Source organism: Mesobacillus maritimus (genome assembly GCF_023715205.1).
GTDB classification, from domain to species: domain Bacteria; phylum Bacillota; class Bacilli; order Bacillales; family Cytobacillaceae; genus Mesobacillus_B; species Mesobacillus_B maritimus_C.
On the sequence record NZ_JAMBNR010000007.1, the window covers coordinates 172,203 to 229,873 of the forward strand.

Sequence of the window (57,671 nt, forward strand, 5' to 3'; positions counted from 1 at the left end):
TAAGTCGAATGACACAGTTTTCCTTAGGGATGTAGCCCAGATTATTTCAAGGGACAATCTCCATGAAAAGCTGGAATGCTTGCCCGTACACAAAGTAACAACGAAAGACAATAACATCATTATTATTGATGTCATGATGGTCATCCGTTTAATTTCAAAAGCTTTTCCTACCGTGGACATTCAAGCGATTGGGCCTCCTCAGACAATCATTGAAGTGATGATTAAAAGGAAGTCTGTTTCAATTCCACTTTTTATTCTAGTGTGGTTTCTTTTATTTGTGGGCTCTGCCATCACGATCATGAATTTTCACGAGGATGTGAGTATGCAAGCTGTACAACAACGGATTTATACCATTATTACAGGTAAGCAAGAGTGGAAACCACTCCTTTTTCAAATTCCTTACTCATTTGGATTGGGATTAGGAATGATTTTATTTTTTAATCATTTTTTTAAGAAAAGAATTAACGAGGAACCTAGCCCGTTAGAAGTGGAAATGTTTAATTATCAACAATCCCTTGATCAATATGTCATTTTAAAAGAAAACAAGGAAAGTGTGAGGCGTTTAGATGACGATTAATATTCTTCTTGTTTTTTTAGTAGGTCTTGCAGGCGGGCTTGCGGTAGGAGCTGGATTTGTTGCTTTTCTTGTCGTTTTAGGAGTGATTCCAAGATTAACTCAACTCACAAAAACGATGCATTTGGTTCATCTTTATGAATGGTCGGTTGTGTTTGGAGCAATCGCTGGGACGTTTGGAAGCCTGCAAGATCCAATTTTCAGTGCTCCGGGGGTTATTGCAATTCCAATAGGCTTAGCGGCAGGAATTTTTGTCGGCATGCTAGCAGCCGGGTTAACTGAAGCCCTAAATGTTTTTCCTATACTAGCAAAACGAGTTCGAATTGAGGAGAGAATCGTCATCTTAATTATGGCAATTGTTATCGGCAAAATTGCCGGTTCTTTATTCCAATGGATGTATTTTGTTGACCTTTAACTATAGGCTCCATTCAAGCTTTGTTGCTTTTGAAGAAAATATGTAAATGAGCTATGTAATCCTGAAGTTTAGCTTGTTTATGAGAAAAAAGCCTGCAAATTAATTAGGCGTACGAAATGGCAACTAACTATGGGTCCTATCGACTTTAGGATTTAAACAATTTTTACAAAATAGCCTAACTTTAAGATGAATGAGCTAAAAAATGAGGGTGGTTAGTTATCCTTGAAAGGAGTTGTCTTTGTGGGTAAAAACAATAACAAGATGCCAATTCCTGCATCGTTAAATGAAGTAGAGTCATACATGACAAACCGAGTTGGTCTTGAGACGAGTTTCGACCTCGGTGTTAGAAAATTAAAAGTCCTAAAGAAAGACGTTCATTTCTACTATGTAAATGGGTTGTGCGATACTATTCCCATTGTTCAAATCGTCAAAGAACTAGTCGGAATTAATAATCGTAAGGAAATTTCTACCCAATTACAGGAAATTGTAGAAAACCGCATTGTCCATCAATCTGTGGAACCCGTAGATAATATGGATGAAGTGGTTGACCAAGTTCTTTCAGGTCTAATTGTCATCCTTGTTGAAGGAGAAAAGAAAGGTTTAGTAGTAGATGTACGGAGTTATCCAGGTCGTACCCCACAAGAACCTGATACGGAGAAAGTTGTACGTGGGTCAAGAGATGGCTTTGTTGAAAATATAATTGTCAATACGGCGTTAACTAGAAGAAGAATACGCGATGAACGTATGCGTTTCGAAATTATGAAAGTGGGGGAACGTTCGAAAACAGATATCGCAATTGGATATATTAAAGACGTAGCGAATCCGGACTTAGTTAATGTAATTAGGAAAGAATTAGAAGCAATTGAAATTGATGGTCTTGCTATGGCGGATAAGACAATCGAGGAGTTTATCGTCAAACAAGGATATAATCCATACCCTTTGGTAAGGTATACTGAAAGGGCGGACGTAGCCGCTTCACACCTTTTAGAGGGCCATGTATTGATTTATGTTGATACTTCGCCAAGTGTGATTATCACACCGACTACTTATTTTCACCATTTACAACATGCTGAAGAATACAGGCAATCCCCGGCTGTGGGTACTTTAGTTAGGTGGATTCGGTTTATCGGTGTGGTCGTATCGTTAATTTTACTGCCTTTATGGTATTTATATGTAAAAAATCCACATCTTTTGCCAGAAGCGTTAAATTATATTGGACCTAATGAAGATTCAAATATTCCTGTTTTATTACAGATATTTTTTGCGGATGTTGGTATTGAATTCCTGAGATTAGCAGCGATTCATACACCAACTCCATTATCAACAGCAATGGGGTTAATTGCTGCTGTGTTAATTGGACAAATTGCCATCGATGTAGGGCTATTCGTCCCAGAAGTCATCTTGTATGTATCTCTCGCAGCAATCGGAACCTATGCTACGCCTAGTTATGAAATAAGTATGGCAAATAAAATCGGTCGGTTATTCCTGTTAATTTCAACTGCCATTTTCCATGTGCCAGGGTTTGTCGTTGGTGCCACATTATGGTTAGTACTCCTAGCAAGCATTAGATCACTTAATACACCATATCTCTGGCCGTTCTTACCTTTTTCACCGAAGGCATTTTTCGAAATTATAATCCGTCGCGCAGTGCCTGGGTCGAAAATTAGACCGAGTATCGTTCATGCTCGTAATCGTCAACGACAACCAGCCAAGAATTAATCAGATGTTGCAATTGCGTGTTCTCTAAAATTATGATAAAGTAATTTTACTTTTTAACTGGGAAAATTGAGAAAATTAAACTAACAGGTAATCCGATAGGGAGAGGAAATGAGGGAGAACATGCAATTTCATGGAACTGCAAAAGTAAATGATATGGGACATCTAGAAATCGGAGGAATGGATACTGTAAAGCTTGTCGAACAATATGGTACTCCACTATATGTTTATGATGTTGCATTAATTAGAGAAAGAGCTAGAAATTTCAAGAAAACATTTGAAAATCTTGGAGTGAAAGCTCAAGTAGCCTATGCTAGTAAAGCATTTTCTACTGTAGCAATGGTTCAACTTGCAGAAGAAGAAGGGCTTTCACTTGATGTTGTTTCAGGCGGAGAATTATACACGGCTATATCGGCTGGTTTTCCTGCAGAAAAAATTCATTTCCATGGGAATAATAAAAGCATGGAAGAAATTGATATGGCTATTGAGCATGAAATTGGGTGCTTTGTAGTCGATAATTTTTATGAATTGGAATTATTGGAAGAATTGTGTGTCGCAAAAGGAAAAAACGTAAATATTTTATTGCGAGTGACTCCAGGGATTGAGGCACATACACATGACTATATTCTAACAGGTCAAGATGACTCGAAGTTTGGATTTGGTCTGTTAAATGGCCAAGCCGACCAAGCGGTTGAACTTGCTCTGCAATCAAAAAAATTAAACCTTCTTGGTATTCATTGTCATATTGGTTCTCAGATTTTTGAGACGACAGGATTCCTTGTAGCTGCTAGAAAAATTTTTGAAAAACTAAAGGAATGGAAAGAAACAAAATCATACCAAGCCAAAGTATTAAATCTCGGCGGTGGTTTTGGGATCCGTTATACTGAAGAAGATGACCCGCTACCAGCATCACAGTATGTTGAAGAGATCATTACAGAAGTGAGAACTCAAACCGAGCAATTCGATATGGATATGCCTGAAATATGGATTGAACCAGGACGTTCAATGGTTGGTGACGCTGGGACAACTTTATATCGAATTGGATCTAAAAAGGAAGTTCCCAATGTGAGACAGTACATTGCTGTCGACGGTGGTATGAGTGATAATCTCCGCCCGGCTCTTTATCAAGCAAAATATGAGGCAATACTGGCAAACAAAGCAAATGAAATTCCTGAAGAAACGGTTTCAATTGCTGGGAAGTGCTGCGAATCAGGCGATATGCTTATTTGGGACCTCCCATTACCTAAATCGGAAAATACAGATGTACTCGCTGTATTCTGTACAGGGGCCTATGGTTATTCTATGGCTAATAATTATAATCGAATTCCAAGGGCGGCAGTTGTCTTTGTTGAAAATGGAGAAGCCAAACTAGTTGTCAAGCGTGAATCTTTTGAAGATATGGTTCGCTTAGATTTGCCTTTAAGGGAAAAAATTAAAAAATAAGCTACCGATTAGAACTGCACCCCAAATTTCTTTTTGGTGGTGCAGTTTTATGGTAGTTTTTTTATTAATATAAACATACGAAATGGTTACTAGTGCGTTAAAATCGGCTTTAGGATTTAACAACAATCTTTACGAAACATTCTTTTAAAAAAACATTTCTCGACTAATTTCATTGGCATTTTTCGTTTCTTGCTGTAGAATATCCTTTGGGAGGTCGGCAAAATGAGAAGAAAGAACTGGTTGTTGTTTATACTCCTGATGGTTTTTGCTATGTGCTGGGGGGTCTTTTATTGGTTAGTTATTCTGCCAAATCAGTAGTTCGCAAAATTCTGAACATAGGTTAAAAAAGGGTATGATCACTAGAACCTGTCATATGGTTCGTGCATAAGCTACATAAGGTTTAAATCTAACCCAAAATGGGAAAACTGAATCTGTTATAATTTTTTGTTTAGTTCAGTCATTAATGAGGGATTAATATGTTAATTCGTTATAAAAAAGCATTTGAAAAGATTGCTATGGGCTTGCTTTCTTTTATGCCAAATGAAAAGGAAATAAAGAAGTTGCAACAGACGATGAAACAATATGAGACAGATGATCAATGGCAGCTGTTTTTATGGAAAGAAGAGGACATTACAGGTCTGCTTGGAGTCCAATTTATCGATGAAGTTACATTGCAAATTCAGCATATTTCTGTGAATCCATCGCATCGTCACCAAGGGATTGGGAAAAGAATGGTTTGTGCAGTGCGAGACTTATATCAAGATAAGCAAGTGCTTCCAAACGCTGAAACAGCTGGATTTGTTGAAAGATGCGATACAGTACGTTTTACACAAACTGAGAAAGGCAGTGACTGATACAAATCACTGCCTTTTTTTTCGTTTTTTAAGCTCTTTTTCTCTTTCAAGAATAACATCTGTCCGATCTCGAAGAGAATGTTTATGAATGAGCTTTGTATTTTCAAGGTTACTGCCTTCTCCCCAGATTACTCCTTGCTTCTTGCATTCTTGTTTGCAGAGATTCAGCAGTGATTGGTCGTTAATCGGAATGGTGACACTTTTATATGGAATTTTTGCTGAAATCTTATATCGTTGCTCCTCCAATAATCTTAGGATTAAAGTATGGTCAATTCCAAGGTTATGACAGTTTTGTCGTTGGGATTCTAGAATGGAATAAGCTTTTTCTAGAGTCCTTAAAGCTCCTGATAGGTTCCCCCGGCGGTAATGGTAAGAAGAAACAGCTAATTGAATAAACCCTACCCATATAGAGTTTTTATTACCCGGGTCTACTTCTTTCCAATAATCTTCAAGAATTTCATGACATTCAAAATAATCTCGATCGCCGTGAAAATGGACAAGGTATTGTACAAAGGCCTTTGGAACCATTCTCATCTCCCCCTTTATGAAAAATGATCTCTAGCTTAACACTATTATACATAATTAGTGGTAGAACATATAAATCCTGAAAAACTTATAGATAACAATATGGCAATCCTCTATACTAGTAGAAGTGTAAATTGAAAATGACTTAATATCTTGGTGGGAAAAATGGAAGAATATAATGTGAAAATTGATGCATTCGAGGGGCCGCTGGATTTGCTCCTCCATTTAATTAATCGACTAGAAATAGATATTTATGATATACCTGTCTCTGAAATAACCGAACAATACTTATTGTTTATTCACGCAATGAAAGAACTGAAACTTGATGTTGCAAGTGAGTACTTAGTGATGGCTGCAACCTTATTGGCAATAAAGAGCAAGATGCTCTTACCAAAGCATGAAGAAGAACAAGATGAGGAGTTTTTTTATGAAGAAGAAGAGGACCCTCGTGATGAGTTAGTGGAGAGGCTAATTGAATATAAAAAGTACAAAGAAGCAGCACATGAATTTAAATCACTTGAGCAGGATCGTGGGTTAATCTATACAAAACCCCCTAGCGATCTTTCGGATTATGCAAAAGAAGCACCATCAGATAAACAGGATTTAAATGTAACAATTTACGATATGCTCGCTGCTTTCCAAAAGTTAATGAGAAGAAAGAAACTACAAAAGCCATTATCGACGAAAGTAACACGGCAAGAAATCCCTATTGAGCGTCGGATGGGGGAAATTCTTGAACTTTTAAGGGAAAAACGAGAAAGAAAAAGTTTTTACGATTTATTTCCTGTTCCTGACCGGAGTCATATCGTGGTTACTTTCCTAGCGGTTTTAGAACTGATGAAGCGACAAGAAATTATCGTTGAGCAGGAACAAAATTTTGCTGAGATTTTCGTGACAGCACAGAAGGGAGCAGACAGTAGTGGAAATCGATAAATGGAAAGCAATTTTAGAAAGCGTTCTGTTCGCCGCAGGTGATGAGGGACTCTCGTTAAAGCAAATTGCTAGTGTTCTTGAAGTGGACGAACTAAAGGCTAAGGGGATTATTGATGAATTGCAAGGGGACTACGAAAAAAATGAGAATCGTGGAATCATGCTTATACAATTGGCCGGTGTCTTTCAACTTGTGACAAAAAAAGAATACGCGGTTTATTTAAAACGGTTAGTCGAGTCTCCAGGAGTCACCAGCCTTTCACAAGCTGCATTGGAAACATTAGCAATCATTGCCTACAAACAGCCAATTACTAGAGTTGAAATCGAAGAGATTCGGGGTGTGAAAACAGAAGGCCCTCTTCAAACCTTAGCAGCAAGAGCATTAATAAAAGAAGTCGGACGTGCGGAAGGAGCGGGGCGGGCTTATTTGTATGGAACAACCAAGGAGTTTTTAGATTACTTTGGATTAAAGAGCATTGCAGAGTTACCTCCCCTACCTGAAAAAATAGACGATGATGATGTTCAGGATGATGCAGATCTATTTTTTGAAAAATTTCAGGAGCTTTAGTTGTGCTACGTTATTAGGCTAAGACAAAGTACAGAATATATGATAAAATTGAAAATATTATTACTAATGCTTTTAAATGCTTTTGAAAAACGGTAACCGCATATTTATCAATGTATAGGGACCACTGGAACCCTAAGACTAATCGGGGAGGATAAGTATGTACATTAAACAATGCACAGGCTATGAACTCGAAAAAGAGAAATCAAACACATCCGAAGACTTCTTTAATCGAAGCGAAGTTCAATATATCGTTGATGGCGAGGAAAAAACTCTGTATGTGTTGTATTTGCGCTATTTTGATGAAATGATTAGTAAATTTATCCCATTTGAACAAGACCCCATTTTTAAAGTAGGGACTCGAGACGTGTCATTTAAAGAAACGGTAGCGATTTGTTGTTTATTGAAAAATCCTGAACTTCGACATCGGAAACGGGTATACATTAATTCAGAGAAAGAATTTGCTACTCTATTTCAGGGAATCAATTTTGATATGCTAAAAGAGTTATTTAAGAACCTTGAAGATAAGAACGGTTATGAAATTCGATCTTCCATGGAATTTATAGTACAACCTGCATAGAGCACTAGGTTTTTTTATAATATTTTGGGAGGCATACTTACATGGGGAATACAATCGTTGAAACGCAAATTCATGATGTAAAGGATTTTCTTGGACAAACGGTTTCTAAATTAGAAGGTTATTTGAATGAAACAACCCTTCAAGGGTTGCAAGCGGAAGTAGCCGGTAATACGGAATATTATAAGTTGATTCTTTCTACGATTCGAAGACTTTCTGTTTTTTGTGAAGAAGGGTTAGAAGCATGTCAAGTGATTCATAAAGCACAACCGTTTTCAAAAGTAGCTGCGGAAAAAACACTCTATCGAATCTATAATTATTGTATAGAAGAATTTTTCTCTCCTAAATCGGATGCTTGGTATGAGGATAGCAGATCCGCTTATACTGGGAAGAATGCCATTAAATATAGGGAAAACGTACCTTTAAGTTTAAAAGAATTAATTGTCTCACTAGAAGAGGACTTTCAAAGAATTAGAGAAGAACTTGAATATTACGAGACAGATTATCGAACTAAAATTCTTCAATCAAAATAGTGACTAGGCTGTAGTCGTCAGGCTGTCGAGGGTTACTCGACAGCCTCTATTTTTTAAATGCATGAATACAAGTTACTGCGTTAATATGTTTTGAATTGTTTTTTAAAACAGAGATAATCTTCAAAGATTGACGAAAAGAATCCCCTTTTTCAATAAACTGACGACTACGCTGTAGTCGTTATTTTTTTGCTAGTAAAAAATCTTTTTAGATTCTAAACGATGGGCTGTTTATCACTAATAAAAATAAGTGAAGTGCATTTTCCCTTGCTTAAGGATTATTAATCAGGTGCAAAATGATTTGATGAAATCACTAGATATTCAAGTCATAACTAGCCTTGTCCTGCATAAACTTGTACAAACTGCCAAAGAGAGACGAGGTCTGTTCAATGAAGAGAAAATGGATAATTGTAATGCTACTGGGTCTTTTATTATTCCAACATTCTCCTGTATCTACAGGTGCTGTAGGTTCAGTTAGCGCCAGAAACGCTATTTTAATGGAGCAGCAGAGTGGGCGAATACTTTATGAAAAACAAGCTCACCAACCCGAGCGAATTGCAAGTATAACAAAAATTATGACGGCAATTTTGGCGATTGAATCTGGTAAACTGAATGATCAAGTGAAGGTTAGTAACAATGCTTCTGGTACAGAGGGATCTTCTCTATACTTGGTGGCCGGGGAAAAGATTTTATTAGAAGATTTAGTTTATGGTTTGATGCTAAGGTCGGGGAATGATGCTGCTGTTGCAATTTCAGAACATGTGGGGGGAAGTTTAGAAGGGTTTGTATTTTTAATGAATCAAAAGGCTGAGGAAATAGGGATGAAAAACACTCATTTTGCTAATCCTCATGGCTTAGACGATCATGAAGAGCATTATTCAACAGCTTATGACATGGCTTTGTTAACAAGATATGCGATGAATAATGAAACTTTTAGGGAAATCTCTGGTACAAAAGTACACCGGGCACCAAATCCAAATGAATCTTGGGATCGAGTTTGGAAGAATAAAAATAGATTGTTAACTGGGCTGTACAAACATTCAACTGGTGGAAAAACCGGTTATACCAAACGAGCAAAAAGAACTCTAGTGTCAACTGCGGCAAAAGGGGATCTGGAATTGATTGCCGTAACCTTAAATGGTCCAGATGACTGGAATGACCATATTAGTATGTTTGAAAGTGGATTTGACCAATACGATCTTACTGAAATCTTACCAAAAGGAAAAGTCAAAGGAGTTAAGGATTCCTTTTATAAGGGGAAAGTTTATTTAAACCATTCTTTTGATTATCCATTAACCTCTGAAGAGGAAAAATTAGTCAGGGTTGAATATAAGTTATTAAAACCAACTGATGATCAGGATTTGCGTAAGATCCCCGAGGTGGTAGGGAAAGCCGAGGTATATTTAGATAAGGAAAAAATTAAAGAATTGCCTATCTATTTTAACCATCCACCTGAAAAGGATAAATCGTTCATAGATTACTTTAAAAATATTTTTACTAGTGTGACGGGTATGAAGACCAATGGTTAATTATATATGGGTAGGAATGACAATTATAGGTTTAGTATTTGCGGCGATTAATGGAACGATGGATGATGTGAATGAAGCGGTCTTCAAAGGAGCTCAAGAGGCAGTAACTCTTTGTATTGGCTTGATTAGTATTCTCGTTTTTTGGCTCGGTATGATGAGGATTGCAGAAACGGCAGGGTTACTCGATAAACTATCGAATCTCTTTAGACCTTTAATTTCAAAATTGTTTCCCGATATCCCTGCCGGCCATCCTGCAATGGGGTACATTCTTTCTAATATGATGGCAAATGTATTTGGTCTAGGCAACGCGGCCACACCTCTAGGGATTAAAGCGATGGAAGAGTTAAAAAGATTAAATGGTGGCAAAGATTCAGCAAGTCGGTCGATGGTTACATTTTTAGCCATTAATACTTCAAGTATCACCCTAATCCCAACCACAGTCATTGCCATAAGAATTACTTATGATTCAGCCGCACCAACTGAAATTGTTGGAACAACGCTAATAGCAACATGTATTTCGACAGTAGCCGGAATCACCATTGACAGATATTTTTATTATCGAAGAAGCCGAAAAGGATGATCGCCTTATGCAAATCATTTCATTAATCTCCCTTTGGTTTATCCCAGTATTAATAGGGTTTATCTTGCTTTATGGAACACTTAAGAAGGTCCCAACTTACGAAACATTTGTGGAAGGTGGGAAAGAAGGAATTAAAATGGCAGTATCCATCATCCCATTTCTAGTAGGGATGATGGTGGCAATCTCAATTTTTAGGGCCTCTGGAGCACTTGATTTTATGGTTGATTTCATTCGACCTGGATTAGAAAAGGTGGGCATACCTGCCGATATTATTCCATTAGCCATCATCAGACCGATTTCAGGAAATGCGGCATTAGGAATGACGAGTGATCTGATTGCAACCCACGGACCAGATTCATTTATTGGACGCTTAGCTTCTACCCTTCAAGGTAGTACGGATACAACTTTTTATGTGCTTACTGTGTATTTTGGTGCAGTTGGGATTAAGAAAATGGGGGATGCATTAAAGGTAGGATTACTAGCCGATATAGCAGGGTTTATTGCCGCAATTGTTGTGGTTACAATAATGTTTGCTTAATATTCTTCTATAGAAAAGATGCCTTTTTCAAAAGGTATTTTTTTTTTGTTTACTTTGTAGGGTAGGTTACTTTGAAAACATAGGGTTTTATGTCATAATTCATTAGGATAGGTATGATTGTGAAATAATTTTGAATGAGATCGTTAATAGGAGTGAATGTCAGCATGGATAGACTGCAAAAAGTGATTGCACATGCCGGAATTGCTTCAAGAAGAAAAGCAGAGGAATTAATTCTTGAAGGCAAAGTAAAGGTGAATGGGACAGTTGTAAAAGAGTTAGGAGTTAAGGTTGGTCCATCAGATAAGATAGAGGTAAATGAGGTACCATTAGAGCGTGAAGAACCAGTCTATTTTTTACTTTATAAGCCGCGTGGGGTAATTTCTAGCGTTAAGGATGATAAGGGAAGAAAAGTTGTAACGGATTATTTTACTGAGATTAAACAAAGGATTTACCCGGTGGGGAGATTAGACTATGACACTTCAGGTGTGTTGCTGTTAACAAACGATGGAGAGTTTGCAAACCTTCTTATGCACCCGAGTAGTGAGGTCGAAAAGGTTTATGTGGCAAAGATAAAAGGAATCCCACAGAAAGAACAGTTGAAAAAGCTCGCAAGAGGAATCCAATTAGAGGATGGCAAGACGGCACCAGCTAAGGTAAAACTGCTATCCTTTGATAAGAAGAATCAAACAGCGATAGTTGAATTAACAATTCATGAGGGAAGAAACCGTCAGGTCAGAAGAATGTTTGAAGCTATAGGACATCCAGTGATGAAATTAAAACGTGAACGCTATGGGACACTCACATTGCATGGGTTAAACGCAGGGGAAGCAAAAGAACTAACTCCTCATGAGGTAAAGCAATTACGTGTGTTAGCAATGAAAAAGACAAGTAAATAATCTGTATTTCCAAGGTTAAAATGATATAATGTTTGAGGTTGGGGAGGCGAGAAACAATGAAAAAAAAGCGACTATTCATTCGCACCGTTATCCTAGTAATTCTAGCCGCTGCGGTTGGCTATACACTTTATGCAAATTTTAAAAAGGATGATATTCAGCACGTTGAAATTGGAGAGCCTGCTCCTGATTTTGCATTAGTGGATATGAACGGTGAAAGACATCAATTATCTGATTATCAAGGGCAAGGCGTTTTCTTAAACTTTTGGGCTACTTGGTGTAAACCGTGTGAGCGCGAAATGCCTTATATTGAAAATTCATATCAAGAATTTAAAGATAAGGGAGTTAAAGTACTTACAGTTGATGTTGGGGAGTCTGATTTAGTAGTTAACAACTTTATTAAACGTCATGGACTTACATTTCCTGTCATGATTGATACAGACGATGGGCAGGTTCAAGCTGCTTATAAAATTAATCCGCTTCCGATTACATTCCTTATAGATAAAGATGGAAATGTTGTTCGTTCTCATACAGGAGAATTAACTCAGGAAACTGTTAACCAGTTTATGGAGGAAATCCAACCTTAATTGAAAGGTGATAACGGGGAGTTTTGGAGATGAAAGATGTAAAATGCGAATGTGGTCATGTAAATCCACATGGTACGGTACTTTGTGAATCATGCGGAAAAGTGCTCGTTGATAGCAAAACAGATGAAAAATTACTGGATATGCGTTATGAAGGAAGTGCAAGAAGGTCCCAAACCTATAAAAAGACGCTAGTAGATAAGGTTTGGAATTTCTTCTCTTCCGTTACAGTAGGTGTCTGGTTGATTGTTATCACATTATTAGCTTCCATTATTGGAACGATTTTGCCCCAGGAGATGTACATACCGAAAACGGTTACTCCATTGGAACATTATGAAACCGAGTATGGCTGGTTTGGAAAACTTTATTATGAGCTAGGATTTCATAATTTATACAGTTCTTGGTGGTATCTATTGTTGATTGCATCCATAGGGGTGTCACTAGTTATCTGCAGTTTAGATCGAGTTATTCCACTTTATCGGTCGCTTAAAAACCAGCGAGTCACTAGGCATGAGGGGTTTTTAAAGCGTCAACGTTTATTTGGGATTTCAGAAGAACCAGTCTACAAAGTGGATTTTAATGAACTGAAAAACCGATTGAAATTGAAACGTTATCATATCCGTGAAGAAGACGGGAATATCCTTGCAGAAAAAAATCGCTTTTCTCGTTGGGGACCTTATGTTAATCATATTGGTCTAATTATTTTTCTTATTGGTGGCATGCTTCGCTTTGTACCGGGGATGTATGTGGATGAGACCCTTTGGATTAGAGAAGGTGAAACAAAGCCAATCCCTGCCACGAAGGGTCAATACTACCTTGAACATAATCAGTTTATTGTTGAATTATACGATAAAGAAAAAGATAGGGAAGTCTTTGAACAAGCCCTTACCAAAGCTGGTGGGGTGGTAAAAACTTATCAGGCCAATGTTACGTTGTATGAGAAAAAAGGTAATCAAGTTGCAGGTGAAGAACCTGAATTAGAAAAAGTAAGGGATCAAGAGATTCGTGTTAATGAGCCGTTGAAAATAGATGACCTAGCTCTTTATCAAGTAGATTATAAATTAAATGAATTCCATAAGATGTCGTTTGCCATGGAAAACAAGGAGACGGGTGAAGAGTTTGGTGATATCGTCGTTGATTTATATAATCCAGAAGAATTTTACGACTTAGGAAATGGGTATTCAGTTGAAGTCAAAAGTTATTTCCCGGATTTTACTTTTAACGAAGACGGAGAACCTGCCACTAAGTCAAAGGTTCCCAATAATCCAGCGTTTATTTTTGAAATGAAAGCGCCTAATAAGCCAGATGGGGAGATAAGTTTTGTTGCAATTCAGGAGACAATTGAACCCCTAACAGATAATGAATATAAAATGGCTTTTAGGGGTGTCGATACTAAAAATGTCACTGGTTTAACCGTTAGAAAAGATCACACATTGTGGACAATGGGGATAGGCGGTATCATCTTTATGATTGGTGTTGTTCAAGGAGCGTACTGGAACCATCGTCGGATTTGGATTAGAAAAATGGACGATAAGGTCTGGGTTGCTAGCCATACGAATAAAAACTGGCATGGGATGAAACGTGAACTTGAATGGATCTTGGAAGATACAGGATTAGATGTCCCGAAAGATCAAATAGAAGACGAAGCTAAGAAAGAGGCTAAGGGGGAAAATCATGGTTGAGTTAAGTGGAAATCTACTCTATGTAGCTTTCATTTGTTATTTAGTAGCAACAGCCTTTTTTGGTGGAGCAATAAGACAGAAAAAAGGGGAAGCCAAAAGGAAGGAAATGAATAAATGGGCCAAATTAGCCATTGTGGTTACCATTATTGGATTTGTAGCCCAAATAGGATACTTCATTACAAGATGGATTGCAGCTGGACATGCACCTGTTAGTAATTTATTTGAGTTTACAACCTTTTTTGGTATGTGCTTAGTTGGTGCATTTATTGTTATTTATTTCATGTACAAGACACCCATGCTTGGTCTATTTACTTTACCGGTTGCGATTTTGATCATTGCTTATGCAAGCATGTTTCCGCGAGAAATCTCACCGTTGATCCCAGCATTACAGAGTGACTGGCTTCACATTCATGTAACAACAGCTGCTTTAGGCGAGGCAATTTTAGCGATTTCGTTTGCCGCCGGGCTTATCTATCTAGTTAAAAATATTGACCAAACTGTTAAAAGTAAACGTACTTTTTGGTTAGAAGTTACCATGTATGGGATTATTAGTGTCATTGGCTTTATTGCGGTAACGGTCGGGTTTAACGTGGCCAACTATGAAACAGAAATTAACTACCAAGATAAAAACGGAGTAGAGTCAACTTACGAATATCAGTTACCACCTGTGTTTGGACCAGATGGAGGAGAAGTGACAAAAGGGAATTTTGAACCCCTTATTGAAACTCCTGCACTTATTAACTCTAAAAAGTTAAATACTCTAGTTTGGTCGTTGGTAGCCGGTCTCGTCCTTTATTGGGTAACGCGTTTGATTTTACGTAAGCGAATTGGAGCAGCATTACAGCCTTTAACGAAAAATATTAACCTTGATCTAGTAGATGAAATTAGCTATCGTTCGGTATTAATTGGTTTTCCTGTCTTTACACTAGGTGCACTTATCTTTGCGATGATTTGGGCTCAAATTGCCTGGACACGTTTCTGGGGCTGGGATCCAAAAGAGGTTTGGGCATTAATTACTTGGTTGTTTTATGCAGCGTTTCTTCATCTTCGTCTATCAAAAGGTTGGCATGGAGAAAAGTCCGCATGGTTAGCGGTTATTGGTTTTGTCATTATCATGTTTAATTTAATTGTTGTAAACTTAGTCATTGCAGGCTTGCATTCCTATGCAGGGTCCTAGATTTTCACGGAAGCCTTCACTATTATGTATAGTGAGGGCTTTTTCGACTTACTACTAAGACAATAATTATTGTTATAAGAGATAAAACAATGATGGTTGAGAAACCTTTAATTTATGTTATTCATACATAGCATTCACATTATAAAGTAAGGAATTGATAACAATATAGCAAAAAGTCTAAAAGGATTTATACATATAGTGAAATTATGTCTATTTTAAGGCAAATGCATAGGTTAACATTATGAATAAGATAAAAAACAATAGCAACATAGTAAATCATTCAGTAAAATAATTAACAGGAGGGATTATTCAAATGGAGAAGGATATTAAAGTTTTAGTAGTGGATGACGAGGAAAGAATCCGAAGATTATTAAAAATGTACTTAGAGCGTGAAAACTATATCATAGATGAAGCGGAAGATGGTAATGAGGCTCTAGCAAAATCGCTGGCAAATGATTATGATGTCATCCTGCTTGATTTGATGATGCCTGGTATGGACGGGATTGAGGTTTGTCGTGAATTAAGGGAGAAAAAATCAACCCCAGTGATTATGTTAACGGCAAAAGGTGAAGAAGTGAACCGTGTTCAAGGCTTTGAAGTAGGAACAGATGATTATATTGTGAAGCCTTTTAGCCCAAGAGAGGTAGTGTTAAGAGTGAAAGCGATGCTTCGCCGTTCTTCTAGCACTAGTTACTTACAAACGGAAACGACGACCAAGGATGTTATCGTATTCCCTCACTTAACGATTGATAATGATGCACATCGAGTTTCAGCTGACGGAAAAGAAGTAAGCTTAACTCCGAAAGAATATGAATTGCTCTATTTCCTTGCCAAGGCACCGGATAAGGTTTTTGACCGTGAGCAGTTATTAAAAGAAGTATGGCATTATGAATTTTTTGGAGACTTGAGGACAGTTGATACGCATGTTAAACGCCTCCGTGAAAAATTAAATAAAGTTTCTGAACAAGCAGCGAAAATGATTGTCACTGTTTGGGGGGTTGGGTATAAATTTGAGGTTGTCAATGAATGATGTTTTGGCGCAGTGTAGTAGGTAAATTATGGATTACCATTCTTTTGCTAGTTGCCTTTGTGTTATCCATTCTGACTGTATTGTTACTAGAGTTCTTCGAGAATTATAACATAACGAAAGCTCGAGAAGATCTAGTCTATACAGCTGAAAAAATTTCGCAAAGCCTAGAACAGCATGGTGGAGAAGAACTAGGGATAGGACTAGAGATTACCTGGGGGTTGCTGGATGAAGTGACCAATGCCGCGGTGATTAAAGATGAAACCACTTATTTTTATTCACCTGGATCGGAAAAATTGCAACGACTCCCCATTTCTTATTTCCTAGAAGAAAAAGAAATGGCGGCTGTTTTTGAGAATGGAACAAGTGTAGACACCATTATAACTTATACTCAAGGTAGTGCCGATGAAACTCAAAGGCAATATGTAATTATTGGACAGCCCCTTCTTGGTTTTGAAGGTGGTGACGGTGCTGTTTTTGTCTATCAATCCCTTGAAGTTATGGAAGAAACGATGGAACAAACTACGCAAATCGTTCTGATTTCTGCAGGAGTTGCTCTTGTATTAACAACAATATTTGCCTTCTTTCTTGCGACTCGTATCAATGCACCATTAAGGAAGATGAGAGAAGCAGCATTCGAAGTGGCCAGAGGAAAATTCGATACTAAGGTACCAATCCTCACAAATGATGAAATTGGTGAACTAGCTACTGCTTTTAATCAAATGGGTAGACAATTGAAATTTAATATGAATGCACTTAGCCAAGAGAAAGAACAACTTTCGAGTATTTTAAGCAGTATGGCAGATGGTGTCATTACATTTAACCGTGACGGGACGATTCTCATTACCAATCCACCAGCCGAGCAGTTTCTTCGATACTGGTATTATGAGCAAGGTGCAAATGAAAATACGGATGCCGTCCCGACGAAAGTAATGGAACTTTTTCAGCTAGCTGTTAACACAGTAAATGAACAAGTTGGAGAAATCACATTGCAAGGTCGCTCGTTTGTCATTATTATCAGTCCATTATTCAATAAGAATACAATTCGTGGAGCTGTTGCTGTTGTCCGCGATATGACTGAAGAGCGTAAAGTGGATAAGCTCCGTGATGATTTTATTGCTAACGTTTCACATGAATTGCGTACTCCAATATCAATGTTACAGGGCTATAGTGAAGCAATTGTGGATGGGATCGCAGAAACGAATGAGGAAAAACAAGAAATGGCTCAAATTATCTATGATGAATCACTCAGAATGGGTCGACTTGTAAATGAGTTGCTCGACCTCGCTCGAATGCAAGATGGTCATATCGACCTTGAAGTAGAGTCGGTTGAAATAAAACCTTACATCACCCGTATAACTCGAAAGTTCCAAACGCTTGCAAAAGAGAAAGATGTTCAATTAAATACAGAAATAGAAACGAACGAGGAAATCTATTATTTTGACCCTGACAAAATTGAGCAAGTGCTAACGAATCTTCTTGATAATGCCATTCGACACATTTCACATTCAACAACGATTTCTGTGAAGGTGAAATCAAACAGCCATGAACTCTTGTTTGAAGTCAGTGATGAAGGCCCTGGAATACCAGAAGAGGATTTGCCATTCCTATTTGAACGATTCTATAAAGGAGATAAATCCCGAACTAGAGGGAGATCAGGTACAGGCCTTGGTTTAGCGATTGCCCGGAATATTATTGAGGCCCATAAAGGGACGATTTCTGTTAGGAGCAAATTAGGACAAGGGACGACATTTTCCTTTTTTATTCCACGAAATCATGACAGTCTTTAAAAATCTTGACGACTTATCTTGATTCACAAGAAACAAAAAGAAAATTTAGTGCATAAACCCCTTCCTTAATAGGTGGGGGTTTCCTTAGGTTTGGGGTGAATAACTCTTCCTTTTTGTTATCCGGAAGAATATAGTTAAAGTGAAACTTTTAATTCATATATTTCGACTAATTTACTATACGGAGGGGAGAAGAGATGGACTCCGTTTTTGATTCTATATATCAAAAATATCATCAAGACTTATATCGCTTCTTATTTTATATGGTGAAAAATAAGGAGGTTGCCGAAGACTTAGTTCAAGAGGTGTATATACGAGTATTAAAGGCATACGACCGCTTTGAAGGCAATAGCAGCGAAAAGACTTGGTTGTTTTCAATTGCAAAAAATGTTGCAGTCGACTATTTTCGAAAACAAAAAGGATGGAAAAGATGGGTTTTGGAGAAGATGGACTTGTCTACGGCCCAAGTAAAAGACCATTTGCCTTTACCGGATGAAATTGCACAGCAACAGGAAGAAATCGGTCTCATCTACAAATGTTTAGACCAGTGTACAATAGACCAAAAAATGGTCATTCTTTTAAGATATATCCATGAATTATCAATAAGTGAAACAGCAGAAGCGCTTTCTTGGACTGAAAGTAAAGTAAAAACAACGCAGCACAGAGCCATCAAAGCTTTACGTAAGTACATGGGTGAAATGGACAAGGAGGTGATGCTTGGTGAAGAGATCAAGGCTAAGTGAACGTGAAGTGGAAAGTTTACTAAAACAGTTGCCAAAGGTCAGTGATCAACGATCTCCTAATGAAATCTATCAAAGCATAGTGAGTAAAAGGAAGAGAACAAAAATACCTAATTGGCTTTTACCTGGACTGGCATCTTGTGCGGTTCTAGTACTTGTTGTTATTCTCTCACCATCACTATTGAATTTTCGGGAAAGTGTGAACGACCACCCAGCTACGGAATTTAATTCAAGTCCGGACGCCTCAAAGCGATTAGGCGTAAAGGAAGCTAATACTCTCGATCATCAACAAGAAAAGTCAGCTGAAAATCAGATAAACTACGATTCATTCTCAGGAACCGAGAATCCAACCGCAGTGTATTCAACTGATGTAGAAGGACATCTAGCACTGACTTATGCAATACCAGATAAGAATGCTCAAGTAACTGTACCAATTACGGTATTGATTGAAAAAACGACCTATAAAACTTGGTTTGAACAGTTTGAAGAAACAATGCTGAAGCTAACAGAAGAAGAATGGGGATTGGCGGATTATTTTCCACTTAACGCTGATTTGCGCTATGACCAAGCAAGTGAGACGGTCTATATAGACGTCCCTGCTGAGCATCGGTACGGCTTCGGTTCAACTGCTGAAACTATGTTTTTAGATACACTCCAAGACTCTTTTCCTATTGATAAGGTTAAGAAAGTGATATTCACAACAGAAGGTAAAGAAGGGATTCATTTAGGGAGTTATGGGAATATAATTGAAATGGAACTTGATGGTAAGTCACATAATTTGGCTTATTTTATCTATGACCCCCAAAATACTGATCGACCATATTTAGTTCCAACCGAAGATTCTTTTTCTTCCCTTGAGGGGGCATTCTCCGAAATGGAGCAAGACCAAACAGAACATGGGCTTAAGGCCTCATTACCTAAAGGAATTCACCTGGATATTTTGAATGAAAGCGAAAAGGGAGAAACGCTCGAACTTTATATTTCAGATGAAGTAAAGGGACAAAAAGATTTCCTCTTTAGCTTAGAAGCAATAATGTTAACAGCTAAAAGCTTTGGTTATAGCAAGCTAAGAGTAAAAACAGAAGGAATTAAGCAGGTAGGACCGTTTAGTTTAGATGAAGAAATCCCCTTGCCGGTAGCTCCAAATAAAGAAGTGATTGAATTCAACTAAAGCCTGATCGCCAGGCTTTTTCTTTTTTGTTTTTTTTCTAAAACCCTGTTGTTTTATTTTTTAACCGGTGAAAGAGCCTGACGGTTTCCTAGAACTGATTGGCCTCAAGTTACAATGGCCTAGGTTTTCTTCCTTTCGAAAACAGCTTTTTTTATTTGATGAGTATAAATTGTTCAAGGTTTACCAAATAATAACACCATGTTTTGTTATCTTCGCGTTGTGAACAACTCGTCTTTATTATTGAAGGGCTGATGGTCATATAATAGGAAGTGGAGTCCAAAAATCAGGGAGGAACAAAATGAAAGACTTGATTAAACGGCTACTTATAGCCGGAGTAGTTGGAGTTTGTATTAGTTTGCTCTTTCTTGGTGGTAACCAGCCAAAGGCAGAAGGTTTAACAAAAGGTACTGAGCATTGGATTTGGCCAACGGATGGGGAGATTACCGATACCTATGGAACTAGAAATGGAATGCACAAAGGGATTGATATAGCCTCAGCATTGAATACTCCGGTCTATTCAGTGGATGAAGGAGTTGTATCGAAATCGTACTACTCTGATACATACGGTCATGTAGTTTTTATCAAACATCAAAATAATTTTGAGACGGTATATGCCCACTTACATAAAAGAAACGTTGAAGAAGGCGAATGGGTGCAACAAGGTACTTTGATTGGGAAAATGGGGAATACGGGTGATTCCTCAGGTGTTCATTTACATTTTGAAGTTCATCATGACGAGTGGACTTATAATAAAAAGAATGCTGTTAATCCTGACCACACATTAGGATTAACAGAGGTTGGACAAGCTGTCCTTGCACTGAGTACAGCAAATCCAGGAGAATCCATTGAAACTTCGGTACAATTAGAAGGAGAGAGAGAAAGAGGAAATTCGGACAATGGGCAGACACAAAAAAGAAATCATATTGTGAAACCAGGGGAAACACTTTGGTCCATTTCACAAAAATACGGAATAAGTGTAGATGAATTAACTGAAATAAATCAATTATCAGACCCTATAGTGAAAGTAGGACAAGCATTAATGATTGTCGATAGTGTGTCAAAAAACCAGAGGCATTATGTTGTTTCGAAAGGAGATACTCTTAGTTCCATCTCTAGAAATACTGGGATTCCGGTATCTGATATTAAAGATAAAAACAATTTAAAATCGAACACAATCCATCCAGAACAAGTACTCATTATCCAATAAAAATCATTTGATATACGGGACAGAACGTCTCGTTTTTTTTTTTGAAGCTATTAACTTGTCAAGGGCTGAAAATTAAACGTTTTTGTCGTTTCTTTACTACAGAAAAAGCTGTACTCGTTAACATGTTGTTAAATCCTAGAGCTGACATTAACGTAATATTAGCCATTCAGGAAATATAATGGACAGCGTATACTCTGTCAAGATATGGACAAAAGCAAATGGCTTCACAAAATTATCTTGTTCTAGTATAATAGAGTTGTAATTAAATATGATCTATCTTCGGGGCGTGGTGAAATTCCCGACCGGCGGTGATGAGGATATATCTCTAAGCCCGCGAGCCGAGAGGCAGGATTTGGTGCGATTCCAAAGCCGACAGTATAGTCTGGATGGGAGAAGGTGGAGGTTCTGCAGACGTTCAAAAAATGTCTATTATTTGAACGTTTATTAAGTGTACCTTCGTTTTTAAAGTCTCCCTCATTCCTTAGGTTTGAGGGTGTTTTTATGTGCTGGTACATTCAAGTTGCTGAACCTTTCTTCTTTTGGATGGATCTCAAAAAGGAGAGAGGAAAAAGATGAACAAATTTAGTGTTAAGGCCTTAGTTTCAATTGGAATGTTGAGCAGTATTTCGTATGTATTAATGTTATTAAATTTCCCATTGCCGCCATTTCCGAACTTTTTAATGATTGATTTTAGTGATATTCCCGCTTTAATTGCTGCATTAATTTTTGGTCCGTTAGCTGGCGTGCTTGTGGAACTGTTTAAAAATATTCTAGATTACTTTATGACAGGGAGTGCAACAGGGGTACCTGTCGGTCATATTGCGAACTTCGTTGCTGGAGTAATCTTCGTATTACCCGTTTATTATATTTATAATAAATTAAAATCCACTAAAGGAATGACGATTGGTCTTGTTTCGTCGACAATAATTATGTCTGTAATCATGAGTATCTTAAATTATTGGGTGATTATGCCGGCATATACTCTATTCCTAAATATGCCAGCAATGGCGGCACCTGAGCTTAAAACGATGATTGTTACAGGTATCTTGCCATTTAATATTATAAAAGGACTGCTAATCACTGCTGTATTTATGTTATTATTCTCTCGTCTATCTACATGGATTAATAGAACACAACTTAAAAGTGCATAATTTACTATACTAGAAGAAACAGTTTTCCCTACTGTTTCTTCTTTTTGCATAATTTAAAGAAAAGTATAAAAGAAAAAAACCCCCGCCATAAAATGAGGGCACTGAAAAACTTACGTTTTTTATTCTGTAAATTCAAATGAATTCAAAAAGGCTATTTTCCACCTGTTTTTTAAGCGGAAAATAGCCTTTTTCCTTTTCTTTTTTTATTCCTTTTCATTAAGGAGTTTCAAAATTCGCTTGAGATTTACTGCAAATATCGCTGTGGCTCCTTGAATTTCCATACCAAATAGACCCGCAGATGTTGCTGTTTCATACCCGTGTCTATGTTTTAACTCATTATTTTTTGCTTCAATTTTATAACGAGAGCGTGCATGTTCTCTAAATTCTTCACTATTTTGAAATGCTTCCTGTTCCTTATGTTCTGTGGATTTTATTGAAACAGAATATGTTTTACTTTTTGCCCATCTTTATAACAGCCATCACGGAACGGACATACTGCACATTTTTTAATATCAAAGTAATAGGTGTCTTTTTTGATTTTTCCCTTGATCTTTCTTTCCCGTTCGTGCTTTTCGTATTGCCATGTGACCTGCTTTACAAACGTACAAACCTGCATCTTTATTAAACTCAAACTCATCCACTTTAGCACGTCCACCTTGTGTAATCTGTGGATTTAGTTTAGATACTAATTGAAACTCTTCGGTTTTTGCATACTGGATATTATCTTTTTCTGAATAAGCTGTATCACCAATGATTCTATCAATTGTCATGCCTGCTTCTTTACTTTTCTCAACTAAATCTTTCAGGTACTTTCCATCACTTTTCTCACCAGTAGTAACAATCGCAGCTGTAATAATCCGTTCATCACTCATAGCTATATGTGTTTTAAATCCAAAAAAAGAAGAGTCAGCTGTTTTGTGTCCGACACGTGCATCTGGATCATTTGAATAACTTAGTTGTTCTGCATAATCTTCTACAACTTCTTTATTTCGAACGCTCTATTACATCTACATCATAAATTGATTTAAGAAGTAAATATTTGAACATACGAATTGGCGAAACAGCATTGCGACCATTATCAAGACAATATTTTGTTTTTAATTCTTCAAGTATGAAATTAAAGTCTACAAGCTCATTTATTTTACGAAGCATATTATCCTTTGGTACAACAATATCGTATAAAGCCATGAATGGGCTAAAGTTGAAAGATTCTTGATTTGAAATCACTTGGATACCACCTACATACATTTGATAACAATATTATAAAGTAAAAAGGCAGTTGAAAGTTCATTAGATTGAACTTTCAACTGCCTTTAATAAAAATTAGACTTTTTCAGTGCCCTCATAAAATTAGCAGGGGTTTTTTGATTATAGGAAACTACTATTCGAATTTTAATGCGTCACCGTCAAATGGCTCATCTGCAACTTTAATGGAGTCAGTTGGGCAACCTTCAAAAGCATCCATCATGTCGTCTAGTAGTACATCTGGAATTTCAACAATTCCTTCGTTATCATCAAGTGTTACAAATGCGATGCCCTCGTCATCGTAATCATAGATGTCTGGAGCAGCAGCGCCGCATGCACCACAAGCGATGCAAGTTTCCTTGTCAACAATCGTATACTTTGCCATGAAAAAACCTCCCGTATTTTAAACAGTGTGGTATCGTTTTCGAAACTTTAGTGAAAACGTCATCCTCATGTTTATTGTAAGACTGTATCACTAACTTTTCAATAAAAAAAAGCATGAGAATACTTTTCATTCAGCTATTTTCCATTTAACTAACGTAGTTTTTCGTCATCATATGTCGATTCGTGCTAAAATAGGAGTAGGCTCTTATTATTTGCCTAATAGCTTAATTTTAGACTTTGGAAAGTGTACAGGTGATTTAAGGTGACCATTTCTTTTAAAGAAGCAGTCTTTTTATATTGTATGAAACAAATCCAAAATGAACGTTCCATTTATTCACTTTATCACTTATTTCAAGGGAAAAAATCGTCACAAACAATCCAAGATGCACATTTGTTTCGTCTCGATCCCTTTTTTCAATCCTATCCTCAGATTACCAGGGAAGAGATGGACCACATTATAGGTGTACTTCATGTAAATGGTTATCTCCATTCAATATCAAGTGAATATTATTACTTGACAGAAAAAGGAGAAAAGATAGTCCAGTCTCAAAACTTGATTTCTCTTCCGCCCAAGTATCTTCAGGGCTGGAAATATCATCAAATCACTTCTGTATTTTGGGAGAGACTTTCACTCCTTGTTCAAGTATATTCGAATCTTATTTATCAAAATAAGGGATTTATTCCAATTCATAATAAACCAGAGAACCTAGCGTGGATAAAGAATTACATAAAAATGCAAACTGGTAAAAGATTTGAATTGGCCAATGACCTTTATACAGAACTAATCAATTGTTTTCAACAAGATGAGAATATTGATCCTGCTGTCCTTACCTTAAGGTTAACAGGACATAATAAGATCGGTTTAACAGAAGGACAAGCAGCAGAACAGTTACAAATGGATTCATTTCATTACCATTTAGAATTCCTGAATATTTTACATTATATGATCTATATTTCAACCAATCAATATAGTAAGTTTCCTCTTTTAAGTGGGATTATTGGCAATAAACCACAAACAGTACCATTAACTTTGTCGACGGAAAAAACGTTGAGGCTATTAGAAAAAGGCTTCAACACAAATGAAATTGCTCGAATACGAAAGTTAAAGGAAAGTACGATTGAGGATCATATTGTTGAAATAGCCTTGCAAGTTAACGATTTTGACTTGCGTAAATATGTCTCGTTTGAAATGGAACAGCGAATCTTGACTGTTACAAGGGAAACCTCAGCTAAGAAATTAAGTCAAATAAGAGAAAAGGTACCTGAAGCCAATTATTTTGAAATTAGGCTGGTACTAGCAAGAAATGGTGGTCGACCGTGGAATTAGAAAAAGCATTATATCATTATTTTCAATTTACTTCTTTCCGACAAGGGCAAAAAGAAGTAGTTGAGTCGATATTAAGAGGGCAGAACACCCTTGCGATGCTTCCTACTGGAACGGGGAAATCATTATGTTATCAGCTCCCAGGTTATTTACTGGAAGGCAAGGTTCTAATTGTTTCGCCGCTTTTATCACTCATGCAAGATCAGGTAGAGCAGATGAAATCAATGGGGGAAAAACGTGTTATCGCTATTAACTCTTTTTTATCCCCTGCTGAGAAACGAAAGGCATTATCAAACCTTTCGTCCTATAAATTTATATTTGTTTCTCCAGAAATGTTAGGTGTAGATATTATCCTCAATAAGTTAAGAGAAATGACCATTGCCCTTTTCGTTGTTGATGAGGCCCATTGCATCTCTCAGTGGGGGTATGACTTTCGGCCAGATTATTTAAAGATAGGGGAAGTACGTGAAAAATTAGGAGCCCCGTTAACGATAGCTTTGACAGCAACGGCAACGAAGGAAGTTCGCGAGGATATCGTAAAGTATTTACAATTTCGTTCCTGGGAAGAGTTTGTGTTTAGTGTGGACCGTCCAGAGATATCGATTGGCATCGAGATTTTAGGGCATAAAGAAAAACAACAAAAAACACTTGAATTAGTTCAAAAAATAAAAGGACCAGGAATTATTTATTTTTCTAGTAAGAAATTAGCAGAATCAATGGCAGCTAAACTTAGAGATCAAGGAGAACGGGTGATGGCTTATCACGGAGGTCTTGATACTGAATCGAGGACACTTATTCAGCAACAATTTATCCACAATCAACTTGACATTGTTTGTGCCACAAGTGCCTTTGGGATGGGGATAAATAAGGATAATGTTCGTTTTATTTTACATTACCACATGCCGCTTCAGTTAGAAGCCTATTTGCAAGAAATAGGTAGAGCGGGACGCGATGGGAAGGAAAGTATTGCGATTCTATTCTATTCACCTGGAGATGAACAATTAAGTCTGCAACTCACTGAGGGTGAATTGCCAGAGAAGGAACAAATCCATCATCTTTTTATGCTCATCCAACAACAAAATCTTAAACTTGAAAATATTCACCTTGAATCAGAGCGATTCATCCCTGCATGTGGCTTTAGTGAAACACAATGGAGGGTTGTTGAAAGCTTTTTGGCATCTATGCAGAACGAGAATGTTCAGGAAGTTAGAGACCAGTTGTTAAATTATGTTACCAAGAGAATTCGGTTGAAACAGCAAAAGGTTTACCGTGTGCTGGACTATATCCAACATTCTGGATGTAAGCGAGAGTATATCCTGGATTATTTTGATGACCAAGGATCATCTGCAAAGAAAAATTGTTGCAGTTCTTGTGGCTTGGCACTCGAAGATTTTTATGGATCAAAAGCAGAGGAAATGGAACCCAACCTTCGATACAACTGGAAGAAGGATTTGGCTTCCATGCTAATAAAACAAGTGGGCGATTTACATGAAAAAAGACCAATATCGTGAGGTAATTAAAGGGTTAACGGATAAAGAATTATTATTCCATCTTTATTTAACTCAAGGATTATTGCTAATTGTTTCTTTCTTCTTAGGTTTGTTTTTGTTTGACTCCTTTTATGAATTTTTGACGTTATTCCAATGGGCAGATCCTAATATTTGGCAGGTTGGGGCTCTGGCAGGACTTATTGTTGTCGCAATTGATATGACCCTTATGAGGATTGTTCCTGCTAGGATGTATGATGATGGAGGCCTTAATCAACGAATCTTTCAGAATAAGAACATCATTCAAGTATTTGTGCTTGCGGCTATCGTCGCCATTAGTGAAGAAATCTTATTTCGTGGTGTGATTCAAACCCACTTTGGTCTCATTGTATCTAGTATAATCTTTGCTTTAGTGCATTATCGATACTTGTTTAATTGGTTTCTTTTCTTAAATATTGTAATTCTTAGCTTTGTAATAGGATTTATTTATATGAGAACAGGTAATTTATCCGTTACGATCTTGATGCATTTTACGATTGATTTTCTCCTCGGTCTTTCTATAAGCAGAAAAAAAATAGGGAGAGGAAGGGACTTTGAATGAACAAGGAAACGCCTTATCGTGACCAAGCTGAACGTACAAGGAAAAAGATAGTAGTAAACAACAAGAATACAAGTCCTGGGAGTGATGGTGATTTTCCGCCAAGGAGCCGCCTGCACAACCAAAGGAAACATAAAACGAATTTGAAACTGAAGTTTCCGATGATTCGCCTCCTTGTGCTATTCTTTATCTTACTCCCAATTTCCATATATAGCGGTTATAACTATTTAACTGGCGAGAAAGGTGAAAATGAAAAAGGTATTGTGAAAACAGAGGGCTATGAAAAAATTAATATTGAAACAACTGGATTGGTAGAAAAGCCGAAAAAGACAAATGAACCTGTTCGATTTGAAGAAAAGGATATCACTGTGAACACATCGAATGTTCCTGCAACTCCAGCGCCTTTGGCAGAGGATTCAATCCCTGTAGATAGCAAGAACATGTCTACCGCAGAACCAGAAACAGAGGTAGCTAACCAAACATACGAACAAATGGAGAAGGAAACGACAGCAAATGAACAACCAAATCAAGATGAACAAGAGCCTTTGGTCAAAACGGAGGACCAGGCTGAAGGGGAAATAGTTTATCACACAGTTCAAAAAGGGGAGAACCTTTTTAGAATCTCTTTGAAATATTTTCAGTCCCAGCAAGGGATGGAAATTATTCGAAAAGCAAACAATCTTCAAGGAGATGAAATTCAGTTAGGGCAGGTATTAAAAATTCCAATAGCAGAATAAGCCGAGGTGCGGCTTATTTTTTTTGTGATAAATGCTAAAACCTAGACTTGTTTTATATGGAGTGCAAGAAGCAATGCGATACTGAGAAAAATGCCTCACATAATCGATCGGACAAGAACATATATTTTCTCTGAGGAGGGGTGAATATGGAAGAAACAATCATACACCTTGATGAACGCACAGATGAAGCTACAAAACATATGCTGAATAATGTGGTCAAGCGGAAGAGAAAATATGACAACCTAAAACAAAAGCATCTTATAATCATGATTATTACGGTCGGGGTGGCAACAATTTTCACCCTGTATTTATATCAGACAACAATAAGGCCTTATTCATATTCTTTTTATGAGGTTTTTTCGGCATTTTTTAGTCAATCAATAAACTTATATCTATTTATTTTGACAGGTGGCTTATTTGGATTAATGAATCTTCTTAGAGAAAAGCGGGATAAAGCAGAGAAAGAATTTCATGCATTAAGGTGTGAAATTATTGATAAAAGCAAAGATCTGTGGAAAAAAGAGCATGAATGGAAAAGTCGCCATTTAGTGTTTGAGATGATGAAAGAAAAGTATGATATAAATCTGTACCATGAAAACAAATAAGGTCAACTTATTCATCATCTAAATTGGAAATATGTTAGCTTTCATGCTAGTCTAACATTAATCTATTCCTCTCATACGTAGGTGTGAGAGGTTTTTAGTTCATACAGAAAGGGTAAAAAAATGGTACTCGCCTATATTATTTTCTGTGTTTTATTTCTTTGTTGTGCCTTCTTGCTGTATATTATGTCAAAAGAAGCGCAAGCAGATCGGGTTCTCGTCCACCACTGGGCATTTTCTGAGTTACCCGTTCAAAAGGACCCTATCACCATCTTCTTTATAAGTGATATTCATAAAAGAACAGTTACCCAAACTATCATTAAAAAAGCAAAAGCTCAAGCAGATTTTGTAATTGTTGGTGGGGATTTGGCTGAAAAAGGGGTTAGTTTAGGTCAAATCAAAGCAAATTTAGTGAAACTTAAGGAAATTGGACCTGTATATTTTGTTTGGGGAAATAATGATTATGAACTAGATCATGAGTCACTGAAAGAGCTCATGAAAAAATTGGACATCGTCATTCTTGAAAACACTGCTGTTTGTCTTATTAAACAGAAAGTAACGCTCCTGGGAGTGGAGGATCTTTCAATGGAAAAAGATGACTTAGAGCAAGCAGTAAATGCAGCAGGGAATTCTCCCTTTAAAATATTAGTTAGCCATAATCCAAAAATAGTGGATTCGTTGACCCCTGAACAGAATATTCAGCTCATTCTAAGTGGACACACCCATGGAGGACAAATCAGAGTTTTCGGGTTCGGTCCATACGAAAAAGGCGGAATTAAGCGGATTAACAACACGCGCTTATTTGTTAGTAATGGGTATGGAACAACAGCACTTCCATTAAGGTTAGGAGCTAAAGCGGAAACACACATCATTAAGATTACCAGCTCGAGTACTTCATAATCCAAAGGAAATGTTCTCCAAAGGAGATATTCACAGAAATAACTCACCTTTGTGAAAGTATCTCATACACTGTAAACAAGAGCTTCGTTAACGGCAGGGGGCACGAACATGCGCTTAGAGAGGTTAACAAACAATAAAATTAAAATATTCTTAACGACTGATGATCTATCTGATAGAGGGTTATCAAAAGAAGATATCTGGAAAGATTCCATGAAATGGAATCAACTCTTTCATGACATGCTAGAAGAAGCTAGTGATGAATTTGGCTTTGAAATTTTGGGAACTGTTGCAGTTGAAATCTTCTCTCTCCAGGCACAAGGCATGGTAATGATTGTGACTATGGGAGAAATTGAATATGATGAAGAGCCTTTCGATGACGATGGGTACATCGAGATGCAAGTTACATTAGAAGGGCGTGAAATCATCCTATTTGAATTTGAAAACATAGAGGATGTCATCCAGCTTGCGAAACGATTAAAAGATGCAGGCGTACGAGGCGGTAGTCTATACGTATTAGATGGAACCTATTATATGTCAATGTACGGTCTAGAAAGTGACAGTGAGCAAATCGTGTCACTGCTTGCGGAATATGGAAGTCCCTCCATTCTAAGTATTCATCGCTTAAATGAATATGGCAAACTCATTATTGACGAAAATGCAGTAGATACGCTAGTTTATTACTTTTTTTAGAAGGCAGCAGTCAGTTTGAAGACTGCTGTCTCTTTTTAGTAAGTTAGAGTCTATAAGTTTCCGGTTATTTATAAAGGCTCTTTTCTCAAACTTTGTTGCTTTTGAACCGAAAATACAACTGTATGAGCTAGTTTTTATCTCAAAATCAAAAAGAAAAGAGTTTGCAAACTATTTGCTACTATTGCGGCATAATCGGTTTTGAGGTTTTAACAACAATCTTTATGAAAAGAGCCTTTACAAAAGATCGTTTCTCCCACGTATAAAAAGATTTACAAGAACACCCATTGAATTAAAAAACCAACTTGCAGTCTAACTTACCTCTAAATTGTCTGCTAATAAGTGAGTTCTCTTAAGGTACAAAAGATTGTTTTTTGAATAATGATTTATTCTTGCATTAAATATCCAAAGGTGTATACTATGTCATGAAAGCGTCTATAACTGCATTGCAATTAGGAGGATTTCAAGAATGGTGGCCGCACAAAATGACGGGAATGTTAATACAGATGAAAAGCTTGACGTACTGCGTTCTACGCAAACTGTCATTCATAAGGCGTTAGAAAAGTTAGGGTATCCAGAAGAAGTATTTGAACTGCTTAAAGAACCATTAAGAATGATGACTGTAAAAATTCCAGTCCGTATGGATGATGGAACAGTCAGAGTCTTTACTGGCTACAGGGCTCAGCATAATGATGCAGTCGGTCCAACAAAGGGTGGTATTCGTTTTCATCCTAATGTAACCGAAAAAGAAGTGAAAGCGTTGTCAATCTGGATGAGTCTGAAATGTGGAATCGTTGATTTACCATACGGTGGGGGTAAAGGTGGAATTATCTGTGACCCACGGGATATGAGTTTCCGTGAACTTGAACGACTAAGTCGGGGATATGTCCGAGCAATTAGTCAAATTGTTGGTCCAACAAAAGATATCCCTGCACCGGATGTTTTTACTAACTCTCAAATTATGGCCTGGATGATGGATGAATATAGCCGAATTGATGAGTTTAACTCTCCGGGTTTTATTACAGGTAAACCGCTTGTACTAGGAGGTTCTCATGGTAGGGAATCTGCAACCGCAAAAGGTGTAACCATTTGCATTCGTGAAGCAGCGCAAAAGAAAGGTATCGATTTAAAGGGAGCAAGAGTTGTTGTCCAAGGATTTGGAAATGCAGGAAGTTTCTTATCTAAGTTCATGCATGATGCAGGAGCTAAGGTTGTTGGTATTTCCGATGCTTATGGCGCTCTTTATGACCAAGAAGGACTTGACATTGATTATCTTCTAGACCGTAGAGATAGCTTTGGAACTGTTACAAAGTTGTTTAATAATACAATCACAAATAAAGAACTTCTTGAATTGGATTGCGATATTCTTGTTCCAGCAGCTATTGAGAACCAAATTACCGAAGAAAATGCTCATAATATTAAAGCTAGTATTGTAGTAGAGGCCGCGAATGGACCAACAACATTAGAAGCTACACAGATTTTAACGGATAGAGGAATCTTATTAGTTCCAGATGTTTTAGCATCCGCAGGTGGAGTGACTGTTTCTTACTTTGAATGGGTTCAGAATAACCAAGGCTATTACTGGACGGAAGAAGAAGTTGAAGAAAAACTGGAAAAAGTAATGGTTAAATCCTTTGAAAATATTTATCAAACATCACAGAGTAGACGTGTTGATATGAGACTTGCTGCTTATATGGTAGGCGTAAGAAAAATGGCTGAGGCAAGTCGATTCAGAGGATGGATTTAATATTGACATATTGAATCTTCACAGAAAATCTCCTATCCTTATTAGGTAGGAGTTTTTTTCTGTTGCTTATTATTAGCTTGTTTTTAGCTTGAAAATGTATATAGAGGTTTTTTTAGGTTGTTCTATTAGCTAACAACCAAGATTAATGAGTGAAGAGCTTCATATGTGACTTTACATTAAGATACTTATCGTATGTAGGCTTTCAAAAGCAATAATATCGAAAATACTTATCAAGGGAACTGTACAAGGAGTGACTAGAGAGAGATGTCAAGAGAAGATGTAATCATCGTTGGCGGGGGACCTTGTGGACTAGCCGCTGCGATTGCCTTAAAAAAAATCGGCAAGCATCCCCTTATCATTGAAAAAGGGAATATTGTAAATGCAATTTACAACTATCCTACACATCAGACGTTTTTTAGCAGTAGTGAAAAGTTGGCTATTGGTGACGTTCCGTTTATTACCGAACAACATAAGCCAAAGCGAAACCAGGCTCTTGTCTATTATCGAGAAGTTGTGAAGCGAGAAAATCTCCGCATTCATCCATTTGAAAAGGTTGAAACAGTCTTTAAACAAGAAGAGGGTTATTTTAACGTAATCACAAATAAACAGGAATACCAGGCAACTTATGTAGTGATTGCTACGGGATACTATGATCACCCGAATTATATGGGGATAAAAGGGGAGGATTTACCGAAAGTTGCACATTACTTTAAGGAAGCCCACCCTTACTTTGATATGGATGTAGCTGTTATTGGTGGAAAAAACTCTAGTATAGACGCAGCTTTGGAACTGGTAAAAGCGGGTGCAAGGGTTACGGTCCTTTACCGAGGAAGCGAGTACTCAAGTAGTATTAAGCCGTGGATCCTACCAGAGTTTGATTCTTTAGTTCGCAATGGTGTTATTCAAATGAGGTTTAATGCACATGTAACTGAAATTGGAGACTCCTATCTTGTTTTTAACCAAGCAGGTGTACAGGAAAAAATAAAAAATGACTTTGTTTTTGCGATGACTGGTTATCACCCTGATCATGGTTTCTTAAAGCAAATGGGAGTGGAAATTGATTCTGAGACTGGACGACCAAATTATCATATGGAAACAATGGAGACCAATATCCCTGGCATCTATATAGCAGGTGTCATTGCTGCTGGAAATAATGCAAATGAAATTTTTATTGAAAATGGAAGGTTTCATGGTGGGCAAATTGCAACTGCGATTCAGGCAAAAGAGCAAGAAGTACAAACAGAAGCAGACTGATTCAGTCTGCTTCTGTTTGGTTTGGATCGAGATCAATTACAGCCAAAAAAATATTTTATGTACAGGTAACCTTACGAAATATGAAGCGACTATAAACGAAACATTTCAGCTATTTCATTCATGTTATTGGTCCGGTCTAATGCGACTAAAAGTTTGATTCTAGCTTTTTGCCCATTTAATCCGTTTGAGAAGATAACGCCCATTTCTTTTAATTGTTTTCCGCCACCTTCATAGGCATATACCCCTTGTACGATTCCGTTAAAAGCGCGAGAAACAATTACAACAGGGATGTTTCGTTCGATCAACGCTTGAATACCAGGTACTGTTGCCGGGGGCATATTTCCTTGTCCTAGTGCTTCGATAACGACACCGTTCACTTCTAAATCACGAATGGCATAAAAAAGTGAGGCATCCATACCAGCATGAGCTTTTATGAGTACGACATTTCTTTGTTTGCAGGAAGCTGATATCTCGTATTTCTCTCGATAGGATGGCATATGATGAAAAAAGATGTCTTGTTTAGTGACTAATCCAATTGGTCCAAATTGCGGACTCTGGAAAGTAGAAACGTTACTTGTATGTGTTTTTGTAACGTTTTCAGCTGTATGTATTTCATCGTTTAATACCACTAAAACTCCTTTATTCTGAGCATCTTCGCTAGAAGCAACCCGAATCGATGAGATTAGATTATAAAGTCCATCTGAACCAATCTCGTTGCTAGAGCGCATAGCCCCTGTAACAACAATAGGATACTTTGTTTGGAGTGTTAGATCTAGAAAATAAGCTGTTTCCTCCAATGTATCTGTTCCATGCGTTATCACAGCGCCATCAATTCCTGAACTTTGGTCATACCGTTCGAGGATTTCCTTCAATATCATCATATTTTTCATTGTAATATGGGGAGAAGGGAGATTAAATGGTTCTTCGACTACTAGGTTGGCCAAACTACTGAGTATTTGACCTTCCTCTGTTAATGGATTTTTTTCTCCAGGTTTGACAGCCCCAGTTTTATCTTCGCTCATGGAGATGGTACCACCAGTATGTATTAAAAGTATGTTTTTCTTCAATTTCAAAAGTCTCCTTCCATGGATTAGAAGAATTCATTTTCTTTCTTATCATATCATGATACGATTAAAAAAAAGATTTGAAAAGAGGTTTCCAATGCTTGGAATTGTTACTGCCGGAATTGCTCCTGGCTTGGCACTGCTGAGTTATTTTTATCTTAAAGATCAATATGGATCAGAGCCATTATCAATTGTTTTTAAAATTTTTGTAAGTGGTGCCTTACTTGTTTTTCCAATCATGTTTATCCAATATGTACTTCGAGAGGAAAACGTCCTGCAAGGCTTATTTTTTGAACCGTACATTACAATGGGCCTTTTAGAAGAGTTTTTTAAATGGTTTATACTATTTTACATGGTCTATCAACATGTTTCATTTGATGAGCCATATGATGGAGTTGTGTATGGTGCATCTGTTTCTTTAGGGTTTGCTACGATTGAGAATATCTTTTACCTCTTTGCTAATGGATTAGAATATGCACTTGGCCGAGCGTTGTTACCTGTTTCAAGTCATGCATTATTCGGAGTTATTATGGGCTATTACTTTGGGAAAAGCAAATTTTCTGTAGACTCAAAATATAAATGGTTATCGCTCTCGCTTTTTATCCCTGTTCTATTACACGGTAGTTATAATTATATCTTAATCACTCTAGAAGATTGGTTGCTGCTCATGATTCCTTTTATGATCTTCCTTTGGTATCTTGGTTTAAAAAAGGTAAAGAAGGCTCGAATTATGAGCGCCAATCATTTTAAAAAAGAACAATTGGTATTTGAAAAGCCCTTCATTTCAGGTAAATGAGGGGTTTTTTCTTTTTCAATGCATAAAAGCCCAGCCATTACAAAAAATAGGATTAATCTTAAATGTTACTAGTATAGATTATGGGGGGTTATTCGTGAACATTAAGTCGTTAATCAAACTGGGTATTGCTCTAGTTTTAATCATCGCTCTAACACCTTGTAGTAACCTAGAGCAAAGGGCTGAGGCATTTTCAAACCAAGTCATTCAGCAGGGAGCAGTTGGTGATGATGTGATTGAATTGCAATCAAGGCTTCAATACCTGGGCTTTTACAATGGAAAAATTGACGGTGTATTTGGTTGGGGAACATATTGGGCATTGAGAAACTTCCAGTATGAATTTGGTATGAAAGTAGATGGTTTAGCTGGTCAAGAAACAAAAGCTAAACTCGTGAAAGCATCGAAATATCACGAAAGTCATGTAAAAGAGCAACTAAAACAAGGCAATAAATTTTCACATTATGGTGGAACAGATATAGCGAAGCAAGGAGAAGGGAAACCTTCTAAAAAACAACCAACTGGCAATAACGCTCAACAGGGGGGAAATCAAAAAGCACAGAATCAAACAGGGGCAAAAGGCAATCAAGCAGCACCTCAAAAACAAGCAGCACCATCAAAAGTTACAGCTGCTAATACGCCTAACGGATTTTCGCAAAACGATATTCAATTAATGGCGAATGCTGTATATGGCGAAGCTAGAGGGGAGCCGTATGAAGGGCAAGTGGCAGTAGCCGCTGTAATCTTAAATCGACTTGAGAGTGCAACCTTTCCAAATACTGTTTCGGGTGTGATTTTTGAACCGCTAGCATTTACAGCTGTTGCTGACGGACAGATTTGGCTTACTCCAAATGAGAGAGCAAAAAGCGCTGTTTTAGACGCTATAAATGGCTGGGACCCTACAGGGAATGCTATATATTACTTTAATCCTGACACTGCGACAAGCAGTTGGATTTGGGGACGGCCGCAAATCAAGAAAATTGGGAAACATATCTTTTGTAAATGAGGTGAGGAATTTTGGTAAGAGGAATCTTGATTACGCTTCTAACCATTGGAGTTGCAGGAGCAGCATTTTGGGGCTATCAGGAACACCAGGAAAAAAATGCGATTCTTCAAAACGCAGAAAACAATTACCAACGAGCCTTTCATGATTTGTCCTTTCAAATGGATTTATTAAATGATAAGATCGGAACTTCATTAGCCATGAATTCTCGAGAATCTTTATCACCTGCATTGGCAGAGGTTTGGAAAATCACATCTCAGGCCCATAATGACGTTGGACAACTTCCTTTAACATTGGTCCCTTTTAACAAAACGGAAGAGTTTCTAGCAAATGTAGGTGATTTTGCTTATAAGACAGCTGTACGTGACCTAGATAATGAACCATTGACAGACGATGAATACAAAACTTTAAAATCCTTATATAAGGAATCTGGTAAAATTCAGAACGACCTTCGGAAAGTGCAACAAATGGTTCTAAAGGATAATTTAACTTGGATGGATGTAGAATTAGCATTAGCAACTGAAGGAGCTCCTGCAGATAATACCATCATTGATGGTTTTAAAACAGTTGAAAAAACAGTTGAAAGTTATTCGGAAACTGAATTTGGTGCAGGAATGGTTAAGATAAAAAAAGAGGATGAAAACTTTCAACATTTGCAAGGGAAGCCAATTAACAAGAATGAAGCATTAGAAATTGCAAAAAAATGGTCTTCGCTTGGAAAAGGTGTCGAAACAAAAGTAACGGAAAATGGTGAGGGATCGGATTACGGTTTCTTTAGTGTATCAATTGAGGATAAGAAAAAGGATATTCATTCAACAATGGATATTACCAAAAAAGGTGGTTATCCAATTTGGTTTCTCGTATCGCGAGATGTAGAGGAATCGAATTTAAGCCTTAATGCTGCTAGTGAAAAGGCCATTGCTTTTCTAAAAGACCATGATTTTAAAGATTTAGATCTATTTGAAAGTGCACAGTATGATAACATCGGAGTTTTTACATTCGTTGGAAAAAGCGATGATGTAAGGATTTATCCAGATTCAATCAAGGTAAAAGTTGCACTTGATAACGGAGGTATTATCGGTTTATCTGCAGAGGATTATTTGAAGTCCAATCATGCAAGAGAAATTTCAAAACCAAAGATCACCGCTACTGAGGCTAAAGAAAAAGTGAATCCTAATGTAAAAATTATGGAAGAACGATTAGGAGTTATTCTTAACGATTTACGAGAAGAAGTATTATGTCATGAATTCACGGGTGTATTAGGAGATGACACCTACCGTATCTATATTAATGCCGAAACTGGCGTGGAAGAAAAAGTCGAGAAGTTGCATAATGCAGAACAAATTTATGAAGATGTAGTCTGAGGAAAAGCATCGCTTTTCCTCTTTCTCTAAGGCTTTTTCTCAAACTTTGTGCTCTTAAACAAAAATACTTCTGAATAAGCTAAGTCATTCAATAAAATACATTTTATGAGAATAGAACTTGCAAACGAATTGAAACCCTAAAACTAGCTGTTCTTACGTAAAAAAAGGCTTTTGGATTTTAGCAACAATCTTTACCAAAACAGCCTTATGAAAACAGTCTTCTCAAAATGTGATTTACTGTTTTAAATCTATAGATTCTCCCCATAATGGTAGGGGGTGAATTGTTCATGAAAACTTTTGAGAGAATTTTGATCAAACTAGCGATTATCCAATTTGCTTTTTTGTTCTTCTCCCAACTATTCTTCCATCAGATGAATGTACTTCCCGAACTAAAAGTGATTACTCGATATGAAGGGGTTGTGAAGGATAGTAATACCGAATTGGTAGAGACGTTATGGGATTTTCGGAAAGCAGGAAAATAACCTGCTTTCTTTTTTCTTGGTCGTAGTATCTTTTCTTGTGTTAAAATAAAAAAGAGTTTGTTCTTTAACACCGTAGGTTTATAGGAGGCATTATGAAAAAGAAAATATCAATAGCAATTGACGGACCAGCTGCAGCTGGAAAGAGTACAGTAGCTAAAATTGTTGCAGAAAAATTAGAGTACATATATATAGATACTGGTGCGATGTACCGAGCCTTAACATACAAGGCACTAAAAAATAAGATTGACCTTCATAGTGAGGCATTGTTAATGGAAATTTTAAATGAATCGGTGATTGAATTATTGCCTGGAAAAACGGGTCAGGTAGTATTACTAGATAAAAACGATGTCACTAATGAGATTCGGACATCTGAAGTGACAAATAACGTTTCGGTTGTAGCTGCCCATGAATTGGTTCGGGTTGAAATGGTAAAAAGACAACAGCTTTTTGCTGAAAAAGGTGGGGTTGTCATGGATGGAAGAGATATTGGGACCCATGTATTACCGGCAGCTGAAGTGAAAGTCTTCTTATTAGCTAGTGTAGAGGAGAGGGCACAACGGCGACATACCGAGAATCTTCAAAAAGGATACTCCTCCAATTTGGAAATCTTAAAACAAGAAATTGCTCAAAGAGATAAATATGATTCTGAGCGAGAAGTGGCACCCTTAAGAAAGGCGGAAGATGCGGTAGAAATTGATACAACATCTTTATCAATCGAACAGGTTGTGGACCGAATCATGAACCTCGCTATTGAAAGGATTGGGTGACATTGACCATTTATGATTTTGCCAAATCGGTTGTATATGGTGTATTCAAACCGCTCTATCGTGTCGAAGTAGTTGGACGAGAAAATATCCCTAAAACAGGGGGAGTATTACTTTGTTCAAATCATATTAACAATTTTGACCCAATTATCGTAGGGATGATGGCACCTAGACCTGTTCATTTCATGGCCAAAGAAGAATTGTTCAAAGTGCCGGTCTTAGGGAAATTAGTTCCGCATTTAAATGCATTTCCTGTAAAAAGAGGAATGAGTGATCGTGAGGCATTGAGAAAAGGTCTAGCTGTTCTCAAAGATGGAAACGTGTTAGGACTATTTCCAGAAGGAACTAGAAGCAAAACTGGAGAACTTGGAAAGGGGCTTGCAGGGGCTGGTTTTTTTGCATTAAGAACAGATGCTCAAATTGTCCCATGTGCTGTGGTTGGCCCATATAAGGCATTTAACAAACTAAAAGTTGTTTATGGGAAGCCAATTGACATGAGTCAGATTAAAGAACAGAAAGGTTCAGCAGAAGAAGCAACTGAATTAATTATGACTGAAATCCGTAAACTATTAAACGAAAACAAATAGGTTTCTTGCTTGACAAAAAAGAGGATTTATAAGAAGTTAAAGAAAAGAGACTTTTTTAGAATATTCTCTAACTAAAGGTTTATCAATGGGATGGACACATCTCAATATCTTTAAGAGTAGTAGTCCATGGATTAAGGAGGAATACATATGTCAGAAGATATGAACCAAGTTGAAGTAACTAATTTTGAAACAGGTGACCGTGTCAAAGGTCAGGTTACAAAAGTAGAAGAAAAACAAGTTATTGTAAATATCCAAAACAGTAAATTGGATGGAATCATCCCCATAAGTGAACTTTCAAGTCTACACATTGAAAAAGCGGAAGACGCTGTTAAAGAAGGCGACGAGCTTGACCTTGAGGTCTTAAAAGTGGAAGAAGAAGCATTGATTCTTTCAAAGCGTAAAGTAGATGCAGAAAAGGCTTGGGATGAATTACAAGCAAAGTTTGAAAGTGGAGAAATTTTCGAAGCGGAAGTTAAAGATGTCGTGAAAGGTGGACTAGTTGTTGACCTTGGCGTACGTGGTTTTGTACCTGCATCTTTAGTTGAAGCTCATTTTGTAGAGGATTTCTCTGATTATAAAGGCAAAACGCTTACGTTTAAAATTGTTGAGTTTGAGAAAGAGAAAAATCGATTAATCTTATCACATCGTGCTGTTGTTGAACAAGAACAGAGTAAGAAAAAGCAGAGTTTACTTGAGTCATTAGAGGCTGGACAAGTGCTTGAAGGAACAGTTCAAAGGATTACTGATTTTGGTGCATTTGTTGATATTGGTGGAGTCGATGGTTTAGTTCATATTTCACAGCTTTCTCATGAACATGTGGAAAAACCGTCTGATGTGGTCCAAGAAGGTCAAAAGGTTCAAGTAAAGATTTTAAGCGTTGATACAGATAATGAGAGAATCTCTTTATCAATTAAAGATACCCTACCTGGACCATGGTCTGATATTGAAGAGAAAGCGCCAAAAGGAAGCACTTTAGAAGGTATTGTAAAGCGTTTAGTTTCATACGGTGCATTTGTGGAAGTATTCCCAGGGGTAGAGGGACTGGTTCATATTTCTCAAATTTCTCATCGTCATATTGGAACACCACATGAGGTATTAGAAGAGGGGCAACAAGTAAAGGTAAAAGTTCTTGATGTTAATAAAAAAGATGAACGCCTATCTCTAAGCATGAAGGAATTTGAGGAAAAAGAAGTACCTGATGTATCTGATTATGAATTACCAGAAGAACCAAAAGGGTTCCAATTGGGTGAGATGATTGGAGATAAACTTAAGAATCTAAAATAAAATGGTGATGAACTTGTCAAGAATGGAACGGAAAATGGATCATATTAGACTTGCTCTCGAGACAGGTCAGTCAAATCGGACAGGTTTAGATGATATCAGATTTGTTCACCAAAGCATTCCTGAAACTTCATTGGATTCGGTTAGTTTAGAAACAAAAATTGGCGAACTTGTTTTAAGTTCGCCAATTTTTATAAATGCAATGACAGGTGGAGGCGGCGAACGAACACTAGATATTAATCGACGGCTAGCACAAGTTGCCAAAGAGACTGGAATTGGCCTAGCAGTAGGATCGCAAATGGCGGCTTTGAAAAATAATGAGGAAAGACCAACATTTGAAGTTGTGCGCGAGGAAAATCCAAATGGTATTATTTTTGGAAACCTTGGTAGTGAGGCAAACGTTGACCAAGCGAGAGCGGCTGTTGACATGATTCAAGCGGATGGTTTACAAATCCACCTTAATGTTGTTCAAGAACTAACAATGCCTGAAGGAGATCGGAATTTTCGTGGGATGCTCACAAGGATTGAACGAATTGTCAATCAGGTAAATGTGCCTGTGATTGCGAAGGAAACAGGTTTTGGTATTAGTAAGGAGAGCGTGGAAGCTTTGTTTTCAGTTGGAGTTTCTGCAGTGGATGTGAGCGGTTTTGGCGGAACTAATTTTGCTGTTATTGAGAATCAGCGTCGAACCAATACCTATTCATTTTTTGAGAGTTGGGGTAATCCGACTGCTGCATCCATTATTGAGGCAAATGAGAAAAGCGCTGGTCGACCGATAATCGCTTCAGGAGGTATACAATCAAGCCTTGATGTTGCCAAGTGTCTAGCACTTGGTGCAAGTGCAGTCGCTTTAGCGGGTAGGATGCTGAGGTCTCTGACTGAACATGGGCAAGAGTACTTAATCACAGAGGTTGCTCAATTAAATGACGATCTGAAAGTGATTATGACTGCATTAGGGAAAACGTCCGTTGAGGAACTGAAAACAGCCCCTTTAATCATTTCAGGTGATACTTGGCATTGGTTAAACGAAAGAGGTATTAATACCAAGAAATATAGTCAGAGGTAAAAAAGCTTCCACCAGTTAGGTGGAAGCTTTTTTTCGTGTTAAAGGCTTTTGCGGTGCTTAATTTGGTCACTACTCACTTTGTTTACCGTCATTTAATCTTCTTGCTTCCTCCGGGCTTTGAAGTTTAGTAGCACCCGGGTAGTGCAAAGCTTGATCACGATCTAATTCTACTTGTCCGCCTTTTCTAAGCTTCTTTTCCTGTCGGTCACGTCCCATTATTACCACCTCCTACCTTCTTAAGATGGAACTTGAAAAAAAGTTTATACCTTGAAGATTAAAGTACATAGGATGCAGCCATAATGGAAATGATAGGAGGGATAGGATGGAAGGTGCAATGTTTTATTGGTTTGCTTGGTTAGGATGGGTTTGGGCAACGTTTTTCTTGTCCCGAGATAATCCATATCGCCTTAAAATTGCTTTTTGGTTGCTCCTATTAATGATCTCATCTCCTTATCGAATAGAGCTGCTAGGCATAGAACTACAGATAACTGCGATTATCCTGATGGGGATTTCATTGGTTGAATTAGCCATCTTGAGAAATCGAATATTTTATAGCGTATTTTTGTCCTCTTTCATTATGATGTTAGCTTATGTAAGTTTCTTATTATTTGAGTTATTCGATCCTGTTTGGGTTATTTTTGATCGCAAGTGGATGATTGCCATTGGTGGAGTCTTATTAGCATCTGTTTTACAATCTCATAAACGGTTGCAAGTTTTATCGCTTGGGACTGGAATGTTGTTAGGGGAAATATTCTTCTCTTTTTATATGAAAAAGCTGTCTTTTACTTACGCTGTTGCCTCACCAGTGTTTTTAGATGCCCTTTCGTTAGCGGGGCTGGTGTTCTCGATCTGGGGAGTCTTATCTTACGTATCCGAATTATCAGCTGATTATATTAATCAAGGAAGGGGAAAACAAAAATCGTCATGACAGAGTATACGCTTCCAATTGTATTTGGCTTGTTAACGGGTACAATATCACGGTTGTTTATGTTAAGAACCGATTATCGACAGTACCCTACATATTTGCATGGCAAAATTATTCATGTCGCTTTAGGATTTATTGCTGCTGGCTTAGGTGCTGTGTTTGGACCGGCCATACTAGAAGAAGAATTTACAGCTATAACGTTTTTAACTGTCGCGGCATCACAGTTTCGAGAAGTAAGAAATATGGAAAGGAATACATTATCAGAATTAGATAACTATGAACTTGTAACACGTGGAAGAACTTATATTGAGGGAATTGCAATTGCATTTGAGAGTCGGAACTATCTTGTGATTTTTACAGCACTGGTCAGCACAATGGCATATTTACTCTTTAATATATGGATTGGAATTATTGTAGCGATTGCATCGATGTACATATCTCACCTATTAATGTCTGGTGGAAAACTTAAGGATATTGTTGATATTGAGTATGTAGAACCAAGGTTCGAGGGTGCCGGTCTCTATGTGGACAATATCTACATCATGAATATCGGTTTACCAGCTAGGCAAAAGGAAGTTCTTAGGTATGGAATGGGGTTTATCTTAAAACCTAAAAATTTCAATGCTCGCTCTACAATTGCAAATCTCGGACAAAGACAGGCGATATTGCATGATGTAGCTACTGCGTTAGGCGTTTATCGAGACTCTGGAACACCAGCACTCGTACCTTTAGCAAAACGTGATCTTGATGATGGGCGTGTTGGCGTTTTTGTATTACCTCAAGATAGGGATATTGATAAAGCTCTTAAGGTAATCGGAGATGTGCCGACGCTTGAAAATGCAATTAGGATGTCAACTGAGAAGGTTGGGATGAAAAATGAATCTTGAAAAGTATATACTAGCAACGATCACAACCAATAGGAATAAGGTCGGTTCAGGTTTGGGTGTTTTTTATTGTGATACGAAAGAAGAAATGGAAACAGTTACGGCGAATTTGGAAGCCATACTTGATGGGATTGCACACTTGCTTTCTGAAGATTTATATGTAATTGTCAAACACTGATAAGGTTTTCGTTGCCTGAACTGGAACATCTTTGATAAAATGAGAAAGTTAACCCTTCTTATCAGGAAGGGTTTTATTTTATCGTTGAGTGTAGGATTCTTTAATTGTAACAGAATAATGTTATCGTAGTGAAATTGAAAGGGTGATTTTTATGGCGAAGCCAGTGGTAGCGATTGTCGGCCGCCCAAATGTGGGGAAATCGACGATTTTTAACCGGATTGTTGGTGAACGCGTTTCTATAGTAGAGGATATTCCAGGAGTAACTAGAGATCGTATCTATAGTTCTGCTGAATGGTTAGCATATGATTTTAATATTATTGATACAGGTGGAATTGACATAGGAGACGAGCCTTTTCTTGAGCAAATTCGGCAACAAGCGGAAATTGCGATTGAGGAAGCGGATGTAATTCTCTTTCTTGTCAACGGTAGAGAGGGAGTCACAGCTGCAGATGAAGAGGTTGCGAAGATTTTATATCGATCCCAAAAACCTATTGTTCTAGGTGTGAACAAAATTGATAACCCAGAGATGCGAAGTGAAATCTATGACTTCTATGCTCTTGGATTTGGGGAGCCAATCCCGATCTCTGGTTCGCATGGTCTTGGTCTAGGAGATTTACTTGATGAAGCAGCGAAACACTTCCCTAAAGGGGATGAAAAGGATTATGATGATGATATCATCAAATTTTCCTTAATCGGCCGCCCGAATGTGGGGAAATCCTCACTTACGAATGCGATTCTCGGCGAAGATCGTGTTATTGTTAGCTCAATTGCTGGAACAACAAGAGATGCAATTGATTCCAATTTTAAGTACAATGGTCAAGACTATGTAATAATTGATACGGCCGGAATGAGGAAAAAAGGGAAAGTATATGAGAGTACTGAGAAATATAGTGTTTTGCGTGCACTAAGAGCGATTGAGCGCTCGGATGTTGTTCTTGTTGTTTTAGACGGCGAAGAAGGGATTATCGAACAAGACAAGCATATTGCTGGTTACGCACATGAAGCAGGTCGTGCGGTTATTATCGTGGTAAATAAATGGGATGCTGTTGAGAAAGATGAAAAGACAATGAAGGCATTTGAACAAAATATTAGGGAACATTTTCAATTCCTCAATTACGCACCAATCGTCTTTTTGTCTGCGAAAACAAAGAAACGCATTCATACATTAATGCCAATGATTGATGTGGCAAGTGAAAACCATTCTAGAAGGGTTCAAACCAATATTCTAAATGAAGTAATTATGGATGCGATTGCAATGAACCCAGCACCGGCTGATAAGGGAAAGCGTTTAAAAGTATATTATGCGACTCAAGTATCGGTAAAACCACCAGTATTTGTTGTATTTGTCAATGATCCTGAACTCATGCATTTCTCTTACCAAAGATTTTTAGAAAATCGTATTCGGGATGCATTCGGATTTGAAGGAACTCCAATTAAAATCTTTGCTAGGGAACGGAAATAATATTCTTAATTCAAAGGTTGTGGTGAAGTGGAACGGAAACTAGAAGATGTAACAGTTGTCGGAGCAGGAAGCTGGGGAACGGCTTTAGCGTTAGTATTAGCTGATAATGGTCATCGTGTAAGATTATGGGGACATAACCCAACTCAAATTGAAGAAATCAACCAATACCATACTAATAAAAAATACTTACCTGGTATCGAGTTGCCGCAATTAATTGAAGGATATAGTGATTTAAAAGCTTCCTTAATGGGAATTGATACGGTGATTTTGGCAGTACCAACAAAAGCGATTAGAGAAGTTTTGCGAAACATGCAAGAGTTTCAGAAGGAACCTTTAACAATTGTTCATGTAAGTAAAGGGATTGAGCCTGATACTCTTTTAAGGATTTCAGAGATGATTGAACAGGAGATGCCAGCGACTTTATTAAATGATGTGGTTGTGTTATCTGGACCAAGCCATGCAGAAGAAGTTAGTTTGCGACATCCAACTACAGTCACTGTTTCTTCGAAGAATATGGAGGCAGCTGAGCGAATTCAGGACTTGTTCTTAAACCAAAATTTTAGGGTATACACAAACCCTGACTTAATCGGCGTCGAAATTGGTGGGGCGTTGAAAAATATTATCGCTCTTGCAGCTGGTATTTCCGATGGTTTAGGATATGGAGATAATGCAAAGGCAGCTCTTATTACAAGGGGGCTAGCCGAAATTGCTCGCCTTGGGGTGAAAATGGGAGCGAGTCCTTTAACCTTTTCAGGCTTAACAGGTATTGGCGACTTAATTGTTACTTGTACTAGTGTCCATTCACGTAACTGGCGTGCTGGGAATATGTTAGGGAAAGGAGATAATCTCCAAGAAGTACTTGATCAAATGGGAATGGTTGTTGAAGGGGTACGAACAACAAAGGCTGCTTATCAATTAGCAGAAAAATATGATGTTAAGATGCCAATAACCTGTGCATTAAATAACATTCTATTCCACGGGGTCAATCCTAAAGATGCAGTGGATGAGCTCATGACAAGAAGAAAAACACATGAAAATGAAGATCTGGCTAATATACTTAGTTTAGATTCAACTAACTAATTCTCTGCAATATCCAATTCTGCTCATCATTTTCGGATGAAGACGTGATTGTCTCTTTTTACTAGGTTCTTTTCTCTTTCTCAAAACTTGGTTCTTTATAGAGTAAATATAGAATATTTACCTATGAGTGCTTTCCAAAGTAAGCATAGAAGAGGAGAAAAGAGATTACAAACTAAGTAATAATGCAGAGAAAAGCTTATTTCACGTTAAAATTTGCTTTAAGTTTTTAACACAAGCTCTGCAAAAACAACATTTCTCTTAAATATTTTGTGTTCAGGAAAATAATATTTTCTTATTTCACAAAATATAGGCATTCGAGGATGCGAGTATTCATCGATTTGCATACAATGCAACGAAGCAACTGGTAGTTTGAACCCGGTGTGTGGGTAATTTAGTCACTTATAAACTGAGATGAGGAAACTGCCCCTTCCTTATCTCAGCTTTTTTTGTTTGAAAACTATGCTAAAGGTGCTTTATGAACCATTTTTATGATATAATACTTCTCGGAAAAGGGGAGTGGTTTTATTGTCACCAGCTTTACTAAAAATGTATATTTCGTTTGTGGGCATGGGGTTGATGTTTCTTGCTCTTATCACACTTTATTTTAGTCGGTATAAATTAAAAGGCTTCTTTAAAGCAATCACAGGTTTTCTTGCATTTATTTTTATGGCTACAGCAGGACTTATAATCTTTTTTGTTGTTCTAAGTGGCCCTACAACAGGTTGATGATAAAAATGAGAGTGAGTATAAAGTTATGCTTAAATTAATTAAAATGTGGTCTGGAGTCTTTTTTTTACTATTTTTAACAGGATGTATGTATCCAAAAGAAAATTTGGCTCAAAATCAAGTCCCCTATGATGCACAAATCAATATGGTCCAAGAGGCTGTCAATCAGTTTCAGGAGAGCAATAATGGGATTTTGCCAATAAAAACGAAAGATGCATCAACACCGATTTACCAAAAGTATTTAATCGATTTTAAAAAAATTGTACCCGAGTACATATCTGAAGTTCCTGGAAACGCCTATGAGAGTGGTGGGGTATTTCAATATGTTTTAATTGATGTTGAAAACGAACCTACAGTTAAATTATTGGATTTACGAGTAGCCGAAACGATTCGAGAAATTAAAATTAAGATACAAGCAAATAAATATCCACCATTTAAGGGTCAGCTTTCAAAAAATCTATTTACGCTAGATTTTAGTAAAATAGGTTACACTGAAGAACCGGTCGCAGTTAGTCCCTATACGGGAAAAAATCTTCCTTATGTGATTACTGGTGAAGGTGAAATCTACGTCGATTACCGGAGTGATCTTTACCAAGTTATCAAAGAAAACGAATACAACCTTACACCGGGAGAAGATATTCGGTATATCCTCACCGAAAATTCGCCAATTGTACCCGGATATTCACTTCCATATACAGTAGATCCCGAAAATGGAGAACCAATCTTTTTAGAGAATTAGTCATAACCCTTCTTCTGCACAATATATTGTGGAAGAAGGGTTTTTTTTCCTTCAGGGAGTGGTAGTGGGAAGAGACCCCACATACTCGTGGGATAGCATAAAGTGAAAAAAATTAAAAAAATGTCATAGAGGTATAGGACAACGTCATAGATATATATTGTCCCAGATTACCAAAAGGATGATATTTTTTCCCACTAACTCTATGATCGGGAGGGGATCACTTGGAAAAGGTAGATATTTTTAAGGATATCGCTGAGCGAACAGGCGGCGATATATACTTGGGAGTTGTCGGTGCAGTAAGAACAGGCAAGTCCACTTTCATCAAGAAATTTATGGAACTCGTTGTTTTACCAAATATAGAAAATGAAGCGGATCGTGCTCGCTGTCAAGACGAATTGCCACAGAGTGCGGCAGGTAAAACAATTATGACAACTGAACCAAAATTCGTACCTAATCAGGCGGCATCCATTCACGTAGATGAAGGCCTAGATGTCAACATAAGGCTAGTAGATTGTGTTGGATATACAGTCCCTGGTGCAAAAGGTTACGAAGATGAAAATGGGCCAAGGATGATTAATACACCTTGGTACGAGGAACCGATTCCGTTTCATGAAGCGGCGGAAATCGGAACTAGAAAGGTAATTCAAGAACATTCAACAATAGGTGTGGTAATTACTTCTGATGGAACGATTGGTGACATTCCGCGGATGGATTACCTTGAAGCAGAAGAAAGAGTCATTGAGGAATTAAAAGAGGTCGGGAAACCGTTTATCATGGTGGTAAACAGTGCACAACCTCACCATCCCAATACTGAAACTTTAAGAAATGAGCTAGCAGAGAAATATGATATTCCTGTTTTAGCAATGAGTGTAGAAAGTATGCGAGAAACCGATGTCTTGGCTGTTTTGCGTGAGGCATTATATGAATTCCCTGTTCTCGAGGTGAATGTAAATTTACCAAGTTGGGTAATGGTCTTAAGAGAAAATCATTGGCTGCGTGAAAGTTATCAAGAGGCAGTAAAAGAGACGGTTAAAGATATAAAGCGTCTCCGTGATGTCGATCGAGTTGTTCAACAATTCAGTGACTATGAGTTTATAGATAGTGCAGGTCTTGCAGGAATTGAGATGGGGCAGGGGGTAGCTGAGATTGACTTGTTTGCTCCAGATGACCTTTATGATGACATCCTCAAGGAAATTGTTGGCGTTGAGATCCGTGGAAAGGATCATTTGTTAGAATTAATGCAAGACTTTGCCTATGCGAAAGCTGAGTACGATCAAGTGGCAGATGCCTTAAAGATGGTAAAACAAACCGGCTATGGGATTGCTTCGCCTTCATTGACAGATATGAGTTTGGAAGAACCGGAAATTATTCGCCAAGGCTCGAGATTTGGAGTTCGTCTAAAGGCGGTTGCTCCTTCCATCCATATGATTAAAGTTGATGTTGAGTCGGAATTCTCACCGATAATTGGGACTGAGAAGCAAAGTGAGGAATTAGTTCGTTACTTAATGCAAGACTTTGAGGATGACCCACTGTCCATTTGGAATTCAGATATATTCGGGAGAAGCTTAAGTTCCATTGTCAGAGAAGGAATCTCTGCAAAACTCTCCTTAATGCCGGAAAACGCACGCTATAAATTAAAAGAGACGCTAGAGCGAATTATTAATGAAGGCTCAGGTGGTTTAATCGCAATTATTTTATAATGATACGACTCCAGTTATGGAGTCTTTTTTTTGAACTTTTTTTCTTAAACTTTGCTGCTTTTATAGATAAAATGTAAGAATTAGCTGAGTTTTATTGGAAAGTATTTTTGCCTTTTTCAAAGTTGAGTTTTTTCTTTTAACGAAATTAGAGAAGGTTTCAATAAAAAAAGAATTACAGATTGTGTTATCCAGAAACAGTTAAGCACCTTAGAATCAAACTTTTAGAAAACAGAAATTTTTGTTTCTTTAGATAAAATTAGCAATAATACAGGCTAAATCCCTTTTATTGGTGGATTTTCACCTTGTGGAAGAAAAGATTACCATTATTTCTTGAATTTATCTTGATAAGGCCATTTGATTATGATAATCTTTTAACAGATTAACGTTACAGGCGCCGAGAACCCTTGTTATATCAAGGTTTAGGCGGTTAATCCCATTTTAAATGCATGTTTGGAATATTTATTCCAAGGATTGTAAGAAAAATGTTGCTGTTAATGTTTAGAATTCCTTCTTTTTGTTTAGAAATGTAATAACAAGTTTGTTTCTGAGCAATATTACAGGATCATTGGGAGGAGGTGAAAGGCATGAACAAGACAGAACTAATCAATGCAGTTGCAGAAGCTGGAGAACTTTCTAAAAAAGATGCAACAAAAGCAGTTGATGCTGTTTTTGATTCTATTTTAAATGCTTTAGCTAATGGTGATAAGGTACAATTAATCGGTTTTGGTAACTTTGAAGTTCGTGAGCGTGCTGCCCGTAAAGGACGTAACCCACAAACTGGTGATGAAATCGAAATTGCTGCTAGCAAGGTGCCAGCTTTCAAACCAGGTAAAGCTCTTAAGGATGCAGTAAAGTAATTTACATAGAAAAAATCCTAAAGCATACTTTGAGAAGAGGCCGCTATAAAGCGGCCTTTTTCTTGTATTGGAATAAAATAAAACTTTTAATGCTTTAACATAACTGTCTTACTTTGTTGATAACGCCTCTATATACTGGTTTAAGTTTGCCAATCGGAATATTTTACACTTACATAATCTTTTTACTTAAACAGCAGAGAGTAGTATGAACGGAACATCTTATTATTTTGCTTGGATACAAAAAATTATGCTAATATGGAAATGTTATATTTAAAAGAATGCAAACGAGTGTTTTAGGAGGAAAAGTAATGAGCAAGGTAAATCACGCCCAAATTGAAGAAGCGGTGCGTTTAATATTAGAAGCTGTAGGAGAAGACCCTAATCGTGAAGGCCTTCTTGATACACCAAAGCGTGTAGCAAGGATGTATGAAGAAGTTTTTGCAGGGCTAAATCAAGATCCTAGAGAGTATTTTGAAACGATCTTTGGTGAGGAGCATGAGGAGTTAGTGCTTGTTAAAGATATTCCTTTCTACTCCATGTGTGAACACCACTTAGTGCCGTTCTACGGAAAAGCCCATGTGGCATATATCCCACGTGGCGGGAAGGTAACGGGCTTAAGTAAATTAGCTAGAGCTGTTGAAGCGGTTGCGAAAAGACCTCAACTACAGGAAAGGATTACCTCTTCAATTGCTAATGCCATTATGGAAAAACTTGATCCTCATGGTGTAATGGTCGTAGTAGAAGCTGAGCATATGTGTATGACTATGCGAGGAGTAAAAAAACCCGGAGCAAAAACAGTCACTACTGCTGTAAGAGGAACTTTAGCGGAGGATGTAAATGCTCGTGCAGAAATCCTTTCACTTATAAAAGAATAGAGGGTGAATCGAATGGAAAAAAAAGCGGGACAAAACACAGAATACGTTGTAATTAAAGCGAATGAGGATGGAGTCAATGTGATTGGCCTCACTCGCGGTTCTGATACACGGTTTCACCATTCAGAAAAGCTCGACCAAGGAGAAGTGATGATTGCTCAATTTACCGAGCATACTTCCGCAATAAAAATACGAGGAAATGCAAAAATAATGACGTCGTATGGTGAAATTACGAGCGGGAAAGAGTAATTTTTAAACATTTTGTTCCAGGAAAATGCTGAAATTATTTGGTAATCACCTTTTATTTATAATAATTACCCAAGGGTATTATGATTTATGATATAATTGTCACTGTTTTAAGTGATATGAACGTAAAGATAACCTATAGCAAATATTAGGTGATTCTAGCATTAGCTAGTTAGCCAACTTCAGGACAAGGGTGATTCATTTGCAAGACTTTCACATTAGATTAGAGAGCGTAAAGAGTCAATTAACAAATAGATTATTTCATTCCTATCTAAACCAAAATATTGGTGAGCCAATAGTGGATGAAGATAAACTCTTATTGCTGGTCGCTCTCCTAAGTCATTTGGGACGGACGAAGGATGAAATAGATAATTACAGTGTGACCACAATGCTTTTGCAAATAGCCCTTGATACCCATGATCATGTTCAGAATTCAATCCCAAATGAAGATGTAACTGGGCAAAAAAATCGCCAATTAGCAGTATTGGCAGGGACCTATTATAGTGGCTTATTTTACCAGCAACTTGCTCATATAAATGATATCGAAATGATTACAACGTTAGCGGCAGGAGTTAAAGAGGTTAATGAGCATAAAATTTCTGTTTATCGTAAAGAGCTCGATGCGATTGATAAGTTGATGAATAGTGTCAAGTTGATTGAATCTTCTTTGTTTATTAGAATTGCAGAACGATTCGATGCGGTTGCTTGGAGCGATTTGTTGGCAAACTACCTATTTGTGAAACGACTGACAGAAGAAAGAAATCAGTTTTTAGTGTCTGGAAAATCGATTGTATTTGATTGTCTAAAAAAACTATCGTTTCAAAAAAATAATCAAGATTTAACTAAAATCTCACCTGAACAACAAAGATATTTGCTTTCTATTTGTGAACGGTATATTGATTTTTCTATCAACTTAATTGAAGCAGCCACGAAACAGTTGCCTCCATTAGACAACCTCTTGAAAAATCGTTTAGAGGAAATCTTTAGGCAGCGCCAGTCTATAACAAAAATTACGTTGGAAGAAGGGTGAATATGGGGCAGTCAAAAGAAGAACGCGTTCACGGAGTCTTTGAAAGCATCTATAAAAATTATGATAAAATGAATTCGGTCATTAGCTTTAAACAGCATATTAGATGGCGAAAAGATACGATGAAAAGAATGAATGTCCAACAGGGTGCCCAAGCCTTAGACATTTGCTGTGGTACGGGAGATTGGACGATTGCATTAGCAGAAGCAGTTGGGCCTAACGGGAAAGTAGTCGGACTGGACTTTAGTAAAAACATGCTAAAGATCGGCGAACAAAAAGTAAAGGAACGTCAATTAAATCAAGTGACTTTGATACATGGAAATGCGATGGAGCTTCCATTTGAAGATAATAGCTTTGATTATGTAACGATTGGATTTGGACTCCGAAATGTGCCTGATTATATGCAGGTTTTAAAAGAAATGAACCGGGTATTAAAACCTGGTGGAATTGGTGTGTGTTTAGAAACATCACAACCTGAAATGATTGGATTTAAGCAACTCTATTATTTTTATTTTCGATTTATCATGCCGATGTTCGGAAAGCTTTTTGCAAAGAGCTATAAAGAATATTCGTGGTTACAGGAATCTGCGCGAAGTTTCCCTGGCATGAAAGAGCTTGCTAAAATGTTTGAAAAAGCCGGTTTTAAACAAGTCTATTACAAACCTTATACAGGTGGAGTAGCAGCCGTCCATATTGGACATAAAAAATAGTGCTAGGTGGAAACGATGAAATTAAAGATGATGTACTCATATTTAAATTCAGATATTAATGCAATTGAAAAAGAGCTGGAATCAACAATTGAGGCTCAATCTCCATTGCTACGACAGGCTTCTCTCCATACACTTCACGCGGGAGGGAAACGAATTCGTCCCGTTTTTGTATTGCTTGGAGGAAAATTCGGTCAATATGACATCAATGTGATAAAAAATGTCGCTGTACCATTAGAATTAATTCATATGGCGTCATTAGTGCACGATGACGTTATTGATGATGCGGAGATTAGAAGGGGACAGCCGACGATTAAAGCAAAATGGGATAATCGCATTGCGATGTACACAGGCGATTATATCTTTGCAAGGGCACTGGAACTTATTGGAGAAATTAAAAATCCACTTGCTCATCAGATATTAGCTGATACTATTGTTGAACTATCCGTCGGAGAAATAGAACAAATTAAGGATAAATATAATTTTGACCAAAATCTTCGGGATTATTTACGCAGAATTAAACGAAAAACAGCCCTATTAATTGCCGCCAGTTGTCAGCTAGGTGCGGTAGCCTCAGGTGTAGAAGAAGGAGTTCACAAAAATCTTTACCGTTTTGGCTACTATGTGGGGATGAGTTTTCAAATTACAGATGATGTTCTTGATTTTACTAGTACGGAACAGGAACTAGGGAAACCAGCAGGTAGCGATTTATTGCAGGGGAATATCACATTGCCAGTATTATACGCAATGCGGGACGCAAACATTTACGAAAAGTTAAAAAAGATCAATGAGAATAGTACTAGCAATGAATTTCAAGAGGTTCTTACTCAAATAAAACAATCAGGCGCAATTGAAAAGTCATTAGAAATTAGTGATCGTTATCTAGCAAAAGCATTAGCGATTCTTGAAGAACTCCCTCCTAATAAAGCGAAAAAAACACTCCGAGATATTGCTAAATTTATTGGCAAACGTAAATATTAGCAAGTTGCTAATTTTTCAAAAAAATGATACTATTTTAGATGGTTGTTTACAACAATCTAACATACATAAGATTCTTAGGAGTGGAGATCATGGAAAAAACGTTTCTAATGGTTAAACCTGACGGGGTACAGCGTAATGTGATTGGGGAAATTGTTTCCCGTTTTGAAAGTAAGGGTTTTCAACTTGTTGGAGCAAAGTTAATGAGCATTCCAACAGAACTTGCAGAGCAACACTATGGTGAACACAAAGAGCGTCCTTTTTTTGGAGAATTAGTAGACTTCATTACGTCTGGACCTGTATTCGCAATGGTTTGGCAAGGAGAAAATGTAATTTCAACTGCACGTCAAATGATGGGTTCTACAAACCCAAAGGATGCAGCTCCTGGTACAATCCGCGGTGATTTTGGTTTAACAGTTGGAAAAAATATCATTCATGGGTCGGATTCTCCTGAAAGCGCTGTCCGAGAAATTGGATTATTTTTCAAGGAAGAAGAATTAGTACAATATAGTAAACTCATGAACGAGTGGATTTATTAAACAGCCAAAGCATCTGCTAAGAAGCAGATGCTTTTTATTTTTTTTAAAAGGTAAATATACAGAGGTTAGGCCTTAACTAATTTTAAGTCTAATAGAGTGCTCAGCCTTTTTATATTTTGCTAAACAAGTGCTTAAACTTTTCTTTTCGCTTTCGTATTTTTTAAATTTTTGCTATTTTTATTTAAACGTGTATGTTATATTGATACATAATCCATAATCCTTTAATGAGTTGAAGGGGGAAAGAGAATGAGATATTTAACAGCAGGTGAGTCCCATGGACCACAATTAACGACGATAATTGAAGGGTTGCCGGCGGGAGTACCGTTGACAGCAGAGGACATTAACGGGGAACTTGCCAGACGGCAAAAGGGCCATGGACGTGGCAGAAGAATGCAAATCGAAAAAGATAATGTGCAATTAGCAGGTGGAATCCGTCATGGTTATACTCTTGGTTCTCCAGTCGCATTAGTCGTTGAGAACAATGATTGGAAGCATTGGACCAAGATTATGGGACAGGATCCATTAGATGAAGAAGCAACAGATGAAATTAAACGTAAAATTACTCGCGCCCGACCGGGCCATGCTGATTTAAACGGTGCCTTAAAATATGGCCATCGTGATATGCGAAATGTATTAGAAAGATCTTCGGCAAGAGAGACAACTGTGAGAGTAGCTGCGGGAGCAGTTGCAAAAAAGTTATTATCGTTATTAGGGATTGAAATTGCTTGTCATGTTTTGGAGATTGGTGGAGTACGAGCTGAAAAAACAACTTATTCCTCATTAACTGAGTTAAAAGAGGTGACTGAGGCATCCCCAGTTCGTTGTCTTGATCCTGATGCAGAAAAGAAAATGATGACTGCGATTGATGAAGCAAAACAAAATGGTGACTCAATCGGAGGAATTGTAGAAGTTATAGTTGAAGGAATGCCGGCTGGTGTTGGAAGTTATGTTCACTATGATCGAAAGCTAGACTCTAAGCTTGCAGGAGCAATGGTAAGCATTAACGCTTTTAAAGGGGTAGAATTTGGAATCGGTTTTGAAGCTGCCCGAAAGCCTGGTAGTGAGGTACATGATGAAATAGCTTGGGACCCAGAACAAGGGTATTATCGCAAGAGCAATCGTCTCGGTGGTTTTGAAGGTGGAATGTCAACTGGGATGCCAATTGTAGTAAGAGGAGTAATGAAGCCAATACCAACACTCTATAAACCATTGCAAAGTGTAGACATTGAAACAAAGGAGCCATTTGCTGCAAGCATTGAAAGATCCGATAGTTGCGCGGTACCTGCTGCGGCTGTTGTGGCTGAAAATGTAATTGCTTGGGAACTTGCATCTGCGATTGTTGACCAGTTTTCCGCTGATCGTTTAGATGTCCTGCAAAAGGCAATTGAGGATCAGCGCCAATTTGCAAAGGAGTTTTAAAATGGAAACCATTCCGATTAAAGCTGGCGATGATGTATATCCTGTTTATATAGGCTATAGTGTAACCAATCACTTAAGGTCTTTTTTGGAGACGGAATTTCCAAATCGAACATCAATTTTAATTATTACAGATGAAACGGTTGGTAGCCTTTATTTAGAAAAGTTAATAGATGCGGTTTCAGAACAAAATCTACATGTTAAAATTGTCCCGGCTGGTGAAAAGGCAAAGACATTTGAAGTTTATTATGATTGTCTTAGTTTTGCTCTTGAAAAGAAACTTGACCGTAAATCGCTTATTTTGTCTTTTGGTGGCGGTGCAGTTGGAGATTTGGCTGGTTTTGTCGCAGCTAGTTTTATGAGAGGTATTCCGTTTATCCAAATACCGACAACTATTTTAGCTCATGACAGTGCAGTTGGGGGCAAGGTTGCAATTAACCACCCGCTTGGTAAAAATATGATAGGGGCATTCTACCAGCCTAAAGCTGTGTTTTATGATTTGAGCTATCTTGTATCCCTTCCGAATTCAGAAGTAAGATCTGGTTTCGCAGAAGTGATCAAGCATGCACTGATTAGTGACGAAGAGTTTTATCAATGGATTTTGGGAGAAATTAAATCGCTAGACAACATCACACCTTCACAGCTGATAAATTTGTTAACAAGTGGGATACGAGTAAAAGCTGGGATAGTTGAACAAGATGAGAAAGAGTCCGGAGTGCGTGCTTATTTAAACTTTGGTCATACATTAGGTCATGCAATTGAGGCTGAAATGGGCTATGGTTCGATTACGCATGGTGAGGCCGTTACGATTGGAATGATCTTTGCACTTCAGCTAAGCTCAAATGTTAATGGTTTAAAATTGCCTCGTTATGAATTTGTCCAATGGTTAACTCAGTTAGGATACAAAACAGAACTACCGGAGGGGCTATCCATTGAACGGTTACTTGGGCGAATGAAACAAGATAAAAAGTCTTATGGGGAAAAGGTCCGTTTTGTTTTGTTAGAGAATCTTGGTCAGCCAACTGTCCAAGAAATTTCGGATGAACTTATATTAGAAAACCTGGCAGTGTTTAAAAACAGGAGGGCTACAAGTGATTAGAGGGGTAAGAGGAGCTATAACCATCAATGAAAATACAGCGGGGGAAATTTTGTCAGCTACTGAACAGTTAGCGAAGGAAATGATTGAAGCAAACAATATTGATCCAGAGAAAGTTGCTTCTGTTTTCATTTCCGTTACAGAGGATGTGACTGGTGGATTCCCAGCCAAGGCATTACGTAGTTTAAATGGGTGGAAATTTGTTCCTGTCATGTGCATGCAGGAAATCCCCGTACCTGGGGGACTGCCTCATTGTATCCGAATCATGATGCATGTAAACACAGATATTGGCCAACAAGAAATTCAACATATTTACCTTAGGGATGCAAAGGTCCTTCGTCCAGATTTAGTGAAATAATAATTAATAATACGTTTAGAATACTTAGATATTATAGAGGTGGAAAGACAATGAAATGGAAACAGCCGCTCTTATCATTAAAGCCATATCAACCAGGGAGAACAATTGAAGCAGTAAAAAAGCAATTTGGACTTGATCATATTGTGAAACTTGCTTCAAATGAGAATCCATTTGGATGTTCACCAAAAGCAGAAGCAGTGATACGAAACTTCACTCCGTCACTAGCTTTGTACCCTGATGGCTATGCAACGGAACTGCGCGATGCTGTTGCACAACATGTCAAACTAAAGCCAGAACAATTAATTTTCGGAGATGGTTCA

62 protein-coding genes, 1 pseudogene and 1 riboswitch (2 of these 64 cut by a window edge) are annotated in these 57,671 nt (G+C 37.6%); of the genes and pseudogenes, 58 read left to right on the plus strand and 5 right to left on the minus strand.

Annotated elements, in window-relative coordinates:
• The 5 genes from M3182_RS11950 to M3182_RS11970 form a co-directional block, all read left to right on the plus strand.
• On the plus strand, positions 1-577 hold the 3' portion of the coding sequence (locus M3182_RS11950) for a stage V sporulation protein AA (RefSeq protein WP_251430168.1). 44 nt of this gene lie to the left of the window's left edge; 577 of the gene's 621 nt are visible here — the last part of the coding sequence; the start codon falls outside the window, past its left edge; it ends in the stop codon at positions 575-577.
• Entirely contained in the window at positions 567-989 is a 423-nt protein-coding gene (locus M3182_RS11955; RefSeq protein ID WP_251430166.1) for a stage V sporulation protein AB, read from the plus strand. Before M3182_RS11950 ends, M3182_RS11955 begins: the two co-directional genes overlap by 11 nt.
• Before the next feature lie 261 nt (positions 990-1,250).
• Positions 1,251-2,708 carry a spore germination protein gene (locus M3182_RS11960; protein ID WP_251430523.1) on the plus strand — a complete coding sequence of 486 codons (1,458 nt, stop codon included), beginning with the start codon at positions 1,251-1,253 and terminating at the stop codon, positions 2,706-2,708.
• A gap of 120 nt (positions 2,709-2,828) precedes the next feature.
• Complete coding sequence (gene lysA / locus M3182_RS11965) at positions 2,829-4,148, plus strand: diaminopimelate decarboxylase (RefSeq protein WP_251430520.1); 1,320 nt, start codon at positions 2,829-2,831, stop codon at positions 4,146-4,148.
• Positions 4,149-4,624: 476 nt separating this feature from the next.
• Positions 4,625-5,002: a GNAT family N-acetyltransferase gene (locus M3182_RS11970; RefSeq protein ID WP_251430163.1), complete on the plus strand. Its 378-nt coding sequence runs from the start codon at positions 4,625-4,627 to the stop codon at positions 5,000-5,002.
• A 6-nt stretch (positions 5,003-5,008) separates the two neighbouring features.
• Here M3182_RS11970 and M3182_RS11975 read toward each other — a convergent pair whose 3' ends face one another.
• Entirely contained in the window at positions 5,009-5,530 is a 522-nt protein-coding gene (locus tag M3182_RS11975; RefSeq protein ID WP_251430160.1) for a DUF309 domain-containing protein, read from the minus strand.
• 162 nt (positions 5,531-5,692) lie between these two features.
• On the opposite strand from M3182_RS11975, the gene M3182_RS11980 reads away from it, so the two are divergent.
• The 17 genes from M3182_RS11980 (at position 5,693) to M3182_RS12060 (ending at position 22,195) form a co-directional block, all read left to right on the plus strand.
• Positions 5,693-6,460 carry a segregation/condensation protein A gene (locus tag M3182_RS11980; RefSeq protein WP_251430158.1) on the plus strand — a complete coding sequence of 256 codons (768 nt, stop codon included), beginning with the start codon at positions 5,693-5,695 and terminating at the stop codon, positions 6,458-6,460.
• A complete protein-coding gene (gene scpB, locus M3182_RS11985; RefSeq protein WP_251430154.1) occupies positions 6,447-7,025 on the plus strand; it encodes an SMC-Scp complex subunit ScpB in 579 nt (192 codons plus the stop codon). Before M3182_RS11980 ends, scpB begins: the two co-directional genes overlap by 14 nt.
• A 157-nt stretch (positions 7,026-7,182) precedes the next feature.
• Complete coding sequence (locus tag M3182_RS11990; protein WP_251430151.1) at positions 7,183-7,602, plus strand: hypothetical protein; 420 nt, start codon at positions 7,183-7,185, stop codon at positions 7,600-7,602.
• 41 nt (positions 7,603-7,643) lie between these two features.
• Positions 7,644-8,132 carry a YpuI family protein gene (locus tag M3182_RS11995; RefSeq protein ID WP_251430148.1) on the plus strand — a complete coding sequence of 163 codons (489 nt, stop codon included), beginning with the start codon at positions 7,644-7,646 and terminating at the stop codon, positions 8,130-8,132.
• A gap of 386 nt (positions 8,133-8,518) precedes the next feature.
• Entirely contained in the window at positions 8,519-9,658 is a 1,140-nt protein-coding gene (locus M3182_RS12000; RefSeq protein WP_251430146.1) for a D-alanyl-D-alanine carboxypeptidase family protein, read from the plus strand.
• On the plus strand, positions 9,651-10,238 hold the full coding sequence (locus M3182_RS12005) for a nucleoside recognition domain-containing protein (protein ID WP_251558192.1): 588 nt from the start codon (positions 9,651-9,653) through the stop codon (positions 10,236-10,238). Before M3182_RS12000 ends, M3182_RS12005 begins: the two co-directional genes overlap by 8 nt.
• A 7-nt stretch (positions 10,239-10,245) precedes the next feature.
• Entirely contained in the window at positions 10,246-10,776 is a 531-nt protein-coding gene (locus M3182_RS12010; RefSeq protein WP_251430140.1) for a spore maturation protein, read from the plus strand.
• A gap of 164 nt (positions 10,777-10,940) precedes the next feature.
• The gene (gene rluB / locus M3182_RS12015; RefSeq protein ID WP_251430137.1) at positions 10,941-11,672 is read left to right on the plus strand and encodes a 23S rRNA pseudouridine(2605) synthase RluB; all 732 of its coding nucleotides are present in this window, start codon (positions 10,941-10,943) and stop codon (positions 11,670-11,672) included.
• 56 nt (positions 11,673-11,728) lie between these two features.
• Positions 11,729-12,256, plus strand: coding sequence for a thiol-disulfide oxidoreductase ResA (gene resA, locus M3182_RS12020; RefSeq protein WP_251430134.1), 528 nt, complete (start codon positions 11,729-11,731; stop codon positions 12,254-12,256).
• 29 nt (positions 12,257-12,285) lie between these two features.
• Positions 12,286-13,935 carry a cytochrome c biogenesis protein ResB gene (gene resB, locus M3182_RS12025; protein ID WP_251430131.1) on the plus strand — a complete coding sequence of 550 codons (1,650 nt, stop codon included), beginning with the start codon at positions 12,286-12,288 and terminating at the stop codon, positions 13,933-13,935.
• Positions 13,928-15,112, plus strand: a complete 1,185-nt coding sequence (gene ccsB, locus M3182_RS12030) for a c-type cytochrome biogenesis protein CcsB (protein WP_251430128.1) — start codon at positions 13,928-13,930, stop codon at positions 15,110-15,112. The genes resB and ccsB overlap by 8 nt, the downstream gene beginning before the upstream one ends.
• 313 nt (positions 15,113-15,425) lie before the next feature.
• Positions 15,426-16,142 carry a response regulator transcription factor gene (locus M3182_RS12035; RefSeq protein WP_251430125.1) on the plus strand — a complete coding sequence of 239 codons (717 nt, stop codon included), beginning with the start codon at positions 15,426-15,428 and terminating at the stop codon, positions 16,140-16,142.
• Positions 16,139-17,929: an ATP-binding protein gene (locus tag M3182_RS12040; RefSeq protein ID WP_251430122.1), complete on the plus strand. Its 1,791-nt coding sequence runs from the start codon at positions 16,139-16,141 to the stop codon at positions 17,927-17,929. The genes M3182_RS12035 and M3182_RS12040 overlap by 4 nt, the downstream gene beginning before the upstream one ends.
• A 194-nt stretch (positions 17,930-18,123) precedes the next feature.
• Positions 18,124-18,669 carry an RNA polymerase sigma factor SigX gene (sigX, locus tag M3182_RS12045; RefSeq protein ID WP_251430119.1) on the plus strand — a complete coding sequence of 182 codons (546 nt, stop codon included), beginning with the start codon at positions 18,124-18,126 and terminating at the stop codon, positions 18,667-18,669.
• Entirely contained in the window at positions 18,647-19,837 is a 1,191-nt protein-coding gene (locus tag M3182_RS12050) for a hypothetical protein (protein WP_251430116.1), read from the plus strand. Before sigX ends, M3182_RS12050 begins: the two co-directional genes overlap by 23 nt.
• A 298-nt stretch (positions 19,838-20,135) precedes the next feature.
• The gene (locus M3182_RS12055) at positions 20,136-21,044 is read left to right on the plus strand and encodes a peptidoglycan DD-metalloendopeptidase family protein (RefSeq protein WP_251430112.1); all 909 of its coding nucleotides are present in this window, start codon (positions 20,136-20,138) and stop codon (positions 21,042-21,044) included.
• Positions 21,045-21,315: 271 nt separating this feature from the next.
• Positions 21,316-21,446: riboswitch (FMN riboswitch) on the plus strand.
• Between the two features lie 170 nt (positions 21,447-21,616).
• Positions 21,617-22,195 (plus strand): ECF transporter S component, encoded by a 579-nt coding sequence (locus M3182_RS12060; protein WP_251430108.1) that lies wholly within the window; start codon positions 21,617-21,619, stop codon positions 22,193-22,195.
• A 203-nt stretch (positions 22,196-22,398) separates the two neighbouring features.
• Here M3182_RS12060 and M3182_RS12065 read toward each other — a convergent pair.
• Positions 22,399-23,422, minus strand: a pseudogene (locus M3182_RS12065) (transposase).
• A gap of 154 nt (positions 23,423-23,576) precedes the next feature.
• The gene (locus M3182_RS12070) at positions 23,577-23,825 is read right to left on the minus strand and encodes a ferredoxin (protein WP_221872444.1); all 249 of its coding nucleotides are present in this window, start codon (positions 23,823-23,825) and stop codon (positions 23,577-23,579) included.
• 261 nt (positions 23,826-24,086) lie between these two features.
• Between M3182_RS12070 and M3182_RS12075 the strand changes: the two genes are divergently transcribed.
• From M3182_RS12075 to M3182_RS12115, 9 genes are all read left to right on the plus strand, one after another.
• Entirely contained in the window at positions 24,087-25,151 is a 1,065-nt protein-coding gene (locus M3182_RS12075; RefSeq protein WP_251558194.1) for a YpbB family protein, read from the plus strand.
• Positions 25,142-26,659, plus strand: a complete 1,518-nt coding sequence (locus M3182_RS12080; RefSeq protein WP_251558196.1) for a RecQ family ATP-dependent DNA helicase — start codon at positions 25,142-25,144, stop codon at positions 26,657-26,659. The genes M3182_RS12075 and M3182_RS12080 overlap by 10 nt, the downstream gene beginning before the upstream one ends.
• On the plus strand, positions 26,637-27,236 hold the full coding sequence (locus M3182_RS12085; protein ID WP_251558198.1) for a CPBP family intramembrane glutamic endopeptidase: 600 nt from the start codon (positions 26,637-26,639) through the stop codon (positions 27,234-27,236). Before M3182_RS12080 ends, M3182_RS12085 begins: the two co-directional genes overlap by 23 nt.
• Positions 27,233-27,970 carry a LysM peptidoglycan-binding domain-containing protein gene (locus M3182_RS12090; RefSeq protein WP_251558200.1) on the plus strand — a complete coding sequence of 246 codons (738 nt, stop codon included), beginning with the start codon at positions 27,233-27,235 and terminating at the stop codon, positions 27,968-27,970. The genes M3182_RS12085 and M3182_RS12090 overlap by 4 nt, the downstream gene beginning before the upstream one ends.
• 146 nt (positions 27,971-28,116) lie before the next feature.
• Positions 28,117-28,575, plus strand: coding sequence for a YpbF family protein (locus tag M3182_RS12095; RefSeq protein WP_251430092.1), 459 nt, complete (start codon positions 28,117-28,119; stop codon positions 28,573-28,575).
• 183 nt (positions 28,576-28,758) lie between these two features.
• Positions 28,759-29,472: a metallophosphoesterase gene (locus tag M3182_RS12100; RefSeq protein ID WP_251430089.1), complete on the plus strand. Its 714-nt coding sequence runs from the start codon at positions 28,759-28,761 to the stop codon at positions 29,470-29,472.
• Between the two features lie 108 nt (positions 29,473-29,580).
• Positions 29,581-30,162: a genetic competence negative regulator gene (locus M3182_RS12105; protein ID WP_251430086.1), complete on the plus strand. Its 582-nt coding sequence runs from the start codon at positions 29,581-29,583 to the stop codon at positions 30,160-30,162.
• A gap of 466 nt (positions 30,163-30,628) precedes the next feature.
• A complete protein-coding gene (locus tag M3182_RS12110) occupies positions 30,629-31,906 on the plus strand; it encodes a Glu/Leu/Phe/Val family dehydrogenase (protein WP_251430084.1) in 1,278 nt (425 codons plus the stop codon).
• A 264-nt stretch (positions 31,907-32,170) separates the two neighbouring features.
• Complete coding sequence (locus M3182_RS12115) at positions 32,171-33,160, plus strand: YpdA family putative bacillithiol disulfide reductase (protein WP_251430080.1); 990 nt, start codon at positions 32,171-32,173, stop codon at positions 33,158-33,160.
• A gap of 89 nt (positions 33,161-33,249) precedes the next feature.
• Here the strand turns inward: M3182_RS12115 and M3182_RS12120 are convergent, their stop codons facing one another.
• Complete coding sequence (locus M3182_RS12120) at positions 33,250-34,227, minus strand: asparaginase (protein WP_285867900.1); 978 nt, start codon at positions 34,225-34,227, stop codon at positions 33,250-33,252.
• Between the two features lie 94 nt (positions 34,228-34,321).
• On the opposite strand from M3182_RS12120, the gene prsW reads away from it, so the two are divergent.
• The 8 genes from prsW (at position 34,322) to fni (ending at position 41,561) form a co-directional block, all read left to right on the plus strand.
• Positions 34,322-35,020: a glutamic-type intramembrane protease PrsW gene (gene prsW, locus M3182_RS12125; RefSeq protein WP_251558202.1), complete on the plus strand. Its 699-nt coding sequence runs from the start codon at positions 34,322-34,324 to the stop codon at positions 35,018-35,020.
• A gap of 94 nt (positions 35,021-35,114) precedes the next feature.
• Entirely contained in the window at positions 35,115-36,020 is a 906-nt protein-coding gene (gene sleB, locus M3182_RS12130; RefSeq protein ID WP_432806705.1) for a spore cortex-lytic enzyme, read from the plus strand.
• 11 nt (positions 36,021-36,031) lie between these two features.
• Entirely contained in the window at positions 36,032-37,381 is a 1,350-nt protein-coding gene (gene ypeB, locus M3182_RS12135; protein ID WP_251430074.1) for a germination protein YpeB, read from the plus strand.
• A gap of 287 nt (positions 37,382-37,668) precedes the next feature.
• The gene (locus tag M3182_RS12140; protein ID WP_251430071.1) at positions 37,669-37,863 is read left to right on the plus strand and encodes a YpfB family protein; all 195 of its coding nucleotides are present in this window, start codon (positions 37,669-37,671) and stop codon (positions 37,861-37,863) included.
• A 92-nt stretch (positions 37,864-37,955) separates the two neighbouring features.
• On the plus strand, positions 37,956-38,630 hold the full coding sequence (gene cmk, locus M3182_RS12145; RefSeq protein ID WP_251558204.1) for a (d)CMP kinase: 675 nt from the start codon (positions 37,956-37,958) through the stop codon (positions 38,628-38,630).
• 2 nt (positions 38,631-38,632) lie between these two features.
• Entirely contained in the window at positions 38,633-39,214 is a 582-nt protein-coding gene (locus M3182_RS12150) for a lysophospholipid acyltransferase family protein (protein WP_251430065.1), read from the plus strand.
• Between the two features lie 147 nt (positions 39,215-39,361).
• Entirely contained in the window at positions 39,362-40,498 is a 1,137-nt protein-coding gene (gene rpsA, locus M3182_RS12155; protein WP_251430062.1) for a 30S ribosomal protein S1, read from the plus strand.
• 13 nt (positions 40,499-40,511) lie between these two features.
• Positions 40,512-41,561: a type 2 isopentenyl-diphosphate Delta-isomerase gene (gene fni, locus M3182_RS12160; RefSeq protein ID WP_251558205.1), complete on the plus strand. Its 1,050-nt coding sequence runs from the start codon at positions 40,512-40,514 to the stop codon at positions 41,559-41,561.
• 69 nt (positions 41,562-41,630) lie between these two features.
• Here fni and M3182_RS12165 read toward each other — a convergent pair whose 3' ends face one another.
• A complete protein-coding gene (locus M3182_RS12165) occupies positions 41,631-41,777 on the minus strand; it encodes a YpzI family protein (RefSeq protein ID WP_251430055.1) in 147 nt (48 codons plus the stop codon).
• 106 nt (positions 41,778-41,883) lie between these two features.
• On the opposite strand from M3182_RS12165, the gene M3182_RS12170 reads away from it, so the two are divergent.
• The 19 genes from M3182_RS12170 to hisC all read left to right on the plus strand — a co-directional run.
• A complete protein-coding gene (locus tag M3182_RS12170; protein WP_251430052.1) occupies positions 41,884-42,489 on the plus strand; it encodes a YphA family membrane protein in 606 nt (201 codons plus the stop codon).
• Positions 42,486-43,373 carry a YIEGIA family protein gene (locus M3182_RS12175; RefSeq protein WP_251430049.1) on the plus strand — a complete coding sequence of 296 codons (888 nt, stop codon included), beginning with the start codon at positions 42,486-42,488 and terminating at the stop codon, positions 43,371-43,373. The genes M3182_RS12170 and M3182_RS12175 overlap by 4 nt, the downstream gene beginning before the upstream one ends.
• On the plus strand, positions 43,363-43,548 hold the full coding sequence (locus M3182_RS12180; protein ID WP_251430046.1) for a capping complex subunit for YIEGIA: 186 nt from the start codon (positions 43,363-43,365) through the stop codon (positions 43,546-43,548). Before M3182_RS12175 ends, M3182_RS12180 begins: the two co-directional genes overlap by 11 nt.
• A gap of 151 nt (positions 43,549-43,699) precedes the next feature.
• Positions 43,700-45,010, plus strand: coding sequence for a ribosome biogenesis GTPase Der (der, locus tag M3182_RS12185; protein WP_251430043.1), 1,311 nt, complete (start codon positions 43,700-43,702; stop codon positions 45,008-45,010).
• 27 nt (positions 45,011-45,037) lie between these two features.
• The gene (locus M3182_RS12190) at positions 45,038-46,090 is read left to right on the plus strand and encodes an NAD(P)H-dependent glycerol-3-phosphate dehydrogenase (protein WP_251430039.1); all 1,053 of its coding nucleotides are present in this window, start codon (positions 45,038-45,040) and stop codon (positions 46,088-46,090) included.
• A 525-nt stretch (positions 46,091-46,615) separates the two neighbouring features.
• Positions 46,616-46,816 (plus strand): DUF2768 domain-containing protein, encoded by a 201-nt coding sequence (locus M3182_RS12195; protein WP_251430037.1) that lies wholly within the window; start codon positions 46,616-46,618, stop codon positions 46,814-46,816.
• A gap of 28 nt (positions 46,817-46,844) precedes the next feature.
• The gene (locus tag M3182_RS12200; protein ID WP_432806600.1) at positions 46,845-47,555 is read left to right on the plus strand and encodes a YphF family lipoprotein; all 711 of its coding nucleotides are present in this window, start codon (positions 46,845-46,847) and stop codon (positions 47,553-47,555) included.
• A 221-nt stretch (positions 47,556-47,776) separates the two neighbouring features.
• The gene (spoIVA, locus tag M3182_RS12205; RefSeq protein ID WP_251430034.1) at positions 47,777-49,255 is read left to right on the plus strand and encodes a stage IV sporulation protein A; all 1,479 of its coding nucleotides are present in this window, start codon (positions 47,777-47,779) and stop codon (positions 49,253-49,255) included.
• Positions 49,256-49,839: 584 nt separating this feature from the next.
• Positions 49,840-50,112, plus strand: a complete 273-nt coding sequence (locus tag M3182_RS12210) for an HU family DNA-binding protein (RefSeq protein WP_251430031.1) — start codon at positions 49,840-49,842, stop codon at positions 50,110-50,112.
• Positions 50,113-50,420: 308 nt separating this feature from the next.
• On the plus strand, positions 50,421-50,987 hold the full coding sequence (gene folE / locus M3182_RS12215; protein ID WP_251430026.1) for a GTP cyclohydrolase I FolE: 567 nt from the start codon (positions 50,421-50,423) through the stop codon (positions 50,985-50,987).
• 12 nt (positions 50,988-50,999) lie between these two features.
• Entirely contained in the window at positions 51,000-51,233 is a 234-nt protein-coding gene (gene mtrB, locus M3182_RS12220) for a trp RNA-binding attenuation protein MtrB (protein WP_251430023.1), read from the plus strand.
• Between the two features lie 190 nt (positions 51,234-51,423).
• Positions 51,424-52,260, plus strand: a complete 837-nt coding sequence (locus tag M3182_RS12225; protein ID WP_349774447.1) for a heptaprenyl diphosphate synthase component 1 — start codon at positions 51,424-51,426, stop codon at positions 52,258-52,260.
• Positions 52,261-52,262: 2 nt separating this feature from the next.
• A complete protein-coding gene (locus M3182_RS12230) occupies positions 52,263-52,967 on the plus strand; it encodes a demethylmenaquinone methyltransferase (protein WP_251430016.1) in 705 nt (234 codons plus the stop codon).
• A gap of 15 nt (positions 52,968-52,982) precedes the next feature.
• Positions 52,983-53,945, plus strand: a complete 963-nt coding sequence (gene hepT, locus M3182_RS12235) for a heptaprenyl diphosphate synthase component II (protein WP_251430014.1) — start codon at positions 52,983-52,985, stop codon at positions 53,943-53,945.
• An 89-nt stretch (positions 53,946-54,034) separates the two neighbouring features.
• On the plus strand, positions 54,035-54,481 hold the full coding sequence (gene ndk / locus M3182_RS12240) for a nucleoside-diphosphate kinase (RefSeq protein ID WP_251430012.1): 447 nt from the start codon (positions 54,035-54,037) through the stop codon (positions 54,479-54,481).
• A gap of 246 nt (positions 54,482-54,727) precedes the next feature.
• A complete protein-coding gene (gene aroC, locus M3182_RS12245) occupies positions 54,728-55,900 on the plus strand; it encodes a chorismate synthase (RefSeq protein WP_251430010.1) in 1,173 nt (390 codons plus the stop codon).
• Between the two features lies 1 nt (position 55,901).
• Positions 55,902-56,996 carry a 3-dehydroquinate synthase gene (gene aroB, locus M3182_RS12250; RefSeq protein ID WP_251558208.1) on the plus strand — a complete coding sequence of 365 codons (1,095 nt, stop codon included), beginning with the start codon at positions 55,902-55,904 and terminating at the stop codon, positions 56,994-56,996.
• The gene (gene aroH, locus M3182_RS12255; RefSeq protein WP_251430004.1) at positions 56,989-57,351 is read left to right on the plus strand and encodes a chorismate mutase; all 363 of its coding nucleotides are present in this window, start codon (positions 56,989-56,991) and stop codon (positions 57,349-57,351) included. The genes aroB and aroH overlap by 8 nt, the downstream gene beginning before the upstream one ends.
• Before the next feature lie 50 nt (positions 57,352-57,401).
• On the plus strand, positions 57,402-57,671 hold the 5' end (the start) of the coding sequence (gene hisC, locus M3182_RS12260) for a histidinol-phosphate transaminase (protein ID WP_251430001.1). 831 nt of this gene lie beyond the right edge of the window; only the first 270 of its 1,101 coding nucleotides appear in the window; it begins with the start codon at positions 57,402-57,404; its stop codon lies beyond the right edge, outside the window.

What these genes read in the sequence shown, in the direction of transcription:
- M3182_RS11955 (WP_251430166.1), top strand. Translation starts at nt 567, where the DNA reads ATGACGATTAATATTCTTCTTGTTTTTTTAGTAGGTCTTGCAGGCGGG.
- M3182_RS11960 (WP_251430523.1), top strand. Translation starts at nt 1,251, where the DNA reads ATGCCAATTCCTGCATCGTTAAATGAAGTAGAGTCATACATGACAAAC.
- lysA (WP_251430520.1), top strand. Translation starts at nt 2,829, where the DNA reads ATGCAATTTCATGGAACTGCAAAAGTAAATGATATGGGACATCTAGAA.
- M3182_RS11970 (WP_251430163.1), top strand. Translation starts at nt 4,625, where the DNA reads ATGTTAATTCGTTATAAAAAAGCATTTGAAAAGATTGCTATGGGCTTG.
- M3182_RS11975 (WP_251430160.1), bottom strand. Translation starts at nt 5,530, where the DNA reads ATGGTTCCAAAGGCCTTTGTACAATACCTTGTCCATTTTCACGGCGAT.
- M3182_RS11980 (WP_251430158.1), top strand. Translation starts at nt 5,693, where the DNA reads ATGGAAGAATATAATGTGAAAATTGATGCATTCGAGGGGCCGCTGGAT.
- M3182_RS11990 (WP_251430151.1), top strand. Translation starts at nt 7,183, where the DNA reads ATGTACATTAAACAATGCACAGGCTATGAACTCGAAAAAGAGAAATCA.
- M3182_RS11995 (WP_251430148.1), top strand. Translation starts at nt 7,644, where the DNA reads ATGGGGAATACAATCGTTGAAACGCAAATTCATGATGTAAAGGATTTT.
- M3182_RS12000 (WP_251430146.1), top strand. Translation starts at nt 8,519, where the DNA reads ATGAAGAGAAAATGGATAATTGTAATGCTACTGGGTCTTTTATTATTC.
- M3182_RS12005 (WP_251558192.1), top strand. Translation starts at nt 9,651, where the DNA reads ATGGTTAATTATATATGGGTAGGAATGACAATTATAGGTTTAGTATTT.
- M3182_RS12010 (WP_251430140.1), top strand. Translation starts at nt 10,246, where the DNA reads ATGCAAATCATTTCATTAATCTCCCTTTGGTTTATCCCAGTATTAATA.
- rluB (WP_251430137.1), top strand. Translation starts at nt 10,941, where the DNA reads ATGGATAGACTGCAAAAAGTGATTGCACATGCCGGAATTGCTTCAAGA.
- resA (WP_251430134.1), top strand. Translation starts at nt 11,729, where the DNA reads ATGAAAAAAAAGCGACTATTCATTCGCACCGTTATCCTAGTAATTCTA.
- resB (WP_251430131.1), top strand. Translation starts at nt 12,286, where the DNA reads ATGAAAGATGTAAAATGCGAATGTGGTCATGTAAATCCACATGGTACG.
- ccsB (WP_251430128.1), top strand. Translation starts at nt 13,928, where the DNA reads ATGGTTGAGTTAAGTGGAAATCTACTCTATGTAGCTTTCATTTGTTAT.
- M3182_RS12035 (WP_251430125.1), top strand. Translation starts at nt 15,426, where the DNA reads ATGGAGAAGGATATTAAAGTTTTAGTAGTGGATGACGAGGAAAGAATC.
- M3182_RS12040 (WP_251430122.1), top strand. Translation starts at nt 16,139, where the DNA reads ATGATGTTTTGGCGCAGTGTAGTAGGTAAATTATGGATTACCATTCTT.
- sigX (WP_251430119.1), top strand. Translation starts at nt 18,124, where the DNA reads ATGGACTCCGTTTTTGATTCTATATATCAAAAATATCATCAAGACTTA.
- M3182_RS12055 (WP_251430112.1), top strand. Translation starts at nt 20,136, where the DNA reads ATGAAAGACTTGATTAAACGGCTACTTATAGCCGGAGTAGTTGGAGTT.
- M3182_RS12060 (WP_251430108.1), top strand. Translation starts at nt 21,617, where the DNA reads ATGAACAAATTTAGTGTTAAGGCCTTAGTTTCAATTGGAATGTTGAGC.
- M3182_RS12070 (WP_221872444.1), bottom strand. Translation starts at nt 23,825, where the DNA reads ATGGCAAAGTATACGATTGTTGACAAGGAAACTTGCATCGCTTGTGGT.
- M3182_RS12085 (WP_251558198.1), top strand. Translation starts at nt 26,637, where the DNA reads ATGAAAAAAGACCAATATCGTGAGGTAATTAAAGGGTTAACGGATAAA.
- M3182_RS12090 (WP_251558200.1), top strand. Translation starts at nt 27,233, where the DNA reads ATGAACAAGGAAACGCCTTATCGTGACCAAGCTGAACGTACAAGGAAA.
- M3182_RS12095 (WP_251430092.1), top strand. Translation starts at nt 28,117, where the DNA reads ATGGAAGAAACAATCATACACCTTGATGAACGCACAGATGAAGCTACA.
- M3182_RS12100 (WP_251430089.1), top strand. Translation starts at nt 28,759, where the DNA reads ATGTCAAAAGAAGCGCAAGCAGATCGGGTTCTCGTCCACCACTGGGCA.
- M3182_RS12105 (WP_251430086.1), top strand. Translation starts at nt 29,581, where the DNA reads ATGCGCTTAGAGAGGTTAACAAACAATAAAATTAAAATATTCTTAACG.
- M3182_RS12110 (WP_251430084.1), top strand. Translation starts at nt 30,629, where the DNA reads ATGGTGGCCGCACAAAATGACGGGAATGTTAATACAGATGAAAAGCTT.
- M3182_RS12115 (WP_251430080.1), top strand. Translation starts at nt 32,171, where the DNA reads ATGTCAAGAGAAGATGTAATCATCGTTGGCGGGGGACCTTGTGGACTA.
- prsW (WP_251558202.1), top strand. Translation starts at nt 34,322, where the DNA reads ATGCTTGGAATTGTTACTGCCGGAATTGCTCCTGGCTTGGCACTGCTG.
- M3182_RS12140 (WP_251430071.1), top strand. Translation starts at nt 37,669, where the DNA reads ATGAAAACTTTTGAGAGAATTTTGATCAAACTAGCGATTATCCAATTT.
- cmk (WP_251558204.1), top strand. Translation starts at nt 37,956, where the DNA reads ATGAAAAAGAAAATATCAATAGCAATTGACGGACCAGCTGCAGCTGGA.
- rpsA (WP_251430062.1), top strand. Translation starts at nt 39,362, where the DNA reads ATGTCAGAAGATATGAACCAAGTTGAAGTAACTAATTTTGAAACAGGT.
- M3182_RS12165 (WP_251430055.1), bottom strand. Translation starts at nt 41,777, where the DNA reads ATGGGACGTGACCGACAGGAAAAGAAGCTTAGAAAAGGCGGACAAGTA.
- M3182_RS12170 (WP_251430052.1), top strand. Translation starts at nt 41,884, where the DNA reads ATGGAAGGTGCAATGTTTTATTGGTTTGCTTGGTTAGGATGGGTTTGG.
- M3182_RS12175 (WP_251430049.1), top strand. Translation starts at nt 42,486, where the DNA reads ATGACAGAGTATACGCTTCCAATTGTATTTGGCTTGTTAACGGGTACA.
- M3182_RS12180 (WP_251430046.1), top strand. Translation starts at nt 43,363, where the DNA reads ATGAATCTTGAAAAGTATATACTAGCAACGATCACAACCAATAGGAAT.
- der (WP_251430043.1), top strand. Translation starts at nt 43,700, where the DNA reads ATGGCGAAGCCAGTGGTAGCGATTGTCGGCCGCCCAAATGTGGGGAAA.
- M3182_RS12200 (WP_432806600.1), top strand. Translation starts at nt 46,845, where the DNA reads ATGCTTAAATTAATTAAAATGTGGTCTGGAGTCTTTTTTTTACTATTT.
- M3182_RS12210 (WP_251430031.1), top strand. Translation starts at nt 49,840, where the DNA reads ATGAACAAGACAGAACTAATCAATGCAGTTGCAGAAGCTGGAGAACTT.
- folE (WP_251430026.1), top strand. Translation starts at nt 50,421, where the DNA reads ATGAGCAAGGTAAATCACGCCCAAATTGAAGAAGCGGTGCGTTTAATA.
- mtrB (WP_251430023.1), top strand. Translation starts at nt 51,000, where the DNA reads ATGGAAAAAAAAGCGGGACAAAACACAGAATACGTTGTAATTAAAGCG.
- M3182_RS12230 (WP_251430016.1), top strand. Translation starts at nt 52,263, where the DNA reads ATGGGGCAGTCAAAAGAAGAACGCGTTCACGGAGTCTTTGAAAGCATC.
- hepT (WP_251430014.1), top strand. Translation starts at nt 52,983, where the DNA reads ATGAAATTAAAGATGATGTACTCATATTTAAATTCAGATATTAATGCA.
- ndk (WP_251430012.1), top strand. Translation starts at nt 54,035, where the DNA reads ATGGAAAAAACGTTTCTAATGGTTAAACCTGACGGGGTACAGCGTAAT.
- aroC (WP_251430010.1), top strand. Translation starts at nt 54,728, where the DNA reads ATGAGATATTTAACAGCAGGTGAGTCCCATGGACCACAATTAACGACG.
- aroB (WP_251558208.1), top strand. Translation starts at nt 55,902, where the DNA reads ATGGAAACCATTCCGATTAAAGCTGGCGATGATGTATATCCTGTTTAT.